The organism is Pseudomonas sp. (assembly GCF_037994325.1).
Classification (GTDB): domain Bacteria; phylum Pseudomonadota; class Gammaproteobacteria; order Pseudomonadales; family Pseudomonadaceae; genus Aquipseudomonas.
Genome location: NZ_JBBNAH010000381.1, coordinates 1 through 42,011 on the forward strand (window position 1 = coordinate 1; position 42,011 = coordinate 42,011).

At 61.1% G+C, this 42,011-nt stretch carries 24 protein-coding genes and 1 pseudogene; 7 read left to right on the forward strand and 18 right to left on the reverse strand.

What is annotated here, in order from left to right; translation table 11 throughout:
• The 12 genes from AAAB16_RS12885 to AAAB16_RS12940 all read right to left on the reverse strand — a co-directional run.
• Window positions 1–308 (reverse strand): YiiD C-terminal domain-containing protein (locus AAAB16_RS12885; RefSeq protein ID WP_340663682.1); only part of this gene is annotated, 308 nt, incomplete at its 3' end.
• Between the two features lie 96 nt (window positions 309–404).
• Window positions 405–839 (reverse strand): thioredoxin TrxC, encoded by a 435-nt coding sequence (gene trxC, locus AAAB16_RS12890; RefSeq protein WP_340663683.1) that lies wholly within the window; start codon window positions 837–839, stop codon window positions 405–407.
• Between the two features lie 50 nt (window positions 840–889).
• Entirely contained in the window at window positions 890–1,867 is a 978-nt protein-coding gene (locus AAAB16_RS12895; RefSeq protein WP_340663684.1) for a sulfite exporter TauE/SafE family protein, read from the reverse strand.
• A gap of 206 nt (window positions 1,868–2,073) precedes the next feature.
• On the reverse strand, window positions 2,074–3,567 hold the full coding sequence (locus AAAB16_RS12900; protein WP_340663685.1) for a TolC family protein: 1,494 nt from the start codon (window positions 3,565–3,567) through the stop codon (window positions 2,074–2,076).
• 59 nt (window positions 3,568–3,626) lie between these two features.
• On the reverse strand, window positions 3,627–9,464 hold the full coding sequence (locus AAAB16_RS12905; protein WP_340663686.1) for a DUF4347 domain-containing protein: 5,838 nt from the start codon (window positions 9,462–9,464) through the stop codon (window positions 3,627–3,629).
• Window positions 9,465–9,618: 154 nt separating this feature from the next.
• Window positions 9,619–11,715, reverse strand: coding sequence for a biotin/lipoyl-binding protein (locus AAAB16_RS12910; RefSeq protein ID WP_340663687.1), 2,097 nt, complete (start codon window positions 11,713–11,715; stop codon window positions 9,619–9,621).
• Entirely contained in the window at window positions 11,716–13,035 is a 1,320-nt protein-coding gene (locus AAAB16_RS12915) for an HlyD family efflux transporter periplasmic adaptor subunit (protein ID WP_340663688.1), read from the reverse strand.
• Window positions 13,032–13,787 (reverse strand): efflux RND transporter periplasmic adaptor subunit, encoded by a 756-nt coding sequence (locus AAAB16_RS12920; protein WP_340663704.1) that lies wholly within the window; start codon window positions 13,785–13,787, stop codon window positions 13,032–13,034. The genes AAAB16_RS12915 and AAAB16_RS12920 overlap by 4 nt, the downstream gene beginning before the upstream one ends.
• 128 nt (window positions 13,788–13,915) lie before the next feature.
• Window positions 13,916–15,376 (reverse strand): protein adenylyltransferase SelO, encoded by a 1,461-nt coding sequence (gene selO / locus AAAB16_RS12925; RefSeq protein ID WP_340663689.1) that lies wholly within the window; start codon window positions 15,374–15,376, stop codon window positions 13,916–13,918.
• A 522-nt stretch (window positions 15,377–15,898) separates the two neighbouring features.
• Window positions 15,899–19,228, reverse strand: coding sequence for a mechanosensitive channel MscK (gene mscK / locus AAAB16_RS12930; RefSeq protein WP_340663690.1), 3,330 nt, complete (start codon window positions 19,226–19,228; stop codon window positions 15,899–15,901).
• Window positions 19,229–19,263: 35 nt separating this feature from the next.
• Complete coding sequence (locus tag AAAB16_RS12935; RefSeq protein ID WP_110618145.1) at window positions 19,264–21,009, reverse strand: potassium/proton antiporter; 1,746 nt, start codon at window positions 21,007–21,009, stop codon at window positions 19,264–19,266.
• Between the two features lie 252 nt (window positions 21,010–21,261).
• Window positions 21,262–23,064, reverse strand: a complete 1,803-nt coding sequence (locus tag AAAB16_RS12940) for an acyl-CoA dehydrogenase (RefSeq protein ID WP_340663691.1) — start codon at window positions 23,062–23,064, stop codon at window positions 21,262–21,264.
• Window positions 23,065–23,232: 168 nt separating this feature from the next.
• Between AAAB16_RS12940 and AAAB16_RS12945 the strand changes: the two genes are divergently transcribed.
• Window positions 23,233–24,069, forward strand: a complete 837-nt coding sequence (locus AAAB16_RS12945; RefSeq protein WP_340663692.1) for a 23S rRNA (adenine(2030)-N(6))-methyltransferase RlmJ — start codon at window positions 23,233–23,235, stop codon at window positions 24,067–24,069.
• Window positions 24,070–24,213: 144 nt separating this feature from the next.
• Here the strand turns inward: AAAB16_RS12945 and AAAB16_RS12950 are convergent, their stop codons facing one another.
• From AAAB16_RS12950 to AAAB16_RS12965, 4 genes are all read right to left on the reverse strand, one after another.
• A complete protein-coding gene (locus tag AAAB16_RS12950; RefSeq protein WP_340663693.1) occupies window positions 24,214–25,482 on the reverse strand; it encodes an HD domain-containing phosphohydrolase in 1,269 nt (422 codons plus the stop codon).
• Between the two features lie 89 nt (window positions 25,483–25,571).
• The gene (locus AAAB16_RS12955; RefSeq protein ID WP_340663694.1) at window positions 25,572–26,594 is read right to left on the reverse strand and encodes a TRAP transporter substrate-binding protein; all 1,023 of its coding nucleotides are present in this window, start codon (window positions 26,592–26,594) and stop codon (window positions 25,572–25,574) included.
• Between the two features lie 173 nt (window positions 26,595–26,767).
• The gene (gene msrA, locus AAAB16_RS12960) at window positions 26,768–27,412 is read right to left on the reverse strand and encodes a peptide-methionine (S)-S-oxide reductase MsrA (RefSeq protein WP_340663695.1); all 645 of its coding nucleotides are present in this window, start codon (window positions 27,410–27,412) and stop codon (window positions 26,768–26,770) included.
• Between the two features lie 82 nt (window positions 27,413–27,494).
• Complete coding sequence (locus AAAB16_RS12965; RefSeq protein WP_340663696.1) at window positions 27,495–30,191, reverse strand: EAL domain-containing protein; 2,697 nt, start codon at window positions 30,189–30,191, stop codon at window positions 27,495–27,497.
• Window positions 30,192–30,310: 119 nt separating this feature from the next.
• Between AAAB16_RS12965 and AAAB16_RS12970 the strand changes: the two genes are divergently transcribed.
• Window positions 30,311–30,790 (forward strand): hypothetical protein, encoded by a 480-nt coding sequence (locus AAAB16_RS12970; RefSeq protein ID WP_340663697.1) that lies wholly within the window; start codon window positions 30,311–30,313, stop codon window positions 30,788–30,790.
• 171 nt (window positions 30,791–30,961) lie between these two features.
• Here AAAB16_RS12970 and aceF read toward each other — a convergent pair whose 3' ends face one another.
• Window positions 30,962–32,617 (reverse strand): dihydrolipoyllysine-residue acetyltransferase, encoded by a 1,656-nt coding sequence (gene aceF / locus AAAB16_RS12975; protein ID WP_340663698.1) that lies wholly within the window; start codon window positions 32,615–32,617, stop codon window positions 30,962–30,964.
• Window positions 32,618–32,629: 12 nt separating this feature from the next.
• Window positions 32,630–35,275, reverse strand: a complete 2,646-nt coding sequence (gene aceE, locus AAAB16_RS12980) for a pyruvate dehydrogenase (acetyl-transferring), homodimeric type (RefSeq protein ID WP_340663699.1) — start codon at window positions 35,273–35,275, stop codon at window positions 32,630–32,632.
• Between the two features lie 258 nt (window positions 35,276–35,533).
• Here aceE and glnE point away from each other — a divergent pair, with 258 nt between their 5' ends.
• From glnE to AAAB16_RS13005, 5 genes and pseudogenes are all read left to right on the forward strand, one after another.
• Entirely contained in the window at window positions 35,534–38,479 is a 2,946-nt protein-coding gene (gene glnE / locus AAAB16_RS12985; RefSeq protein ID WP_340663700.1) for a bifunctional [glutamate--ammonia ligase]-adenylyl-L-tyrosine phosphorylase/[glutamate--ammonia-ligase] adenylyltransferase, read from the forward strand.
• Window positions 38,480–38,558: 79 nt separating this feature from the next.
• Entirely contained in the window at window positions 38,559–39,482 is a 924-nt protein-coding gene (locus tag AAAB16_RS12990) for a branched-chain amino acid transaminase (RefSeq protein ID WP_340663701.1), read from the forward strand.
• A gap of 156 nt (window positions 39,483–39,638) precedes the next feature.
• Window positions 39,639–40,673, forward strand: coding sequence for a lipopolysaccharide heptosyltransferase II (waaF, locus tag AAAB16_RS12995; RefSeq protein WP_340663702.1), 1,035 nt, complete (start codon window positions 39,639–39,641; stop codon window positions 40,671–40,673).
• Window positions 40,673–41,674, forward strand: coding sequence for a lipopolysaccharide heptosyltransferase I (waaC, locus tag AAAB16_RS13000; protein ID WP_340663703.1), 1,002 nt, complete (start codon window positions 40,673–40,675; stop codon window positions 41,672–41,674). The genes waaF and waaC overlap by 1 nt, the downstream gene beginning before the upstream one ends.
• Window positions 41,674–42,011, forward strand: a pseudogene (locus tag AAAB16_RS13005) (glycosyltransferase family 1 protein); the annotation flags it as partial. The gene waaC and the pseudogene AAAB16_RS13005, both read left to right, overlap by 1 nt.

The window sequence follows — 42,011 nt, forward strand, 5'->3', positions numbered from 1 at the left end:
GCGCTCAGCCGCGCTTCCACGCGAATATCGCCAGTGGCCGGGCGGCGAAAGCGCAGGTTCATTTCTTTGATGATGGGGTAGAAGCGCTGGGTGTCGAAGCTGGTAAGAAACAACGCGCCCCCGGGAATCTCAGCCAGGGTAAACAACGCCCCGGCATACATGCTGCCGATATGGTTTTTATTGCCTGCCAGTGGCATACACAGGCGCACCAAGCCTGGCTCCAAGACCTCGGCTTTAAGCCCGCTGCGTTTGACGAAAGCGATCTGTTCTTCGGTGAGCTGACGGGCGATTTCGGGCGGGAATGCCATAGCCGGTTCCTCTTTGTTATCAGAGGACCAGCCTAGCCGTTCGTTGGCTTACAACAATGACCGCTGCGCTCGCCGCAACTGACTAAAAGTGACGGCTTAGATGCCTTGGCTTTTCAACCAGGCCAGCAACTGCTGCAAGGGCAGGGCGCCGCTTTGCCGGGCAACTTCTTTGCCGTTTTTAAATAGCAGCAGGCTGGGGATGGAGCGAATGCCCAGTTGCGCGGAAAGCTGCTGATTGGCTTCGCTATCGAGCTTGGCCAGGCGGGCGCGGCCGACGAGTTGCCCGGCAGCTTGCTGGAAGGTCGGCGCAAAGGCTTGGCAGGGGCCGCACCAGCTGGCCCATACGTCCACCAGCAACGGCAGGTCGCCTTTGATTTGGTTGGCGTAGCTGGCTTGAGTGAGGTCGAAGGGTTTGCCCAGCAACACCTGTTCTTTGCAGCGCCCACAGCGCGGATTGTCGCCTAGGCGTTCATGGGGAATACGGCTCAGGCCGTTGCAGTGTGGGCAGGGAATAACGAGGGATTCAGACATGGTCGGCTCCAGAGGCGATGGGCACTATCTGGAGCCGCCCAGCCCGGCTTTCAAGCGCTGATGGCCATATAGATGTTGTAGGCGCTGATCAGGGTGATCAGGCTGCCGATCATCAGCAGCAGGGTTTTCGCATGCAGTTTTTTGCACAGCAGCGCAGCAAATGGGGCGGCAAACAGACCACCAAACACCAGGCCCGCCACCAACAACCAGGTGCTCGGTTGGCCGGCCAGCAGAATAAAGGAGGTGGCGCTGGCGATGGTGAGGAAGAATTCGGCGAAGTTCACCGAGCCGATGGTGGTGCGTGGGTCGCTGCCGGAACCGATCAGCGTGGTGGTCACCACCGGGCCCCAACCGCCGCCACCGGCAGCGTCGACAAAGCCGCCAAACAGCGCCAGCTTGGCGATATGTTTGGGCTCGCGCTTTTGCACCACGTGCAGGTAAGCCTTGCGCAGAATGTACAGGCCCATGATCAGCAGATAAGCCGAGATAAACGGCTTAAGTACCTTGCCGTCGAACTGGGTAATCACCACCGCACCGAGCACGGCGCCGATCATGCCGGGGATCAGCAAACGCAAAAACAGCGACTTGTTGACGTTGCCCAACTTCACATGGGAGATGCCGGAAAGCCCGGTGGTAAACACTTCGGCGATATGCACGCTGGCACTGGCGGCCGCAGGCGAAGCGCCGGCACTGAGCAAAAAGGTGGTCGCGGTAATGCCATAGGCCATGCCCAACGCGCCGTCGATGGCTTGGGCAAAAAAGCCCACGGCCACGGCGCTCCAGAACAGTTTGCTGGTTAGCGCACTTTCAATGATTTCCAGGCCGCTGCTTTGGTTGTTGCCAAAGAACAGGCGCCAGGCGAGAAAGCCCAACAGGCTGAGCAAAATAGCCACCGCCAGCCACATGGCAATGCGCAGCACCGGGTGATTGGCGGGGTGGGAAATATGGTCTTCGATTGGCGGCAAGCCCATTGCCTGGTGTTCGGTGTTGATTGGGCTGGGGGTGTAATCGAGTTCGCGGATTTTCATCTACAGCGGAGCCTGTATCGGGGTCATGCGGTTAGCCGCAAGGTGGCGCCACCTTAGTGATGTTGGCTTAGAGAGTCTAAGAATCGTTGGGCAGATCTATATGCTTTGTGGTTATTAGCTTTTGCTCTCGTAGGGTGTCTATGCGCGCCAGCGATGTCGGGGGGAGACCGCTTGGTGCGCATAGACACCTACACAGCATGTGCCGTTTAGTTGGGCTGGATATTGCCCTGCTGCCAGCGCGCTTCACTGTCGCCAATGGCTTTGGAGATGGCGCTGAGTTGGTTCGACGGCAGCTGGTTAGGCAGCGGGTCGAGGCCGACGCTGGCGAACAGTTGACCGTAGCTGTTGCGCAGTTCGGCGTAGGCCAGGTCGCGGCGCAGGTCGGCTTGCAGGGTGTTGAGTTCGCCCTGGATCAGGTCCAGTTCACCAATGCCTTGGGCCTTGTAGCGGTTGCGCAGTTGCCCGGCGATTTGTTCGTCGAGGTTGGCCAGTTGCTGGCTGGTCTGGAACTGACGCTTGGCTTCGTTAAAGTTGGCGTTGGCCACGTACAACTGGGCCAGCACCGCCATCGACATCGCCTGGCGCCGCGCCGCAGCCACTTGTTCACCGGCTTTGGCCACGTCGATAGCTGCTGGCGCGGACAGCACGTTAAACAGGTTCCAGGTGATCTTCACGCCATAGTCGGCCCAGCTCTGGTTGACCAGAAAGGAGTTGCTGTCGTAGTGGCCGCCAGCGGAAAACTCCAGGCCCGGTAGCAGTCGCAGCATGGCTTTGCGGGTTTCGGCGGCGCTGATGCGCGCCTGGTAATCCTGCTCGCGCAGTTCCGGGCGGCTGGCCAGGGCCTGCTGTTCCATCTGCGCCATATCCACATTCAACTGCGGTACGTCGTAGCCCTCGGGGGCGGCCAGTTTCAGGTCGGTGCCAATCGGCAGGTTGATCAGGGTAGCCAGCTCGGTTTTGGCCAGGGACAACGCCTTGCGCTGCTCTTCCAATTGGCGGGTGGCTTCGATCAGCGAGCGCTCGTAGCTCAGCGCTTGAATTGGGTCGCCGATGCGGTTCTGGCTGAGGTTCTGACTATTGCTGCGGGCTTGGTCGACACGCGCCATCAGGCTGTCGATCTGGCCCAGCAGGCGTTCGGCGGCGACGGCGCGCCAGTAGGCCGAGCGCACGTCTTGGGTGATGGTGTGGATCACCTTGCGCCGGCGTTCTTCAACGATCAGGCGCTGGTCGCCCTGCTGCTTGGCGCTGACATAGGCGACGCCAAAGTCGAGCACGTTCCACACCATGGTCAGGTCGGCGACACGGCGGTCGCGGTCTTGCGAGGTGGACGGCTCCAAAGACTGGGTTTTGGTGCGCACGCTTTCGCTGCTGGAGGCGCTGACGTTGTCGCGCCCAGCGTACCCTGCCGAGAGCGCCATACGCGGCAGCATGTCGAAGGTAGCGAGGTCGACCTGGTGCTGGGCCAAGGCTTCTTCCATCACTTTCAGGCGCGCTTCGAGGTTGTACTTCACCGCCCGGGCCATGGCGTCGTGCAAGGTCAGCGGGCCATTGAGGGGCTCCTGATCCTTGAACATGCTCACCAGGTCGCTGCTGGCGCGGGCGCGGCTTTCACTGTGGTCAATCGGTTGACTGGTCACGGCACAGCCGCTGACGGCCAGGGCAAGCAGGCTTGCACTGAAGAGTTTGTGGCTTTTATTCATCCTTGTGCCGCCCCCTAAACGCGGCAAGTCCTACCGGCAAATAGTCTGTTGAGTGACGCTTAAGCGGGCGTCGAAGTGTCGGTCAGTTGCCCAAGTGCCTGGGCGAGTTCCTGCACCTGTTGTTGTTTGTTGTGGTGTAACTGCTGCAACTGTTCCCCCAGTGTTTGCGCGCCGAAGGCGCCGCGCAGGCTGTTGCTGGCGTCAGCGCCTTTGCCGTTTTTGTCAAAGAGCTTGATGGGCGTGACGTCACCGGCGCTTTCCTTGCTGAACAAGCCGGACAGGCTGCTGCTGCCAAAGATGCCGCCATCACCGCCGCCAAAGCCCAAGAAACCTACGCCGTTGCCATTGCCGCCGCTGTCGCTGCTGGCAAACACTTGGGCGATATAGCTGGGTGCCAGCGGGTTCTGGTTAATAAAAATATTGCCCAGGGTGGGAATGCCGCTGCCGACGCTGGGCACCTCGAACAATGGCGGCGGCAGCAGCGGCGAGGTGCTGACCGGAGGCGATACCACCGGCGGCATCGGTTGCAGCGGTGTTGCCGGTGGTGGCAGCGTGGTCACCGGTGGGTTGGCGCGGAATTCCGGGTCGCCGCTCACATCCGGCGGGGTTGGTGGCGCGGCCGGAATACCGATGGTGTAGGTCGGCCCGCTGAAACCGCCGGCGCTGGCATTGCCGGTACTGTCGGAAATGCCGGTGCCCGTTGGGTTCAGGTTTAAGCCCAGGCTACCCAGGCCGGTAATGCCATCGACCAGCACTTGGTAAGTGTGGGGGTTGATCTGCACCACCGACTGCACGTTGCCGGTCACGCCGCCGCTGGTGACCAGGCTGAAGTCGCTGGTGTCGACGCCCGTGACGTCTTCGCTAAAGGTCACGGTATAGCTGACGCTGCTGGCATTGGTGGGCGATGGTCCATCCAGCACGATGGCGCTGACAGTCGGGGCAATGGCATCCACCAGTACAGCTGCGGTACTGCCGACGTTATTGAGGGTAAGCACGCCGTTATTGCCGGCGCTGTCGCGCAGGGTGCCGCCATTGAGATTGATACCGCTGCCCAGGCTGATGCCGTTGCTGTCCGCCTGGCCGTTGCTCAGGGTGAGGCGGAACACCAGGGCCGATGTGCCGGAGCCGGAGACGTAGTTGGCATAGGCGGTGCCGCCGGTATCCAGAGTGACCGCCAGGCGCGGCGTGCCGCCGGTGGTGTCGACGCTGACGGCTTCCGACAGGTTGACGATAAAGTCGAGGTTTTGCCCAGCCCCATAGGTGGTCCCGGCAGGTGGCGTCACTGAGGTCACGGTAGCGGCTATGCCATCAATCACCAGATTGGTATTGGCGGCCAGGGAGTTGGCGGTTCCTGGGGTTGGCAGGGTGAGAATGGCCTGGTCACTGGTTGCCGATTGAATCGTTGCGCCATTGAGCGCCAGAGCGCTGCCGCTGGCGTAGTCCAAGTCGGCGCTGACGTCTCCGGGCAGCACCGTGTAGCTGAACGTCAGGGTGTTGCTGCCCGAGCCAGACACATAAGTGGCACTGCGGTCGATGCTGCCGGTTTCCAACAGCAGGGTTGGCGTGCCGCCCGTGGTGTCGACGTTCACCGCCTGGTTGAAGGTCAGGGTGATGTTCACTGTCGCGCCGATGCCGTAAGTGCCACTGTTGGCGCTGACGCCAGTCACCATCGGGTTGTTAGGGTTGACGGTAATGGCCAGGGTGTCGGTATCGGTTCGACTGCCGCCGGGGCCTGTCAGGCCCAGGTCATTACTGCTGATCTGCAGACTGGCGGCGCCGTTGTAACCGGCGGTGGGGGTGAAGGTCAGGCCATTGAGGGCGATATTGATGTCGGCCAGGGTGCCTTGGAACGTCATGCTGGCATCGCCAGTGCCTGAGCCCACGATAAAACTCAGGCCGCTGGTGCCGCCCAGGGTCAGCAGGCCGTTGGTGGCGGTCAGGGTGACCTGTTCAACACCGCCGCCGCCATCGGTATCGCTGATGCTGATCAGGTTGCCGTTGCCGGTGTTAAACGTCAGGGTGCCGTCCTGCTGCAGGGCCTGGGCGCCCGGCAGGCTATTAACCGGCGCGTCGTTGACCGCGGTAACGCTGACCACTTTGCTCGCCAGGTTGCTGCTGGAGCTGCCGTCATTGACGCTGAAACTGACCGTTCGGTTGCTGGTGTTGGGCTGCTCGCTGCTGTTGCTGTAGGTCACCGAACGCAACGCCGCCTGCCATTGGGCGAGGGTGGCGGTGGCGCCCGCAGAACTCAGGCTAAACACACCGGTGGCGCTGTTGTAGCTGCCAGTGATATTGCCCATGGTTGCCGGGTTGTTGGTAAAAGCCAGCACATCCTGGCCGCTCTGCAAGTTGCCGGTAATTGCCACGCTGGCGCTGGCCAGGGTGCTGCTGTCCAGGTCGGTGAGGGTAAAGCCGCTGTCGATCACCACCGGCGTGCTGGTGACATTGTTGCCTTCGGTAAAGGCCGTTGTGCCGCCGCTGGTACTGGCGACCGGGCTGTTATCCACCGTGTTCACCGTCACGGCCTTATTCGCGACGTTGCTGTCTTGAGTGCCATCGCTGGTGCTGAAACTGATGAGGCGAGTACTGATATTGGGCGACTGGGCGGTGTCGGTGTAGGTCACCGAGCGCAAGGCGGCCTGCCATTGCGCCAGGGTCGCCGTGGCGCCTGCGGAGGTCAGGGTCATTACCCCGGTGGCCGCGTTGTAGGAGGCGTTGATATTGCCCATGGTGGCCGGGTTGTTGGTAAAACTCAGCTCATCTTCGCCGCTTTGGAAGTTGCCGGTAATCGCCACGGTGGCACTGGCCAGGGTGTTGTTATCGGCGTCGCTCAAGGTAATGCCGCTGTCTACTACCACCGGTGTGCTGGTGACGTTATTGCCTTCGGTAAACGTGGTAACGCCGCCCGAGGTGCTGGTCACCGGGCTATCGTTGACGGCGCTGACGCTGACGTTTTTAGTGCTGGCGCTGCTGTTGGTGTTGCCGTCGTTGAGGGTAAAGCTGAGGGTGCGGGTACTGGTGCTGGGGCTTTCCGAGCTATTGCTGTAGGTGACCGAGCGCAGCGCCGCCTGCCATTGGGCGAGCGTGGCGGAGGCGCCCGCTGAGCTCAGCGTCATGACCCCGCTGCCGCTGTTATAGAAGCCCGCGATATTGCCCATGGTCGCCGGGTTATTGGTGAACGCCAGTACGTCTTCACTGGCGTGCAGGTTGCCGGTGATCGCCACGCTGGCGCTGGCCAGGGTCGAGTTATCGATATCAGAAACAGTAAAGCCGCTGTCGACCACCACCGGCGTACTGGCGGCGTTGTTGCCTTCGGTAAACGCGGTGGTGCCGCCCGAGTTGGTGGCGATGGGTGTGTCATTAACGGCCGCAACGGTCACTACTTTGCTCGTCACCGCGCTGTCGGCGTTGCCGTCATTGACGCTGAAACTGATGGTGCGGTTGCTGGTATTCGGGTTTTCCGAGCTGTTGTAGTACATGATCGAACGCAGCGCCGCTTGCCATTGCGCCAGGCTGGCGGTGGCGCCTGCTGAACTCAGGGTCAAGGTCCCGGTGCTGCCGTCATAGGCAGAGCCGATGTTGCCCATGGTCGCCGGGTTGTTGGTGAACAACAGCGAGTCTTGGCTGTTTTGCAAATTGCCGGTAATCGCCACGGTGGCGCCCGCCAGGGTGCTGTTGTCGAGGTCGCTCAGGGTCATGCCGCTGTCGATCACCACCGGCGTGCTGGTGGTGTTATTGCCTTCGGTAAACGCCGTGTTGCCGCCCGACGCCGTGGCCACCGGCGTGTCGTTGACGGCGGCTACCGTCACCTGTTTGGAGGCGGTGCTGGAGTTGCTGCCATCGTTGACGGCAAAGGCAATCACCCGGGTGCTGGTATTCGGGGTGTCGGAACTGTTGGTGTAGGTGATCGAGCGCAGTGCCGCTTGCCATTGCGCCAGCGTGGCGGTGGCGCCGACCGAGTTCAGTGCCAGGACACCGGTGCCGCTGGTGTAGAAGCCTGAGATATTGCCCATGGTCGCCGGGTTGTTGGTAAAGGCCAGCACGTCCTGGCCGCTCTGGAAGTTGCCGGTGATCGACACGTTGGCGCTCGCCAGGGTGCTGTTGTCCAGGTCAGTGACGGTAAAACCGCTGTCGACAACAACTGGCGTGCTGGTGACATTGTTGCCTTCGGTAAAGGCCGTCTGCCCACCGGAGGCGCTGGTAACCGGGGTGTCGTTCACCGCCGTGACCGAGACGACTTTGGTGCCGGCCGTGCTGTTGGAGTTGCTGTCGTTAACGACAAAGCTGACCGTGCGGTTACTGACGTTGGGCGAGTTGGAACTGTCGGTGTACGTCACCGAGCGCAACGCCGCTTGCCATTGCGCCAAGGTGGCGGTGGCGCCAGCCGAGCTCAGGCTGAGTACGCCGGTGCCGGCGTTATAGTTACCGGAGATATTGCCCATGGTGGCTGGGTTGTTGGTGAATGCCAGCACATCCTGACCGCTCTGGAAGTTACCGGTAATGCTCACCGTGCCGCTGGCCAGGGTGCTGTTATCGCTGTCGGTCAGGGTGATGCCGCTGTCGATCACCACCGGGGTACTGGTGACATTGTTGCCCTCGGTGAAGGCCGTGGTGCCGCCGCTGGTGGTGGCGACCGGCGAGGCATTGGGCATTACCGGGTCGGCGATTTGAATAGCGTTAAGCCCGTGAAAGCTGTTGTTCGCGGTGTACAGAATCACCGAGTCCACCGCGCCAAAGGTGCTATCCAGCGCGAAGGTCTTCTGTTGGTAACCGAAGCCGTTGAAGGTGGTGAGGCCGGTGGTGCTCGCTACCTCGACTCCGTCGCGGTAGCCCTTGACCGTCACCAGGGTGTCGGCGCCCTCGCCGTAGTTCCAGTACTCGAAACCGCTGAGCTTGAATTCGGCGCCATCGGCCGAACGGATTTGCATGCCTTTCCAACCGCTGCCCAGTACTGACGCGTCGTAGGTGGTGAGGGCGTAAAAAAAGTCGCCGTTTTGTGCGTCGCCGTACACCAGCGGCAGGCCTAACGAGCTGCCCGCCGTGTTGGTCACGTTGGAAATCTGAATGGTGATGCCCGGCAGATCGCTTGAGCCGCCATTACCATCCTCGGCAATGCCATCGGCCCAATTACCGTTGTCGTTGCCATTGAACGTGATGGTGCCGTTGGCCAGCAAGCCGCTGTAGGCATCGAAGTGCAGGGCGGTGGTTTCCACGCTGCCGATTTGGCGCTCCAATACCCAATCACCACCGCGGCTGGTAGCGCCGGTGGCATCGTCGGAGGCGGCCACGTCGGCGCCGGTTTTGGCCGCCAGTGCCTGGATAAAGTCTTGGCCTTCACCATTGGCGCCGACCGTGCAGCCGTACAGCAGAATGTCGCCATCGGCGCTCAGCGCCTTGCCAATGCTGGCCAGCGCTTCGCCATGGGCGGCCAGGTTGCTGTTATCCAGCCAGCCATTGCCTAACTGCACCTTGCCGGTGTCACCGTGGCTGATGATATGGATGGCATCGATATCGCTGCGGTCTTTGAGGTAGTCGGCGATCTGTTGCAGGCCGTCTTTATTGCTGTCCAGCACCACCACTTCGGTGCCAGGTTTGAGGCCATCGATAAGCTGTTGTTTGTCGCCTACCTGGCCATCGATAAACACCACGTCATGGCGGTTGTCGCTGGTGGCGGCCGGTGGCGGTGTGGCGCTGGCGTGCTGGGAGCTGTCATCGGCGCTGGTGTTCTTGGCGGCGCTGTCGGCCGTGGCGTGGTCGTTGCTGTTGGCGGCGGCGTCGGCCACCGTGGCGGCGACGGCGCCGTCGAACAGCATGCGCGGTTCCAGCAAGGATGCCAGCGGCGCACGTTTGGCAGAGGTGCCCGCTCGGGCAGACCAGAACAGGTCAAAGAACTTCACAGACAACCTCCATGTACATCGCGAGACAACAACTTTGTAGGAATGTTCCGAAGTAATATCCGGGATTTTATTGTAGGACACAATCCTTGAGCCTTTCGCCATGCAGACCGCCAGTCGCTTGGTTTGCCTTCAGGCATCGAGCCTGCGGCCTGGGCTAGAAACCGCTCTCGCGCACACCCAGCGCCGCCAGCCTGCGCCATAGCGAACCGAGCACCGACTCGCCCTTGCCCGCAATCACCACCATTCCACGCAGCGGCTGCGCGGGCGCGGCGAAGGTGTCGAGCAGCTGCAGACGGGCGCCGTATTGGGCTTGCAGCGGTTCGGCTTGTTGCTGTGCATTACGCCTTACCGCGATAGGGCCGTGATGGTCTGAGGCCAGCGCTTCCAGTTGCAGGTAGGCCACGCCATTGGCGTCCACTTCCTCCAGACGCACATGGGGCGCGGCGCGGGCCGGGTCGTCGGCCACAAAGCGGCCCTCGGCGCCTGGGGCCACGCGCCAGAGTTGGTCTTCGGGCAGATAACCCCGCAGTTGCAGGCCGGGGGCGATGATCCGCACCAGTACATCGCGCGGGGCCAACCAACGCCCCGGCAGCAGGTTGGGCATGAGCTCGCGGACAATACCGGCCTGGGGGGCGCGCACTTGCAACCGTTGGCGCTGTGCAGCCAAGCCGCGGTACTCGGCCACCGCCTCGGCCAGTTGCTGTTCGAGTACACCGATATCGGCGATGGTTTCGCTGCGCCCGGCCTGGCGCTTGAGTTGCAGCTGCAGAATGTCGATTTGGCTGCGCACAATGGCCTGGCGCGAATCCAGGTCCGGCGCTTCCAACTCCAGCAGCACATCGCCCGGTTTAACCGCCTGGCCATCCACCACCTGCACGCTTTTCAAGCGCGCCGGCAGCGGCGCATACAGGGCGGTGTTACCGGCGGCTTCCAGTTGCGCGGGAATTTCCACCGTCGTGCGCCAGGGCAGCAGCAGAAGCAAGGCCAGCGCCAGCAGCGTGACGCCGAGCAGCAAGGCTTTACCGGGGTGAGCGCGCTCGCGTTGTTGCCACCACACCTGGGCTTCCTTGAGCACCGGCAGGACGATAAACCAGAGCAATTCCACCAGCATCAGGAAGATGCCCAGTACCTTGAAAAACATGTGGTACACCGCCAGGGCGATGCCGAAAAACAGCACCGCGCGCCACAGCCAGGAACCGTAACCCCACCACAGCAGGCGCCGTTGCAGGGTCGGCGACCAAGGCTCCGGCGCCGGCTCGCCATAGCCGAACAGCGCCTCACGCAGGCGCCAGCGGCACAGGGCAAAGGCGCGACCTTGAAGGTTATCCACACCCCACAAGTCGCTGAGCAAAAAATAACCATCAAAGCGCATAAACGGATTGAGGTTGACCGCCAAGGTGGTCAGCCAGGTGGCGCTGGCCAGCATAAAGGCCGCGCTACGCGCCGGGCCGTCGGGCAAGAGTGACCAGGCCAGCAGCGCCAGGCAGGCTAGCAGCAACTCGGCCATAACCCCGCCGGCGCCAATCAGCAACCGCGAGCGGCGTTCATTCACCCGCCAGGCGTCGCTGACGTCGGTGTAGAACATCGGCAGCATCACCATAAAGGCCACGCCCATGCTCTGCACCCGGCAACCGGCACGCTTGGCCATATAGGCATGGCCGAATTCGTGGCACAGCTTGGCGAAGGTCAGCGCCACGGCAAAGGCGACGGCACCGCCCAGGCTAAACAGGTGTGGAAAGGTGGCGATAAAACGCTCCCAGTCGCGCGCCACCAACAAGCCGCCGAGCAGCAAGATCAGCGGCATGCCAATGCGCAGCAGGTTGGGGCCGAAGCGTTGCAGCAGGGGCCAGGTGCGGTTGAGAAAGGCGTCCGGGCGCCACAGCGGAATGCGGAAAAACAGGTATTGGTGCAGCAACGTTTGCCACAGCCCGTGTTTACCCTGCTGGGCCTTGGCGGCGTAACTGGCGCGTTGTTCGTTATCCACCGCGCTGATCAAGTCGTGACCACGGAGAAAACGCAGCAGCTCTTCGATGTCGTCCTCGGCCAGCGGTACGCCGGGCTCACGGTTGGCCGCCTGCAATACGTGCTCAGCGTGGCCCAAGCCCCAATGGCGCAACAGGCGCATGGCCGCGCCGCCGAGTTTGAAGTAGCGCCCGCGTAAGGGGTCGGCCAGGGTCCATTGCGGCGAGCCATCCAGCGCGGCAGCCGCCGGCGAGACCTGCAAATCGGCGCGCAGCCCGGGCAGTTGCATCTACAAGCCCACCGTCTGACGCAACGCCGCCAAGGGCCGGCGCAATAGATAAAGTGCCAGCGGTGCACGCTCGCCATACAGCTTGGCGGTGCCGCGCAGGCCAATACGTGGCGGGCTTTCGTTAAAGCTGGCATCCAGGCGATAGGCCAGTTGGCCAGTGGCGGTCTGCTCGGCTTCGTAGGCGCTGCGTTGCAGATGGGCGATATGCCGGTGCAGGGGATCGCTGTCGAGGAACAGGCTGATTTCGCTGCCGGGGGCAAAGGCCAAGGCGTCGCCCACGGCCAGTTCGATGCGCAGCTCGGCCTGGTTGGGGTCGGCAATTTCCATCAGCCGCTCGCCGGTTTGTACCGGTTTGCCGGTCCAGCGCTGGGCGTCGGCGAACACGGCAATGCCATCGCGCTCAGCGCGCACTTCGGTGCGGGCCAGCAGTTGTTTGGCGTAGTCACGCTCGGCGCGTTTTTGCTCAACGCGGGCGGCAAACAGGTCGATGCGCGCGCTGGAGTCAGCGTCGGCAAAGGCCCGTTGTGCATTGGCTTTCAACTCTGCCTCGGCCACATTCAGGCTGCGCTCGGCTACATCGGCCTGGGCCTTGATGCTGGTGGCATCAAAGCGCACCAGCACCTCGCCGGCTTTTACCCCTTGGTTGGGTTTGACCAGAAACTCGGCAATCACCCCATCCACCGGCGCGGCCACCACTTGGCCGCCCAAGGGCACCACCTCGGCCGGCGCCAGCACCGACTGACGAATCGGCACCAGCAGCACCAGCAGGGCCGCCGCAGCCACCGCGAGAATTTTCTTTTTCGGCCAGCGCAAGCGCCACGGCTTACCCGGTTGCAGCGCACGCCAGGCATGGCTGTAACAGTCGGCAAGCTGCACCAGCAGGGTTTGCTCGGCCTCGCTCCAGGGCAGCTCGCGGGCAATCCACAAGCCGCCAAAGGGTTGCTGCTGGCGATCTAAAAGTGGCAACCACACCACCTCGGCGGCGGACAAGCTTTGCCAATCCGCCTGGCTTTGCCCGTCCAGGCTGGCCACGGGCACCACGCCGGGTAGCTGCGACCGGCCCTGGCGCAACAACTGCGCAGCGGCATGTTCGACAAAGGCGACAAAGGGCGCGTTAGGCTCAACCACGCTGACGCCGGTCAGGGCGCGCACCTTGCCGGCAATCAGCAGCGCAGCATGGCGAAAACCAAACAGCCCCTGGCCGTCATTGACCAGCGCATAGGCCAAGTGGTCGATGTCTTTGGCCGCGCGGGCCTGGCGTTCCAGCAGCAAAAACTGCGCGATCAGCCGCTCGGCCAGGCCCGGTTGCGAGGCCGTCATGGCGACTCCGCAAACTGCGCGCTGCCGCTCATGCCGGCGAGCAAACCGCTGGCATCGGCGGGCAGGGTGCCGATCAGCAGCAGGGTCTGGCTGCCTTCATCAATGCGCGCGCCCAGGCGTTTTACCGTGACTTGCAAGGGCGTGCCGGTTTCATCGGCGGTGAACTGAAAATGGCTGCCGGTCTTAAGCCAGCCCAGCCAACTGGAGGGCACTAGCAGGTGCACTTCCAAGGTACGGTTATCGACAATTTCCAGCAGCGGCGTGCCACCACTGACACTCTCAAACGGCTGCACCTTGCGTTGCACCACCCGCCCACTAAAGGGCGCCACCACCGTGCAGCGGCGCGTCTGCACCTGATACACCTTGGCCTCGGCCTGGGATTGGGCCAGTTTTGCCTCAGCCTGAGCCACTTCAAAACGCCCCACGGAATTCAGCGCGGCCAATTGGTTGTTGTGCTTGAGCTGTTCATTGGCCGCGCGCACTGCCGCCTGGGCGGCTTCTTGCTGGGCCTGGTAGGCACTGCAATCGAAGCGCACCAGCACGTCGTCTTTTTTGAAGTCTTGGCCCTCGGCAAAGGGCATCTCGGTGATGCGCCCTGCCAGCTCGCTGGAGAGAGTCGCCTGATCACGCGCCCGCAGCACGCCACGGGCGACGCGCGGGGCGCTGGTGTTGGCGGCGGGGGAGTCCAGCAGAGGGTCGTCGTCGGCGTGGGCAAACGCAGGCGGCAGCAGAAATAGGGCCGAGGCGGCTATCCATAAAGCGGCGGTGTGCAAACTGCTCTCCTTGCCTGCGTTTTTTCCGCAGTGTACGTAAGAAGAGGGTTGCCGAGAACAGGGGGGGAGCGACGCAGTATGGCCGACGACCAGAGGGATCGGACGTCTTACGAAGAACAGGAGATTTCCAAGTGCTTGCCCCATTCCGGCGGCCGCTCGGCAAAGCGTTCGTTGCCCGGCTGCTCGTCGAAGGGTTTGCTCAATACCGCATGGAGCAAGCGCACTTCGCTGTAATCGCCTTTCTCCGCCGCCTCAATGGCTTGCTGCGCCAGGTAATTGCGCAGGATGTATTTCGGGTTGACCGCATGCATACGCTGTTGCCGTTCGGCTTGCGGCAGCCCTTCGCTTTCGCTGCGCGCCCGATAGTCGGCCGCCCAGCTATCAAAACCGGCCAGGTCGACAAACTCATCGCGCAGGCGTTTGAGCGCATCAGCCGCTGGGCTGTCGCCCAGCGCGCGGAAAAACCGGGTGTAGTCCACCGGGCTGGTTTGCATCAGTTGCAGCAGGCGTTCGATCAGCGCACTGTCTTTTTCATCGGCGCTAAACAGGCCCAGGCGTTTACGCATCAGGTCTAGGTAATGCGCCTGGTACAGCGGCAAGAACAGATTAAGGGTGTCGCGTAGCGCTTCCACGCCTATAAACGGCGTGAGCGCCTGGGCCAGGGCCGATAGGTTCCAGTGGGCAATCGGTACTTGGTTACTAAAGGAGTAACGGCCGGCGTCGTCGGAGTGGTTGCAGATAAACTGGGCGTCGAAGTCGTCAAGAAAGGCAAACGGGCCGTAGTCGAAGGTGATGCCGAGGATCGACATATTGTCGGTGTTCATCACCCCGTGGCAGAAGCCATAGGCCTGCCAGTAAGCGATCAGCTCGGCGTTGCGCTCCAGCACTTCGCGGAACATCGCCAGGTGCGGTTCAGGCTGTGCCAGGCACTCGGGGAAATGGCAGCTCAGCACATGCTCGGCCAGGGCTTTGAGCTGTTCTTCCTGCTTGGTGTAGTAGAAGTATTCGAAGTGACCAAAGCGCACATGGCTGGGCGCTAGGCGCAGCACCATGGCCGCGCTTTCTTTTTTCTCACGCCAGACCGGGGTGCTGGAACCGGTGACGCACAGCGCGCGGCTGCTGGGAATGCCCAACGCATGCAGCGCTTCGGAGGCGAGAAATTCACGAATTGAGGAGCGCAGCACTGCGCGGCCATCGCCCATACGCGAGTAGGGGGTTTGCCCGGCGCCTTTGAGGTGCAGGTCCCAATGTTCGCCGGCCTCGTTCACCACTTCGCCGAGCAGCAGGCCACGGCCATCGCCCAGGCGTGGGTTGTACGAGCCGAATTGGTGGCCGGAATAAACCATGGCGCGGGGTTCGGCGCTTTCCCAGAGTTTGTGGCCGGCGAAGATTTCGGCGAATACCGGTTGTTCGGCTTCGGCGGGGTCGAGGTCGAGCAGGGCCATGGCGGCGGGGCTGGCTACCACGAGACGCGGTTCGTCGATGGGCTCGGGCAGCACTTCGGTGGAGAAGGCGTCGCCGAGGCGGGCGAAGCGGTTGTCGAAATCTAGCTCGGCGAGGGTTTTCAACGGCTACGTCCCTTGGGTAATGAGTGGGCGTGTGGTTTGCGCGGCGCTACGGTGCTTATAGGGTGTGCTGTGCGCACCAGCTCTTGGTGTTTTTCTTCGTTACCGCGTGGGCTGATAGATCTGTTTCGCGCCTTACGCGCGAGTTACTTTTTGCAGTCGCCGGGATGCCGGACCACAAAAAAGTAACCAAAAACGCTAGCCCCTGCATCGGGTCTGCGCTGCGCTGCGACTTCCCTCGCTCCTTCGTTGTTCCGGGGGCCGGCAAAACTGGGCGTCCCTGGCCTGTCTTTGCCTTTCGCCGCTCCCGGCGGCTCAGCCCCCTAATCAACGATTCCACTCGGCCTTCGCTAACGGGGCGGGTGCATCAAGATCACATGCCAGATCAAGTGCCCCTCTCTCTTAAAACGGCAGAGGGGGCTCCATCGAGTAATCCGGCTGGATCGGAGATGGATTCCCCTCTCCCGCTTGCGGGAGAGGGGCTAGGGGTGAGGGTTGGCCTTTAGTCCAAGCTCGCTCCTACATTTACGGTTTAGGTGTTGCCGTTTCTTGCGGTTGTTCTTCGCTGGCAACTTTCTGTTCTTGCCCATGTTGATTGGCCAGGTAGATTTCCATCTTCGGCGTGGCGCTGGAGTTGATGTCGTTGTCGCGGAACAGTTGGTCGATGCGGCGGTTGAGTTCGTCGGTGGCCGGGCCACGGTCGCCGAGTTCGCGCACGTAGATTTTCAGTTCGTGGTCCAGGGTGCTGGCGCCGTAGGAGGTCAGTTGTACGGTTGGCGCTGGGTCGCGCAGTACGCGGGAGTTTTCCTGTACGGCTTGCATCATCAGTTTGCGCACCAGTTCCAGGTCGCTGCCGCGCTGGACGTTAAAGGTCAGCACGATACGGGTGACGGTGTCGGTCAGCGTCCAGTTGATTAATTGGCTGGTGAGGATGGTTTGGTTCGGCACGATTACGGCTTTGCGGTCGCCATCGGTGATGTGCGTGGCGCGGATGCGGATGCGATTGACCGTGCCGGTTACGGTGCCGATGGTCACCAGGTCGCCAATCCGTACTGGGCGTTCGAACAGCAGGATGATGCCGGAAATAAAGTTGGCGAAGATCGCTTGCATACCAAAACCGATACCCACCGACAGCGCCGCTACCAGCCATTGCAGTTTGTCCCAGCTCACCCCGAGGGTCGACAGCGTGCTGACGATACCGATGCCGGCAATCGCGTAGGAGAGCAGGGTGGTGGTGGCGTAAGCGCTGCCTTGGGCCAGTGACAGGCGCGAGAGCACCAACACTTCCAGCAAGCCGGGCAGGTTGTTGGCCAGGGCAATGGTCACGCCGATGATCAGCAGAGCGCCGAGCACGTCGAGCAGGCTGATTGGCACCTGCGTGGCGGCGCTGCCGGTGCCGGTGGCGTATTGGTAGAGGGTGACGTTGTCGAGGTAGGCGAACACGCTGATCAGGTCGGCCCATACCAGGTACAGGCAGCCGATAAAGCCGGCCAGTAAGGTTAGGCGGATCAGGCGCAGGGATTGTTGGTTGACCTGGTCGATGTCCAGGGTCGGGGTTTCTACCGGTACTTCGTCGCCGTCGACATTTTCCTTTGCCTGCGCTTGGCGTTTGGCCAGGGCGCGGGCATAGGCCAGGCGCCGGGCGGCCACGGCCAGACCCCGGACAAACGCCGCCTCAACGATTAGCCAGATAATCAGCAAGTACAGGGTGTTGATCAGCCGGTCGGTGAGTTTTAGCGAGGTGTAGTAGTAGCCAAAACCCACGGCGATGATCAGTGCGAATGGCAGCAGGGTAAACGCGGCACCAATGGCCAGGCGGAACGGTGAGGCGTGTTCGCGCAGTTGTTCACCCAAGAGTAATTTGCCCAGCAGCCAGGTCATCAGGCAGAAACAGGTCAGCACGATCACGATGCCGATCACGTCTTCGGCCAGCGCCGCCGGTTGTTGCTCGGCCACGCTTACCACCGCCACCAAGGCCATCACCACCAGGCCGAGGTTGCGCACTTGTTTGCTGATGAAGTCGACCTGCGGACGCGGCCAGCGGAAGTGCAGCTCGGCCACGCCACCAGGCGCCAGAATGCGGTACAGGGTGTAGAACACCAGCCAGGCCTGGGCCATCTCCAGCAAGGCGAGGCCCAGCGCGGCGTTTTGCCCACGGGCATCAACGCGCAGCGCCAGGCCGCCCAAGGCCAGCAGTAACGACACCGGCAAGGCCAGCAAAATATTTAGCAGCAGAGCCAGCGGCGTGTGCAGTTGGCTGTCGCGTTTGTAGTGGCCGATGTCTTCGTGCAGGGCATTGAGCTTGCGGTAGATGGTGGCGCGCTGCCAGATCAGCAGGCCGCTGACCAAGGCCAAGGGAATAAAGAACCACGGCCGCTCGCCCAGGGCTTCAAACAGCTGCTTGATGCCCGAGCCCCAGGCGATATCGGCGACCTGGCTTTGCAGGTAACGCGGCGCGATGCGCAGCCAGGCTAAGTCCAGCGGCTTGTTGCTGGGAATCCAGAACATCTGTTCTTCCAGCGTGGCGCGCAGGGATTTAGCCGTGGCTTGCAGCTGTTTCTGGTTGAGTTGCAGGGTGATTGATTCGTTCAGCAGGGCATTGAGTTCGCGGCTCAGGCGGTCGAGCAGTTCGCTGCGGGTGTTGGCCAGCTCCAGCAAGGTGCGGCGCAGTTCCGGGGTGACTTGTTCGGCCGGTTGCTTGGCCAGCAGGCTGTCGACGTAGTTTTGCGGGCTGCTGTATTGGTCGCGGGTCTGGTTGAGGTCGAACTGGTACAGACGGATATCGGCAATCTCGTCAGCCAGGTCTTTGTTCATGCTCAGCTGCGGCAGCGATTGCTTTTGCTGGTAGAGAATTTTCGACAGCAGCAGGCTGCCTTTGAGCACGTTGATCTGCTCTTCCAGGGATTGGTCGGCCTGGTTGATGCTGTCCAGTTGCTGCTTGGTCAGCAGGTTTTCGCGGGTCAGGTCGTTAAGGCGGTCAGTGGCGCGCAGCAGGTAGTCGGAGAGTTTCAGGTTTTGCGCGCTTTCTATTGCGACCACGCTGTCGGAGCCGGCGGCGTGGGCTTCACGCGACAGCTCAACCACGGTTTTTTCTGACTGCGCCCGGCGTTTTTCGCTGATCAGGGTTTGCAGGTCGTTGCTGGTTTGTTCGGCGCGGGCAATGCGTTCTACCAGCAGGTCGCGTTGGCTGTTGGCCAAGTCTTGCAACTGGTTGTTGGCCGCCAGTTCAGCGCGGCGCAGGGTGGTTTTTGCCGCCAAGGCTGCTTGTTCGGCATTGAGCTGATCACGGCGTTCGGCGGGCAGGGTTTTGCCGGCCTCTTTGCCGGCCTTGAGCAGGTTGCTGATTTCCTGGGCGCGGGTCTGGCCGGCGCTGATTTCCGCTTGGGCGCGTTCCGGGCGGGTTTGGGCGGTGAGGATGTCGCTGTTGGCCACGGCCAGGGCTTTTTGCCAGTCGCTTTGCTGAGTGCTGAGGTCGGTCAGCTTTTGTTCCAGTTGCGGAATGCCGTAGCTGCCGTAGCGCTGACGGAACTGCGCCGGCGGCGTGGCTTTGAGCTTGGCCAGGGCATTCTGGCTGTCGGCGATCAGGCGCGGGGCGTCGGTGATTTTTTGCTTAAGCGCCGCCAATTGCCCTTCGGCGGTGTCTTTTTCCGCCAACAGCGCCAGGGTACTTTCCAGGGTCTGTTTGACCGTGGACAAGTCTGGCTCGGCCAACTTGCGGTCGCCCAGGGTGTCCAGGCTGCGTTGCACATCAGCGGCAGAGGGCGGGTCCGCCGCGTGTACGGGGGAAACACTAACGAGCAGGCCAAGCAGGCCAGCGGTGATCAAGCGGCGAAGCGGGGTACAGAACAAGGGCATGGTCGCGAATCGTGCGGCTCAGGAAGCTGAGGAGTTTAGAGGAACAAGCCAGGGCCGGGGCGGCTACCTTCGGGGAATTTGACGCCGACCTTGCGGATCTTGTTCCCTTCCATGGCGGCAACCGTCCACGTCAGGCCATTCCACTCCACTTGGTCACCGATAACCGGCTCGCCACCAATCTCGTGGGCAATAAAGCGGCCCAGCGGCAGCGTGCCATCGACATCGCCGACTTTAAGGCCATAGAGCGCGGCAATGGCGCTGAGTTCGGCATCGCCTTCAAGTACGAAGTCACCAAAGAAACGCAGGTCCAGACCGCGTTTGGGCGCCTGGCTGAACAGTTTGCCCAGCGCTGGCAGGTCGTGTTCGTGGCCGACCACACAGAGCATATCGCCGGCTTCCAGCGTGGTACTACCGGACGGGTGGAGCAGTTCGGTGCCTCGGAACAGCGCGGCGATGCGCGTGCCTTCGGGCATATTCAGCTCACGCAGGGCTGCACCAATGCACCATTTTTCTGCGCCCAGGCGATAGACAAACAGCTCCCATTGGCTGGTGGGGTGTACTTCCAGCCCGGCGCGGGAAATGGGTGCCGGCTCGGGCGGTACGGTTACCCGCAGCCACTTCGCCACCCACGGCAGGCTGGTGCCTTGTACCACCAAGGAAACCAAAACGATAAAGAACGCCAGGTTGAAATACAGCTGCGCGTGCTCCAGGCCAGCCATCAGCGGGAACACCGCCAAAATAATCGGCACCGCGCCGCGCAGGCCGACCCAGGCGATAAAGACTTTTTCGCGGTCATGGAACGCTTTGAACGGGAACAGGCCGACGGCGACCGACAGCGGCCGGGCGATCAGAATCATCCACAGCGCCAGGGCCAAGGCCGGCAGGGCGATCGGCAGCAGGTCGTGGGGCGTAACCAGCAGGCCGAGCACCAAGAACATGCCGATCTGCGCCAGCCAGGCCAGGCCGTCGAGCATATGCAAAATGCCGTGGCGCGAGCGGATGGCCTTGTTGCCCAGCACCAGGCCACACAGGTACACCGCCAAAATACCGCTGCCATGCAGGGCGTTAGTCAGGGCGAACACCAACAAGCCGCCGCTGACTACGAGTAATGGGTAGAGGCCGTGGGCCAAGTGAATGCGGTTGACCAGCTTAAGCACCACCCAGCCGCCGCCCAGACCAATGATTGCGCCAATGCCGAATTCACGCAGCAAGTGCAGCAACAGGCTAAAGCCGAACTCGTTTTGGCCGCTGGCGAGCATGTCGATCAGGGTCACGGTGAGAAACACCGCCATCGGGTCGTTGCTGCCGGACTCGATCTCCAGGGTGGCGTTTACCCGCTCGTTCAGGCCTTTGCCGCCCAGCAGGGAAAACACCGCCGCGGCGTCAGTGGAGCCGACAATGGCGCCGACCAAGAGGCCCTGCATCAGGTTGAGATTAAACAGCCAGGCGGCGGCCATGCCGGTCAGCCCGGTGGTGATCAGCACGCCCACCGTGGCCATCGACAAGGCCGGCGACAGCGCCACGCGGAAACTGGACACCCGCGTGCGCAAACCGCCGTCGAGCAGAATCACTGCCAGGGCCAGGTTGCCCACCAGGTACGAAAGGGGGTAGTTGCTAAAGCCGATACCGCCCGGGCCATCGACGCCGGCAATCATGCCGACCGCCAGAATAATCACCAAAATCGGGATGCCCAGACGCGAAGACAGCGAGCTCACCAAAATGCTTGCGCCCACCAGCAATGCGCCGATCAGGAACAGGCTATTGATGGCGGTGGCATCCAAGGGCGGAACTCCAGGCAGAACGGCGGATAGATCGAAAATGACCTACAGCATGCAGCAGGCATGCCAGACGATTCTAACCTGCGCTTTCCCACGCCTGTCAAAAAAAAGCCCCGCGTAGGGGCGGGGCATGGTTTTTAGTAGTGCGGATGCTATTGCTCGTCGTAGGGGGTGCTGCGCGCGCCAAGGGATTTTTGCGTGTACGCCCTGGTGCGCACAGCGCACCCTACGAGGCATATCTGCCGATATCGGTGTTTAGAACCACGCGTCTTTCATGGCCAAACAGGTGTCATCCCGCGCTTCGAGAATCGCCAAATCATGGTGCATGCTCGGCACTTCCCAGGTCAGGAAGTAGCGCGCGGCCTGCAGCTTGCCGGTGTAGAAGTCGTGGTCTTGAGCATTGCCTTTGGCCAAGCCTTCTTCGGCGCGAATGGCCTGTTCCAGCCAGCGCCAGCCAATCACCATATGGCCAAACACTTTCAGGTACAGCGCCGAGTTGGCCAGGCTTTCGTTGACCTTGCCGCTCATCAAGTCGCCAAGCAGGGCCAGGGTTACGGTGCTCAGGCGCGAGAGCAAATGTTCCAGCGGTTCACGCAGGGCATTTAGCGACTCGTACTCGGCCGCGCGTTGGCAGCAGGTCTGCACCAGTTTGACCAACTGCTTTAGTGCCGCGCCGCCGTTCATGGACACTTTGCGCCCCAGCAAGTCGAGCGACTGAATGCCGTAGGTGCCTTCATGGATCGGGTTCAGGCGGTTGTCGCGGTAGTACTGCTCCACCGGGTATTCGCGGGTGTAGCCGTGGCCGCCAAGAATCTGGATGGCCAGTTCGTTGGCTTTCAAGCAGTAGTCCGAAGGCCAGGACTTCACAATTGGGGTCAGCAGGTCGAGCAGTTCCAGCGCGGTTTTGCGCTCTTGCTCGCTTTCCAGGGTTTGCGTGTCGTCGAACAGCCGGGCGGCGTACAGCGCCAGGTCGAAGGAGCCTTCAACGTAGGCCTTCTGGGTGAGCAGCATGCGACGTACGTCGGCGTGTTCAATGATCGCCACTTGTGCGGTGGTAGGGTCTTTGCCGTCGGGCAGACGACCTTGCGGACGCTGACGGGCGTAGTCCAGCGAATACAGGTAGCCGGCGTAACCAAGCATCACCGCACCCATGCCCACGCCGATGCGCGCTTCGTTCATCATCTGGAACATATACGCCAGGCCAGCGTGCGGTTTGCCCACCAAGTAGCCCACGCACTCACCGTTATCGCCGAAGTTCAGCGCGGTAGAGGTGGTGCCGCGCCAGCCCATCTTGTGGAACAGGCCGGCGAGAATCACGTCATTGCGCTTGCCCAGCGAGCCGTCATCGTTCACCAGAAACTTGGGCACGATAAACAAGGAGATGCCCTTTACCCCGGCCGGTGCGTCCGGCAGCTTGGCCAGCACCATATGCACAATGTTTTCCGACAGTGGGTGGTCGCCGCCGGAGATAAAGATTTTGTTGCCCTTGATCCGGTAAGTGCCATCGCCAGCGGGTTCGGCGCGGGTGCGCAGGTCCGACAGCGAGGAGCCGGCGTGGGGCTCGGTCAGGGCCATGGTGCCAAAGAAGCGGCCGTCGATCATCGGCTGCAGGAAGCGTTGCTTTTGCTCCTCGCTGCCAAAGCTCTCAATCAGGTTGGCCGCGCCCATGGTCAGAAATGGGTAGGAAGTAGTGGCCGCGTTGGCTGACTGAAAGTGGCAAAAGCACGCTTGCGACAGCAGGGTTGGCAGTTGCATGCCGCCGGCTTCGAAGTCGCGCGAGGCATTAAGAAAGCCGGCTTCAAGGAAGGCATCCACCGCCGGTTTCACTTCCGGAATCAGCACCGCGGCGCCGTCGACAAATTGCGGTTCGTTTTCGTCGTTCTTGCGGCAGTGCGGGGCGAACAGGTTTTCGGCAATGCTGCGGGCGGTGTCGATAGCGGCGTCAAAGGTTTCGCGGCTGTGCTCGGCGAAACGTTCGCGCTGGGTCAGGGCTTCGGCGTCCAGCACTTCGTAAAGCTCGAAGGCCAGGTTGCGGGAGCTGAGCAGAGTCTCGGACATGCGGCTTACCTGTTTGTTATTGAGAGATCGGCCTTGGGCCTGTGCCGGGAGTCTAGTGCGCGGGGCTGGCAGCGCCTAGCTCTATACAGGCCGGTGATAAAGCAGCAAAACCCAGTGCGCAGGGCTGGTAAACTTCGCCGCCAAAGCAGCGCCCGAGGACCATGCAGGATGAACTACCGCCACGCCTTCCACGCCGGCAACCATGCCGATGTGCTCAAGCACCTTATTGTCAGCCGCATCATTGCCCTGCTGGCGCGCAAAGAAGCCCCGTTCGTGTGCATCGACAGCCACGCCGGGCTTGGCCTCTACGACCTCAAGGGCGACGAAGCGAGCCGTACCGGCGAATGGCTGGAAGGCATCGCCCGCCTGTGGAACGGCGCTGAGCGGCCGGCCAGCACAGACGACTACTTCAACGTGCTCAAGGCCATGAACCCCGATGGCGAGCTGCGCTACTACCCAGGCTCTCCGGAACTGGCCCGCGAGCTGACCCGTGACCAAGACCGCGTGCTGCTTAACGAAAAGCACCCGCAGGACGGCCAACTGCTGAAAGAAAATATGAAAGGCGACCGCCGCGTGGCCGTGCACCTTGGCGAAGGCTGGCATGTGCCGCGTGCTCTGCTGCCGGTGGCAGAAAAGCGCGCCTTGCTGCTGATCGACCCGCCGTTTGAGCAGAGCGATGAGCTGGACCGCTGCATCACCGCGCTTAACGAAAGCATCGGCCGTATGCGCCAGACCATCGTCGCCATTTGGTACCCGATCAAGGATGAGCGTCAGCTCAAGCGCTTCTACCAAGGCCTGAGCAAATCCACCGCGCCGAAACTGCTGCGCGCCGAGCTGTTTGTGCATAGCCCTGACGACGCCACTCGATTAAGCGGTTCCGGCCTGGTGATCGCCAATGCGCCCTGGGGCTTGGAAGACGAGTTGAAGGAATTGCTGCCATGGCTGGGCAAAACCTTGGCGCAAAGCCAAGGGGATTGGCGGTTGGATTGGTTGATTGCCGAGTGACGGCGGCGTTGTGTGGCTGGCTTTAAATTCTGGATCCCCGCCTGCGCGGGGATGACGGAGTTTGCAAGAACGACATCCGTCATTCCCGCGCAGGCGGGAATTCAATGGTCCGGCACCTCATTGCGGTGGTGACGCGGAAAACGCCTAACCCTTCGGCCGTTTTGCATCCACGTAATAGGTCAACTGCTGCCGTGGGTTGAGGTATTCGCGCTCGGCTTCGCCCAACTCGGCTGGCCTAACGCTGCGGGCAATGGCCAGCTCGGGCTCGTGTTCCAGGTTGAGAATGAGCGCTTCGCTTTTGGGGATATGCGCCTCGTACACAATCAATGTCGGTTTCAGCGGCAAGGTCGGGTGCATGCCCAATACCAAGCCGAAACGGCCGTCGTCGAGCTGCACCAGACTTCCCGGTGGGTATACGCCCATGCAGCGGATAAAGGCCTTGAGCGCCACCTGGTCGAAGCGTTCCTTGTACTGATTAAACATCCGCGCCAAGGCTTCGTGGGGGCTGATGGCCTCGCGCGGGTTGAGTGGGTTGCACAGATTGTCGAATACGTTAGCGATGGTCACCACGCGGCTCAGGCGGCCGATGGCAGCTTCATGCAGGTGGTTGGGGTAGCCACTGCCGTCACAGTATTCGTGGTGCTCGGCGATGATGCGCAGCACCTCGTCATCGAGCATCAACTTATGCCCACGGCGCCGGCCAAATTCGGTGTGCATTTGAAAAAACTGCAGTTCCGGGCGGTTTAGCGGCTCGGTTTTAAGCAGCACTTTGCTCGGCACATCCAGCTTGCCCATGTCGTGCAATAGCGCGCCCAGGCCAATGGAGTGACAGGTCTCGCTGTCGTAACCGAGCTGGCGGCCGAGCATCATCGCCAGCACCGTGACGTTCAAGGCATGGGAGTACGCATCTTCGGCGGCCTTGCCGTTGATGCTGTGCAGCACCACGCCATCCTCGGCCATCATGGTGCCAACCAATTCGCGCACCACTTCGCCGGCCTGTTTCACCACGTCTTCCGGGGCGCGTTGCAGGGTTTTGGTCAGCTCTTTGACCATTTGGCTGGTGTGGATGAATTTGCGGTCAACTTCGGCCAAACGTTTGCGCAGCTTGCCCAGTTTTACCGCGCGGGCCTGGGCCGCCAGTTCTTCGGCAGTGGGCGGTTTGGGGGGCGGCGGCGGTTCTTCGACGATGACCGGCGGCAGGTCGTCGGGGTGTGGCAACGGTTGGCAATCGCTGCGTGCCGGGTCGTAACGCACCTGCGGCAAGCCCAGTTCGAGCAGGGCATCGAGCTGGGCCTGGTCTTTGATTTTGAAGTTGCTAAAGGCGAAGTCGTGTTCCCACCAGCCCAGGTCAAGCTGGACGTAGAGACCGACACAAAGTTGTTGCGGAACAAGGCGTTTTTTCGAATCTGGCATGCCGGGCTCTTGGGGCCGCTGGTTATTTGGCCCTAAGTCTAGCGCGCCAGAAGCGGGTCGTGACCCGCCTAATGGCTAAAAGCCAGCTTTTACTTACCGGCGTTTTTGCGATTGACCTGCTCGGCGGCATTGATGATGTCGGCGCCGATGACTGCTTCGTACTGTTTCCACACCGGCTGCATGGCCGCGCGCCACTCGCTGCGCTCTTGCTCGGTGAGAGTGATCAGCTTGGTTTTGCCCTGACTCAAGCGCTGCCGGGCGTCGACGTTTTGCTGCTCGGCCGCATTGTTTACCGCGAAGGTGACATCTTCGATGATGCCTTCCAGCTCGGTGCGGGTGGCGTGGGGGATGGCGTACCAAAACTTGGTATTGGTCACCAACATATAGTCGAGCACGCCGTGGTTGGTCTCGGTCATATACGGCTGGTACTTCTCGTACGTCTGGCTGTAGATGTTGGACCACGTGTTCTCCGTGCCCTGTACCTTGCCATCGGCCATAGCCTGCAACGTGTCGGCGAACGGCAGTTTTACCGGCGTAGCGCCCAAGGCGGCGAATTGGCTTTCGATAATTGGTGACGATTGAATGCGAAATGCCAAGCCCTTGGCATCGGCGGGCTTGTTTAGCGCCTTGGTCGAGGACAGCTGCTTCATACCGTTGTGCCAATAGGCCAGGCCGGTAATGTTCGACTCCTGCATACCAGTGAGTAGCTGACGACCTTTGGCGCGTTGCTGAAAGCGGTTGACCGCTGCCAGGTCATCGAACAGGAAAGGCAGATCGAAAATCTGCAGCTGTTTGCTGTACTGGCTGAATTTGGCCAGCGATGGGGCGAGGATCTGCACGTTGTTATCGCGCAGCGCCTGCAATTCATCGGCATCGCCATACAGGCTGGAGTTGGGGAAGATCTTGACGCTGACCTTGCCGGCCAAGCGCTCTTCTACCAGCTTTTTGAATAGGATCGCGCCCTGGCCTTTGGGCGTGTCATCGGCGACCACATGGGAAAATTTGATAACGATGGGTTCTTCACTGGAGGCGGCACCGACGGCACCGGCAAAACCCAACAAAGCGGCAAAACCTAACAGCAGGCGGCAACGCCCGAGGGGGGATGTGTTCATGCGGACTCTCTCTTTTTTTTATAGGCGCAGCCGCTGCGGCTTTCGGAACCGGCGGGGGCATAGCTGCTGGCAGAGGGTCATCCTACAACTTGGTTGTTACCGGCGCACTTAGACCTTAGCAATGCGTGATCGAGTCGAGACTGCTGGGCCGTCTCGACTCGTTGCACTGAGGTTTACAGCAGGCAAACGCCTGTTCCGCCCAAGCCGCAGTAACCATTGGGGTTCTTGGCCAGGTACTGCTGATGGTAGGCCTCAGCGTAGTAGAAGGTGGGCGCTTCGATGATATCAGTGGTGATTGCACCAAAGCCCGCCGCTTCCAGTTGCTTCTGGAACGCCGCTTGGCTGCTCAGCGCTGCATCCAACTGAGCGGGGCTGGTGGCGTAGATGGCCGAACGGTACTGGCTGCCCACGTCGTTGCCCTGGCGCATGCCTTGGGTCGGGTTGTGGATTTCCCAGAAGGTTTTCAGCAAGGCGTCGTAGCTAGTTACCTTTGGATCAAACACCACCAGCACCACTTCGGCATGGCCGGTCAGGCCCGAGCAGGTTTCGTCGTAGGTCGGGTTCGGCGTGTGGCCGCCGGCGTAGCCGACGGCAGTGGTGTACACGCCGGGCTGCTGCCAGAAGCGCCGCTCGGCGCCCCAAAAACAACCCAGGCCGAAAATGGCGGTTTGCAAACCGGCCGGGAACGGCGCCTGCAACGGGTTGCCGTTAACGAAGTGCGCCTCTGGCACCGGCATCGGGCTTTCACGGCCGGGCAGGGCTTGCTCGGCGGTGGGCAGGTCGAGCTTGTGGGCGAGAATTTGCGAACGCAGCACCATGGTGGGCTCCTATCTAGGCAAGGGGTTTAACCGTTCTGACGTCTGTATAGAGGGTTTACCAGGCCAGACGTTACAACGGACTTCAAGTTGCCGGTCGGCACGGGTAACGGCGCAGGCTTTCCAGCAGGTCGCGGCCGGGAATGGGCCGGTCAAACAAATAGCCCTGGCCGATATCGCATTTATGCCGGCGCAGAAAACTCAACTGGGCGGCATTTTCGATGCCTTCGGCCACCACCTTGAGTTTCAGATTGTGGGCCATGGCAATCACCGCCGAGGTGATTTCCATATCGTCCTGATTGTCGGGGATGTCTTTGATAAAGCTGCGATCAATCTTGATCACGTCGATGGGGAATTTTTTCAAGTAGCTCAGTGACGAGTAGCCGGTGCCGAAGTCGTCCATGGCCAAGGTCAAGCCCAGGCTTTTCAGGCGATTGAGCTGCTGGCGGGTGTCGTCAGTGGCTTCCAGCAGCAGGCTTTCAGTCAGTTCCAGCTCCAGCAAATGCGGTGGCAGCATTTCTTCTTGGAGGATGTCGGCAATCGAGCCTACCAAATCGGGATCAGAGAACTGCTTGGGCGACAGGTTGATGGCCACCTGAATTTCACCAAGGCCCAACGCGCTCAATTGCTTGCTCATGCGGCAGGCCTGGCGTGCCACCCATTTGCCGATGGGGATGATCAGGCCGGTGTCTTCGGCCACGCTGATAAATTGGTCGGGGTTGATCATGCCCTTTTCCGGATGGTTCCAGCGCAGCAGCGCTTCCATGCCGGTGAGGTGGCCGCTGCGCAGGTCGAGCTTGGGCTGGTAGAACACTTCCAACTCATTCTGCGTCAGGGCCCGGCGCAGGTTGTTTTCTACGAACAGCTTGTAGTTGGCTTCGGCGTTTAGCGCCTCGGTAAACACCTGCACCTGGTGTTTGCCGTTGGCCTTGGCTTTGTGCAGCGCCAAGCCTGCGTGCCGCATCAGGGTGTGCGAGTCTTGGCCATGCAGGGGTGCGCAGGCCAGGCCGACCGAGCCGGTCACGCTGATCAGTTGGTTGTCGACAAACAGCGGCTTATCCAGGGTTTGCAAAATTTGCCCGGCAATGCGCATGCCTTCAGCGACATCGCAGTTATCCAACAGCACGGCAAACTCGTTGCTGGCAAAGCGCGCCAGGCTGTTGTTCGAGTTCAGGCTGTTGCGCAGGCGCCGGGCCAGGCTCATCAGCAGCTTGTCGCCGGTCTGGTGGCCAAGGCTGTCGTTGATTCGCTTGAAGTTGTCGATGTCCACCAACAGCAAGCTGGTGGGCTGCTCGCTGTTGCCGGAAAAACGCTCTTCCATGCTGCGGATAAACGCCGGGCGGTTGCCCAGGCGCGTGAGGTTGTCGGTATAGGCCAGGCGCTCGATACGCTGCTGGGCCAGCTTGCTTTGGGTGATGTCTTCGTAAATGCCGATGTAGTGGGTCAGCTCGCCGTCGCCGCCGTAGACCTTGGAAATCGACAGGTGCCCCCAGTACGGTTCCAGGCTTTTGCGCCGGCTACGGAATTCACCATGCCAGCTGTTTTGCTGGGCCAGATTGGAGTGGGCGTTGAACAGCAGGTCGCTGAGGTTAGCCAGCGCCGGTAGCTCGGACAGGCGCCGGCCTTGCACTTCTTCCGGGCTGAACAGGGTGATAGCGGTAAAGCTTGAGTTGACGTATTCGACGATGCCGTCGCGATCAATCAGCAAAAACGCGCTGGCGCTTTGTTCCACCGCGCGGCGGAACAGCTGCAATTCGGTGTTGGCGCTACGGCGCTGCTGGTTAACCAGGGCGTGGGCGAATTGGTCCGCCAGCTCGCCGGCAAAGGCAATTTCATCGGCCTGCCACACGCGCTCGCTGCCCACATGCTCCAGGCACAGCACCGCCACCACTTCGCCAGCCACGCGCACGCTGGCATCCAGCATGCCGGTTACGCCACGGGGCATCAGGTGGGTTTCGGCCAGCTCACGGGTACGCGGGTCGCGCATGGCGCTATGGGCGTCGATGGCGCGGCCACTGTGCAGGGCGGCGAGGTAGTGCGGGTATTTGCTGGCGTTGATCGGCGTGGGTAGCTCGTGCTGGCCGATATCGGTGCTGTACATGGTGATGGGGTCAAGCTGCTCTTGGCGCAGGTACCAGAGGCTGGCGCGGGCGACGCTGAACGTTTCGCAGGCGGCCTTGGTGATCAGCTGCGCAGCCTCGACTACCTGATTCTCGGAGCTATACCGATGGCGCGCCAGGCGCACGATCATGCTTTGCTGGGCACGGCTGCGCACCAGATGCTGCAGGTGTTCTTCTTGGGAGCGTTGATAAAGTTCGAGGGAGGCTTGCAGGCGGCTGTTCTGAATTTGCAGTTCGGACTGTTGCGGCTGGCGGTCGGGGAACACCGGCTCGTCTGCTGGCAATAAATAGCCGCGTAGTAGTTGCCGACCGTGCTGCTTGAAGGCTTCGCCCAGCTCGACTAAATGCAGCAGGCCATTGGGTGTGTGCAGCTTGTAGTGGACTTTGTAGTGCGGGGAATCTTTAAGTTGCAGCTGAATGGTGTCGTGCAACTGGTAGCGTTCTTCCGGCTCCATCAGGCTGGCGTAAGGCGAGCCAACCAAGCCGCAAAGTTCGCCAGCGGCGAGGCCAAATTGGGCCTCGCAGGAGGCGTCTAAAAATAGCAGTGTCCAGCTAGCCTCATTAAGCCGCTCGAAACGCAACATGCCGAGCCGCGAGGGCACTGGCAACTGCGTCACAACCTCGACCGCCGGACGGCTGGCGGCATCGGTATGGCTTTTCATCGGGAGACTCGCTTCCAGTATGCTGAACGAGTGGCTTGGAGCCACTTCAACGGTAAGGGTGCATCATGCGAACACGACTGACAAGGCGGCTCGGCCTTTTGCCTGCAATCGCCACGTTAATGCTAGCCGCAGCTGGCTTGCAGGCAGCAGAACCAGAGGCAGAATTGAATGGTGCCGAGCAGGCGCGCTACCTCAATGAACTGAAACATTTATACCTCACCAGCAGCGACCGTCAGGCGTTGCTGGCGCAAAGCAATGAACTGCTCGACACCTATGCGTTGCGGGCGGCTTTTCAGGTAGGGCAGGCCGAGCGTCGCGACCAGGTTTACCAACTCAGCGTCGGCGCTCCCGGTGAGCTGCTTATCAGCGAAAAGACCCGCGAAGCCCAAGGCGTGAATATAGCCGTGCGTAACCAACGTCTCTCGGTGTTCGGCGTCGACCCTTACATCAAGTACGACTGCCCGCCGACCGAACAAATCTGCGTATTCAAAAACCCTCAAGACGGTAGCCCTTGGCTAACCATCCGCCGTGACCATCAAGGTGCCGCACAGCTAGCCAAAGCGTTGTCGTTTTTGCTGCGCAATATGCAGAAGGGTTGAGCCGCTAGTTTGGGGCGGTCCGCGTTCGGTGAGCGTTGGGCTTCGCTACGCTCAACCCAACCTACATGTCGAATGGTTTTCCACCGAAAAAAACACGCAAAAAAAACCCCGCCAATCGGCGGGGCTGAGGTACGAGCGTGGCGCCCGAAAGTTAAAGCCTTGCAGTAACGCTTACAGCAGCAGGGTACGGATATCGCCCAACACGTCGCTAAGACGCTTGGTGAAACGTGCGGCAGCGGCACCATTGATCACGCGGTGATCGTAAGACAGCGACAGTGGCAGCATCAGCTTGGGCTGGAACGCTTTGCCATCCCACACCGGCTGGATAGTGGCCTTGGACACGCCAAGAATCGCCACTTCCGGCGCGTTGACGATCGGCGTAAAGCCGGTGCCGCCAATATGCCCGAGGCTGGAAATGGTGAAGCAGGCGCCTTGCATGGCGTCGGCCGAGAGCTTTTTGGTCCGCGCTTTTTCTGCCAGTTCGGCAGCTTCAGCAGCCAGTTGCAGCAAGCTCTTCTTGTCGACGTCTTTGATCACCGGCACCAACAGGCCATCCGGGGTATCCACGGCGAAACCGATATTCACGTACTTCTTGCGAATAATCGCTTTGCCCGACGGCGCCAGCGAGCTGTTGAAGTCCGGTAGTTCCTTGAGCAGGAAGGCGCAGGCTTTAAGCAGCAATGGCAATACGGTGAGCTTGACGCCGGCTTTCTCAGCCACGGCTTTCTGCGCAACGCGGAAGGCTTCCAGCTCAGTGATATCAGCCGAATCAAACTGGGTGACGTGCGGCACGTTGAGCCAGCTGCGGTGCAGGTTAGTGGCGCCAACTTGCATCAGGCGGGTCATCGGCACTTCTTCAATTTCACCAAAGCGGCTGAAATCGACTTCCGGAATCGGCGGAATACCCGCACCACCGGTAGCGCCGGCAGCCGGTGCTTCCTTGGCCTTTTGCATCATGGCTTTGACGTAAACCTGCACGTCTTCTTTCAGCACACGACCATGGGGGCCGGTCGCGGTAACAGCGCTTAGCTCAACGCCAAACTCGCGCGCCAGTTGGCGGACGGCAGGGCCGGCGTGGGTTTTTGCGCCGTCTTTGGCCGGCGCAGCAGGGGCTGCTTCGGCTTTGGCAGGTGCGGCTGCTGGTGCAGCGGCTGGCGCCGCAGCAGCTTCGGCTTTAGCCGCCGGAGCAGAGGGTGCCGCCGCAGGTTCAGGAGCAGGCGCCGCAGCGGGTGCGCTACCTGCCACTTTCAGCTTCAAAATCAGGTCGCCGGTGCCGACTTCGTCGTCCAGCTTCACGCTCAGGCTTTCCACCACGCCGGCAGCCGGCGAAGGGATTTCCATGCTGGCTTTGTCAGACTCCAACACCAGCAGCGATTGGTCGGCTTCTACCGTGTCACCGACTTTTACCAACAGCTCGATGATTTTGGCTTTGCCCGACGAACCGATATCCGGCACGTGGATGTCTTGCACCGAGCTTGCAGCCGCCGCGGCCGGAGCAGCTGCGGGGGCAGGTTCGGCGGCTTTGGTTGGTTCAGCAGCCGGAGCGGCTTCGGCTTTGGCGGCTGGCTCGGCGGCGGCCGGTGCTGCTTCAGCGCCGTCCACTTCCAGTTCCAGTAACTCATCGCCTTCTTTCAGGCGATCGCCGAGTTTCACTTTCAGGCTTTTCACCACGCCGGCTTTCGGCGCGGGAATTTCCATGCTGGCTTTGTCCGACTCAAGGGTGAGCAAGCTTTGATCTGCTTCAATGCGATCGCCCACTTTCACCATCAATTCGATAACTTCCCCTTCACCGCTGCCAATGTCGGGTACGCGAATTAGTTCACTCATCTCAGCGCTCCCTTAGCAGTCCAGTGGGTTACGTTTTTCAGGGTTGATGCCGAACTTGACGATGGCCTCGGCCACCACTTTCGGTTCGATATCACCGCGATCAGCCAGGGCTTCCAGCGCGGCCAGCACCACGAAGTGACGGTCCACTTCAAAGAAGTGACGCAACTTCTTGCGGCTGTCGCTACGGCCGAAACCGTCGGTGCCCAGCACTTTGTATTCTTTGACCGGTACCCACTGACGAATCTGTTCAGCAAACAGCTTCATATAGTCGGTGCTGGCAATGACCGGGCCTTTGCGGCCGCCCAGGCATTCTTCCACGTAGGTTTTCGCTGGCTTCTGACCCGGGTGCAGACGGTTGCTGCGTTCCACGGCCAGGCCATTGCGGCGCAGTTCGTTGAAGCTGGTAACGCTCCATACGTCGGCACCGATGTTGAACTCGTCACGCAGAATTCTCGCGGCTTCGCGCACTTCCCGCAGGATGGTGCCCGAGCCCAGCAGTTGCACGTGGTGAGCGGCGTCGCGCTTGTCTTCTTCGAGCAGGTACATGCCCTTGACGATGCCTTCTTCCACACCGGCCGGGATGGCTGGCTGGGCGTAGGACTCGTTCATCACGGTGATGTAGTAGAAAACGTCCTGCTGCTCTTCGGTCATTTTCTTCATGCCGTCCTGAATGATCACCGCCAGCTCGTAGCCGTAGGTGGGGTCATAGGTGCGACAGTTGGGAATGGTGCCGGCGAGCATATGGCTGTGACCGTCTTCGTGCTGCAGGCCTTCACCGTTAAGGGTGGTGCGGCCAGCCGTACCGCCGATCAGGAAGCCACGGGTGCGGCTGTCGCCAGCGGCCCAGGCCAGGTCGCCAATACGCTGGAAACCGAACATGGAGTAGAAGATGTAGAACGGCAGCATCGGCTGGTTGTGGCTGGAGTACGAAGTACCAGCAGCAATAAACGACGACATGGCGCCGGCTTCGTTGATGCCTTCTTCGAGAATCTGGCCCTTCTTGTCTTCGCGGTAGAACATCACTTGGTCTTTATCCACCGGCTCGTAGAGCTGGCCGACCGAGGAGTAGATACCGAGCTGACGGAACATGCCTTCCATACCAAAGGTACGGGCTTCGTCCGGGATGATCGGCACGATGCGTTGGCCGATTTCCTTGTCCTTGACCAACTGCGAGAGGATGCGCACAAAGGCCATGGTGGTGGAGATTTCGCGGTCGCCGCTGCCGTCCAGAATGGCCTTGAGGCTATCCAGTGGCGGGGTCGGAATGCTGAAGCTCTTGGCCCGGCGCTGCGGCACAAAACCACCCAGGGCGCTGCGGCGCTCGCTGAGGTAACGGGCTTCGGCGCTGCCTTCTTCGGGTTTGAAGAACGGCAGGTTTTCCAGCTCTTCGTCTTTCACCGGAATATCGAAGCGGTCGCGGAATTTCTTCAGGCTGTCGACATCGACTTTCTTGGTGTTGTGCGCGGTGTTTTTCGCTTCGCCGGCACCGGTGTCATAACCTTTGATGGTTTTGGCCAGGATGACGGTAGGTTGCTCTTTATGGTTAACCGCTTGGTGATACGCCGCGTAGACCTTGTACGGGTCGTGGCCGCCACGGTTGAGCTTCCAGATTTCGTCGTCGGACAGGTCGGCGACCATGGCCTTGAGTTCTGGCGAGTTAAAGAAGTGCTCGCGAACAAAGGCGCCGTCTTTGGCCTTGTAGTTCTGGTACTCGCCGTCGATGACTTCGTCCATACGGCGTTGCAGGATGCCGTCGGTGTCTTTGGCCAGCAGCGGATCCCAGAAGCGACCCCAGACCACTTTGTTAACGTTCCACTGCGCACCGCGGAACACGCCTTCGAGTTCCTGGATGATTTTGCCGTTACCGCGCACTGGGCCGTCGAGGCGCTGCAGGTTGCAGTTGATGACAAAGATCAGGTTGTCGAGTTTTTCGCGGCCAGCCAGGGAAATGGCGCCCAAGGATTCCGGCTCGTCGCACTCGCCGTCGCCCATAAAGCACCAGACTTTTTGCTTGCCAGCCGGGATAAAACCACGGCTTTCCAGGTACTTCATAAAGCGTGCCTGGTAGATCGCCTGGATCGGGCCAAGGCCCATGGAAACGGTGGGGAACTGCCAGAAGTCAGGCATCAACCACGGGTGCGGGTATGACGACAGACCATTGCCATCGACTTCCTGACGGAAGTTGTTCATTTGGTCTTCGGTAATGCGGCCTTCCATAAAGGCACGGGCGTAAACGCCTGGCGATGCATGGCCTTGGAAGTAGATGAGGTCACCGCCGTGTTCGTCGGTCGGGGCCTGGAAGAAGTAGTTGAAGCCAATGTCGTAGAGGGTGGCGCTGGAGGCGAAGCTGGAGATGTGGCCGCCCAGATCCGAGTCTTTCAGGTTGGTGCGCATCACCATCGCCAAGGCGTTCCAACGGACCAGCGAACGAATGCGGCGTTCCATAAACAGGTCGCCAGGCATACGTGCTTCGTGGGTAACGGGGATGGTGTTGCGGTACGGCGTGGTGATGGCATAGGGCAGTTGCGCACCGCTGCGGGTGGCGAGTTCGCCCATGCGGGTCATGAGGTAATGAGCGCGGTCTTCACCTTCACGGTCGAGGACGGATTCAAGCGCGTCCAGCCATTCCTGGGTTTCGACGGGATCGAGGTCTTGCATGGCTTGCTCCATGGCGGAAAGGCTTCCAGAATCGAAAACCTTGTGTTCGTTGCCAGCCTTATGGGCAGGCACGTGAATTCTTGGTTTTTACCGGAGGTAGGACCGGCGGCGTGTAGTTTTACTACAAATCGACGGAGGTTTCAGCCCTTGAGACACATTCTTTCGTAGTAAAACTACATTGTGTACACATTAAAACGAAAAAATCGCGACAATCTGGTGGGTGAAAGCCAGGTTGTACGGCGATAAACAGGATAGATCATGAACCTGCCCTCGCTCGTCGGATTGCCTAACAGTCTTCAGCCATTTGTCCTGCGCGCCGAGCAATCGTTCCGCGCCGCCCTTAGCGCTCTTGGGCCTGACGCCAGCGCGCAGTTCGACGCGTGGCCAGCGGATCGGCATGAAGCGTTCAAGCGTGTTGTAGGCGCCAGCGACTTTGTCAGCGAACAAGCCCTGCGCGACGCTCAGATGCTTCTGACATTGGCCGCCAGCGGCGAACTGGAGCGTCCGCTGCAACCCGGCGAGCTGCGTGAGCAAATGGCTGCGGCCCTGGCCGACTGCAGCGACGAAGCCCAACTGGGGCAAACCCTGCGCCGTCTGCGCAACCGCCAGCAGGTGCGCATCATCTGGCGCGACGTCAACCGCCTGGCCGACTTGGCGCAAACCTGCAAAGACCTCTCCGACCTGGCCGACGCCAGCATCGACCTCACCTATAACTGGCTCTACCCGCGCCACTGCGAACAGTTCGGCACGCCCAAGGGCCGGCGCAGCGGCGAGGCGCAGCATATGGTGGTGCTGGGCATGGGCAAGCTGGGCGCGGTTGAGCTCAACCTGTCGTCCGATATCGACCTGATTTTTGCCTACCCCGAAGGCGGCGAAACCGAAGGCGTTAAGCGCTCGCTGGATAACCAGGAGTTCTTTATCAAACTCGGCCAACGCCTGATCAAGGCGCTGGATGCGATTACCGTCGACGGGTTTGTCTTTCGCGTCGACATGCGCCTGCGCCCCTACGGCTCGGCCGGCTCGCTGGTGTTCAGCTTTAACGCGCTGGAGCAGTACTACCAAGACCAAGGCCGCGACTGGGAACGCTACGCCATGATCAAGGCCCGCGTGGTCGGCGGTGATCAGGCGGCCGGCGCGCAATTGCTGGAGATGCTGCGCCCCTTCGTTTACCGCCGTTATCTGGACTTTTCCGCCATCGAAGCGCTGCGCGCCATGAAGCTGCTGATTCAGCAGGAAGTGCGGCGCAAGGGCATGGCCGAGAACATCAAGCTGGGCTCCGGTGGTATCCGCGAAGTCGAATTTATCGCCCAGGCCTTTCAACTGATCCACGGCGGTCGCGACCTCAGCCTGCAACAACGGCCGCTATTAAAGGTGCTAAAAACACTAGAGGGACAGGGCTATTTGCCGCCGGCCGTGGTCGCGGAAATGCGCGATGGTTATGAATTCTTGCGGTACACCGAGCACGCCATCCAGGCCATTGCCGACCGCCAAACGCAAATGCTGCCGGACAGCGACGACGAGCGTGCTCGCGTGGCTTTTATGATGGGCTTTGATACCTGGGCCGCGTTCCACGAGCGGCTGATGTACTGGCGCGGCCGTATCGAATGGCATTTCCGCCAAGTGATTGCCGACCCGGACGAAGACGAAAACGGCGAGGCCGATTTGTGCGTGGGCAGCGAGTGGCTGCCGTTATGGGAAGAGGCGCTGGATGAAGAGAGCGCCTGCCGCCAGTTGGCCGACGCCGGTTTTACCGATGCCCCTGCGGCGCTGCATCGTCTGGCCGGTCTGCGCGGCGGCAACCAAGTGCGCGCCATGCAGCGCTTGGGCCGTGAACGTCTCGATGCCTTTATCCCGCGCCTGCTGGCGCAGGCCGTCGAACATGAAAACCCTGATCTGGTGCTGGAGCGCGTGCTGCCGTTGATTGAGGCCGTGGCGCGGCGTTCGGCTTATTTAGTGTTGCTCACGGAAAACCCTGGTGCCTTACAGCAACTGCTAACCCTGTGCGCCGCCAGCCCGTGGATTGCCGAACAGATCAGCCGCTTCCCCTTGCTGCTGGACGAGCTGCTTAACGAAGGTCGCCTGTTCAAGCCGCCCTTGGCGCCGGAGTTGGCCGCCGAGTTGCGCGAGCGCCTGACGCGTATTCCCGAGGACGATCTGGAGCAGCAGATGGAGGCCCTGCGGCACTTCAAGCTGGCGCACCGTTTGCGCGTGGCGGCTTCGGAGATCTCTGGGGCGCTGCAGTTGATGAAGGTCAGCGACTACCTGACGTGGCTGGCTGAGGCGATTCTTGAGCAGGTGCTGGCCCTGGCCTGGCGCCACACCGTGGCCAAACACGGCACGCCACAGCGTGCCGACGGTGGCTTGTGCGATCCGGATTTTGTCATCGTCGGCTACGGCAAAGTCGGTGGCATTGAGCTGGGCCACGGCTCTGACCTTGACTTGGTGTTTATCCACGACGGCGACCCGCAAGCCGAAACCGACGGCGCCAAGCCCATCGACGGCGCGCAATTCTTCAACCGTTTGGGCCAGCGCATCATTCACCTGCTAACCGCGCAGACCAACTCCGGCCAACTGTATGAAGTGGATATGCGTTTGCGGCCTTCCGGTGCTGCCGGCTTGTTGGTGAGTTCATTGGGTGCCTTTCAGCGCTACCAGGAAAACGAAGCCTGGACCTGGGAACACCAAGCGCTGGTACGTGCGCGGGTGTTGGTCGGCAGCGAACGGGTTGGCAAAGCCTTCGAACACGTACGTGCCCAGGTGCTTGGCCGCGAGCGCGATTTGCCCAAGTTGCAGGCCGATGTCAGCGAGATGCGGGCGAAAATGCGCGATAACCTCGGCAGCAAGCAGACCGCTGCCGGCACAGCGGCCAATGCCTTCGAAGCCGCAGCGCCGTTCGATCTCAAGCAGGATGCCGGTGGTATCGTCGATATTGAATTTATGGTGCAATACGCGGCCTTGGCTTGGTCCGGCGCGTATCCGCCGCTGTTGCAGTTCACCGACAACATTCGCATTTTGGAAGGGCTGGAGCGCTTGGGCTTGATGCCTGGGGTCGATGCCACTCTGCTGCAAGAGGTCTATAAGGCCTACCGTTCCGCCTCACACCGCCTGGCGTTGCAAAAGCAGCCCGGCATCGTCAGTGGCGAGCAGTTCCAGCAAGAACGTCAGGCAGTGATGCGTATCTGGCGTGAGCTGGGGCTGAGTTGAACGGCCCGGTGCACGCACAGAAACGTACGCAAGCAATCCATTCAAGCAACCCTACGAGCAAATTCTGAGGAGCTGAACGATGTCGATGGCCGATCGTGATGGTGTGATTTGGTATGACGGCGAGCTGGTGCAATGGCGCGACGCAACCACCCACGTACTGACCCATACCCTGCATTACGGCATGGGTGTATTCGAAGGCGTACGCGCCTACAACACCCCGCAGGGCACCTCGATTTTCCGCCTGCAAGCGCACACCGACCGCCTGTTCGATTCGGCGCATATCATGAATATGAAAATGCCGTTCACTAAAGAACAGATCAACGAAGCCACCCGTGCGGCGGTGCGTGAAAACAACCTTGAAAGCGCCTATATCCGCCCGATGGTGTTCTACGGGTCGGAAGCCATGGGCATCCGCGCTGACAGCTTGAAAGTGCACGTCATTGTTGCCGCCTGGCACTGGGGCGCGTACATGGGCGATGAAGCCCTGCAAAAAGGTATCAAGGTGCGCACCAGCTCCTTTACCCGCCACCACGTCAACATTTCCATGACCCGCGCCAAGGCCAACGGCAACTACATCAACTCGATGTTGGCGTTGCAGGAAGCGGTGTCTGCCGGTGCCGACGAAGCCATGCTGCTCGACCCGGAAGGCTATGTGGCTGAGGGCTCGGGCGAGAATATCTTCCTGATCAAGGACGGCATTCTGTACACCCCGGAAGTCACCTCGTGCCTGAATGGCATTACCCGCAGCACCGTGCTGACCCTGGCCGAAGAGCTGGGTATCAAGGTGGTGGAAAAACGCATCACCCGCGACGAGGTGTATATCGCCGACGAAGCGTTCTTCACCGGTACTGCTGCCGAAGTGACGCCGATCCGCGAAGTCGATGGCCGCAGCATCGGTATCGGCAGCCGTGGCCCGGTTACCGAAAAACTGCAAAAAGCCTACTTCGACCTGGTCACCGGCCAGACCAGCGCCCACGCGCAGTGGCGCACTGCCGTTAAGTAAGCTGGGTGTAAACCCGTAGGGTGTGCCGTGCGCACCATAGCGATCGCCCATAAAACGCTCGGTGCGCACAGCACACCCTACGGCAGCACTTTGAAAAATTGCGATTAGCAGTGACAGGGAGGCTTAGACGCCTCCCTGCTCATTTGCGGAGTTTGAATGAACATATTGATCGTAGGGCCGAGCTGGGTCGGCGACATGGTGATGGCGCAGACCCTGTTTCAGGTGCTCAAGCAGCGTCACCCCGACTGCCAGATCGACGTGCTAGCGCCGGACTGGAGCCGGCCGATTCTTGAACGCATGCCCGAGGTGCGCAAAGCCCTGAGCTTTCCCCTGGGCCATGGCGCGCTGGAGTTGGGTACGCGCCGGCGCATCGGCAAATCCCTGGCCGGCCAGTACGATCAGGCGATTTTGCTACCCAATTCGCTAAAGTCGGCGCTGGTGCCGTTTTTCGCCGGCATTCCGAAACGCACGGGTTGGAAAGGCGAGCTGCGTTACGGCCTGCTCAATGACGTGCGTAAGCTCGACAAAGAACGCTACCCGCTGATGATCGAGCGCTTTATGGCCCTGGCCTATGAGCCCGGTGCCGACTTGCCGCAGCCGTATCCAAAGCCCAGTTTGCAGATCGATGCACAAAGCCGTGATGCCGCCCTGGCCAAGTTCGGCCTGAGCCTGGACCGCCCGGTATTGGCCCTGTGCCCCGGTGCCGAGTTCGGCGAAGCGAAAAAATGGCCCAGCGAGCACTACGCCAAAGTGGCCGAGCTGAAAATTCGCGAAGGCTGGCAGGTGTGGTTGTTTGGCTCGAAGAATGATCACCCGGTGGGGGAGGCCATTCGTAATCGGCTGATCCCGGGCCTGCGTGAAGAAGCGCGCAACCTCAGTGGTGAAACCTCGCTGGCCGAGGCCATCGATTTGCTCTCGTGCGCCACCGCCGTGGCCTCCAACGACTCTGGCTTGATGCACGTGGCCGCAGCGCTTAATCGCCCACTGGTGGCGATCTATGGTTCCACCTCGCCGGCATTTACCCCGCCGCTGGCCGACCACGTGGAAATCGTGCGCCTGGGCATCGAATGCAGCCCCTGCTTTGACCGCACCTGCCGCTTTGGCCACTACAACTGCCTGCGCGAATTAAAACCGCGCCCGGTGGTGGAAGCGCTGGCGCGCTTGGCGCCTAACCCGGCTGAGGTCGATTGATGCGGGTTCTGCTGATCAAAACCTCATCCCTGGGCGATGTTATCCACAGCCTGCCGGCGCTCACCGATGCAGCGCGGGCAATTCCCGGTATCCAGTTCGACTGGGTGGTGGAAGAGGGCTTTGCCGAGATTCCGGCCTGGCACCCGGCTGTGGCCCAGGTGATTCCGGTGGCGATTAGGCGCTGGCGGAAAAACCTCTGGCAAACGATTAAAAACGGCGACTGGAAACGCTTTAAACAGCGCCTGGGCGAAACCAAATATGACTTGGTGATTGACGCCCAAGGCTTGCTGAAAAGCGCCTGGCTGACCCGCTATGTGCAGGGCCCGATTGCCGGTTACGACCGCGATTCGGCGCGTGAGCCGATTGCCTGCCGCTTCTACGACCGCACCTACGCCGTGCCCCGTGATCAGCATGCCCTGGAGCGCATTCGGCAACTGTTCGCCAAGGCCCTGGACTATCCACTGCCGACGCACATCGGCGACTACGGCCTTAACCGTGCCCTGCTGGCCGACCCAGGTGCGCCGCCGTACTTAGTGTTCCTGCACGGCACCACCTGGGCTAGCAAGCATTGGCCGGAGAGTTACTGGCGCCAGTTGGCTGAGCAAATGAGCGAGCTGGGTTATGCCATTCGCCTGCCCTGGGGCAACGAGGTCGAGAAACAACGCGCCGAACGGATCGCGGCGGGGTTGGAAAACGCCGTGGTACTGCCCAAATTAAACCTGGCGGGGGTGGCCAAGGTGATTGCCGGCGCACAAGCCTGTGTGGCGGTGGACACTGGCCTCGGCCATTTGGCTGCCGCTTTGGATGTGCCGAGCATTTCCCTGTACGGGCCGACCTTACCGGGGCGCGTTGGCGCCTACGGCCGATCGCAGATTCACCTGTGCGCCACGGGCCCTAACGCCGGCCTGGGCGACCGCGACAAACCCTGTTTCGACGACCTGCTGCCCGAGCGCGTGGCGACCGAGTTACAAGCTCTGCTACTTCTGCCTGAGACTGTCTGATGCAACTGGCCTTTATTTTGTACAAGTACTTTCCCTTCGGCGGCTTGCAGCGCGACTTTATGCGCATCGCCCTGGAGTGCCAGCAGCGCGGCCATAAAATTCGTGTCTACACGCTGATCTGGGAAGGCGATGTGCCGCCTGGTTTTGAAGTGCTGGTGGCGCCGGTCAAAGCGTTGTTTAACCACCGCCGCAACGAGAAGCTGCTGGCTTGGGTGCAAGCCGATTTGGCCACGCGCCCGGTGGACCGCGTGGTCGGCTTTAACAAAATGCCCGGGCTGGATGTGTACTACGCCGCCGACGGCTGTTTAGAAGATAAAGCGCAAAACCTGCGCAACGC

What these genes read in the sequence shown, in the direction of transcription:
- trxC (WP_340663683.1), bottom strand. Translation starts at nt 839, where the DNA reads ATGTCTGAATCCCTCGTTATTCCCTGCCCACACTGCAACGGCCTGAGC.
- AAAB16_RS12895 (WP_340663684.1), bottom strand. Translation starts at nt 1,867, where the DNA reads ATGAAAATCCGCGAACTCGATTACACCCCCAGCCCAATCAACACCGAA.
- AAAB16_RS12900 (WP_340663685.1), bottom strand. Translation starts at nt 3,567, where the DNA reads ATGAATAAAAGCCACAAACTCTTCAGTGCAAGCCTGCTTGCCCTGGCC.
- AAAB16_RS12910 (WP_340663687.1), bottom strand. Translation starts at nt 11,715, where the DNA reads ATGCAACTGCCCGGGCTGCGCGCCGATTTGCAGGTCTCGCCGGCGGCT.
- AAAB16_RS12915 (WP_340663688.1), bottom strand. Translation starts at nt 13,035, where the DNA reads ATGACGGCCTCGCAACCGGGCCTGGCCGAGCGGCTGATCGCGCAGTTT.
- mscK (WP_340663690.1), bottom strand. Translation starts at nt 19,228, where the DNA reads ATGCCCTTGTTCTGTACCCCGCTTCGCCGCTTGATCACCGCTGGCCTG.
- AAAB16_RS12940 (WP_340663691.1), bottom strand. Translation starts at nt 23,064, where the DNA reads ATGTCCGAGACTCTGCTCAGCTCCCGCAACCTGGCCTTCGAGCTTTAC.
- AAAB16_RS12945 (WP_340663692.1), top strand. Translation starts at nt 23,233, where the DNA reads ATGAACTACCGCCACGCCTTCCACGCCGGCAACCATGCCGATGTGCTC.
- AAAB16_RS12950 (WP_340663693.1), bottom strand. Translation starts at nt 25,482, where the DNA reads ATGCCAGATTCGAAAAAACGCCTTGTTCCGCAACAACTTTGTGTCGGT.
- AAAB16_RS12955 (WP_340663694.1), bottom strand. Translation starts at nt 26,594, where the DNA reads ATGAACACATCCCCCCTCGGGCGTTGCCGCCTGCTGTTAGGTTTTGCC.
- msrA (WP_340663695.1), bottom strand. Translation starts at nt 27,412, where the DNA reads ATGGTGCTGCGTTCGCAAATTCTCGCCCACAAGCTCGACCTGCCCACC.
- AAAB16_RS12965 (WP_340663696.1), bottom strand. Translation starts at nt 30,191, where the DNA reads ATGAAAAGCCATACCGATGCCGCCAGCCGTCCGGCGGTCGAGGTTGTG.
- AAAB16_RS12970 (WP_340663697.1), top strand. Translation starts at nt 30,311, where the DNA reads ATGCTAGCCGCAGCTGGCTTGCAGGCAGCAGAACCAGAGGCAGAATTG.
- aceF (WP_340663698.1), bottom strand. Translation starts at nt 32,617, where the DNA reads ATGAGTGAACTAATTCGCGTACCCGACATTGGCAGCGGTGAAGGGGAA.
- aceE (WP_340663699.1), bottom strand. Translation starts at nt 35,275, where the DNA reads ATGCAAGACCTCGATCCCGTCGAAACCCAGGAATGGCTGGACGCGCTT.
- glnE (WP_340663700.1), top strand. Translation starts at nt 35,534, where the DNA reads ATGAACCTGCCCTCGCTCGTCGGATTGCCTAACAGTCTTCAGCCATTT.
- AAAB16_RS12990 (WP_340663701.1), top strand. Translation starts at nt 38,559, where the DNA reads ATGTCGATGGCCGATCGTGATGGTGTGATTTGGTATGACGGCGAGCTG.
- waaF (WP_340663702.1), top strand. Translation starts at nt 39,639, where the DNA reads ATGAACATATTGATCGTAGGGCCGAGCTGGGTCGGCGACATGGTGATG.
- waaC (WP_340663703.1), top strand. Translation starts at nt 40,673, where the DNA reads ATGCGGGTTCTGCTGATCAAAACCTCATCCCTGGGCGATGTTATCCAC.